Annotated in this window: 54 protein-coding genes and 5 pseudogenes (2 of these 59 only partly in view); 25 read left to right on the forward strand and 34 right to left on the reverse strand. The window is 47.7% G+C overall.

Annotation, left to right across the window (positions count from 1 at the left end):
• From BQ7489_RS05980 to BQ7489_RS06010, 7 genes and pseudogenes are all read left to right on the forward strand, one after another.
• A protein-coding gene (locus tag BQ7489_RS05980; RefSeq protein WP_004294393.1) for a zincin-like metallopeptidase domain-containing protein crosses the window boundary here: on the forward strand, positions 1–1,906 show its 3' portion. The gene continues 431 nt to the left of window position 1, outside the view; the window shows 1,906 of its 2,337 coding nt (coding positions 432–2,337); the start codon falls outside the window, past its left edge; the stop codon is at positions 1,904–1,906.
• A gap of 4 nt (positions 1,907–1,910) precedes the next feature.
• Positions 1,911–3,458 carry a glucosaminidase domain-containing protein gene (locus BQ7489_RS05985; RefSeq protein WP_004294392.1) on the forward strand — a complete coding sequence of 516 codons (1,548 nt, stop codon included), beginning with the start codon at positions 1,911–1,913 and terminating at the stop codon, positions 3,456–3,458.
• Between the two features lie 11 nt (positions 3,459–3,469).
• Positions 3,470–3,646 (forward strand): hypothetical protein, encoded by a 177-nt coding sequence (locus BQ7489_RS17645; protein ID WP_007219676.1) that lies wholly within the window; start codon positions 3,470–3,472, stop codon positions 3,644–3,646.
• Positions 3,647–3,725: 79 nt separating this feature from the next.
• On the forward strand, positions 3,726–4,334 hold the full coding sequence (locus BQ7489_RS05990; RefSeq protein WP_004294390.1) for a hypothetical protein: 609 nt from the start codon (positions 3,726–3,728) through the stop codon (positions 4,332–4,334).
• Between the two features lie 5 nt (positions 4,335–4,339).
• A pseudogene (locus BQ7489_RS05995) lies at positions 4,340–4,534 on the forward strand (ArdC family protein); the annotation flags it as partial.
• Positions 4,535–5,103: 569 nt separating this feature from the next.
• The gene (locus BQ7489_RS06005) at positions 5,104–6,909 is read left to right on the forward strand and encodes a reverse transcriptase/maturase family protein (protein ID WP_007219678.1); all 1,806 of its coding nucleotides are present in this window, start codon (positions 5,104–5,106) and stop codon (positions 6,907–6,909) included.
• Between the two features lie 43 nt (positions 6,910–6,952).
• Positions 6,953–8,518, forward strand: a complete 1,566-nt coding sequence (locus BQ7489_RS06010; RefSeq protein ID WP_017140671.1) for a zincin-like metallopeptidase domain-containing protein — start codon at positions 6,953–6,955, stop codon at positions 8,516–8,518.
• A gap of 58 nt (positions 8,519–8,576) precedes the next feature.
• On the opposite strand, the gene BQ7489_RS06015 is transcribed toward BQ7489_RS06010, so the two are convergent.
• From BQ7489_RS06015 to BQ7489_RS06050, 7 genes are all read right to left on the reverse strand, one after another.
• The gene (locus BQ7489_RS06015) at positions 8,577–8,945 is read right to left on the reverse strand and encodes a hypothetical protein (protein ID WP_004294386.1); all 369 of its coding nucleotides are present in this window, start codon (positions 8,943–8,945) and stop codon (positions 8,577–8,579) included.
• A 343-nt stretch (positions 8,946–9,288) separates the two neighbouring features.
• Positions 9,289–9,573, reverse strand: a complete 285-nt coding sequence (locus BQ7489_RS06020; RefSeq protein WP_007219680.1) for a hypothetical protein — start codon at positions 9,571–9,573, stop codon at positions 9,289–9,291.
• A 12-nt stretch (positions 9,574–9,585) separates the two neighbouring features.
• Complete coding sequence (locus tag BQ7489_RS06025; protein WP_004294384.1) at positions 9,586–9,780, reverse strand: hypothetical protein; 195 nt, start codon at positions 9,778–9,780, stop codon at positions 9,586–9,588.
• A gap of 1 nt (position 9,781) precedes the next feature.
• Complete coding sequence (locus BQ7489_RS06030; protein ID WP_004294382.1) at positions 9,782–10,126, reverse strand: hypothetical protein; 345 nt, start codon at positions 10,124–10,126, stop codon at positions 9,782–9,784.
• A 432-nt stretch (positions 10,127–10,558) separates the two neighbouring features.
• Positions 10,559–11,824, reverse strand: coding sequence for a PcfJ domain-containing protein (locus tag BQ7489_RS06040; RefSeq protein WP_004294381.1), 1,266 nt, complete (start codon positions 11,822–11,824; stop codon positions 10,559–10,561).
• 2 nt (positions 11,825–11,826) lie between these two features.
• Positions 11,827–12,252, reverse strand: coding sequence for a PcfK-like family protein (locus BQ7489_RS06045; RefSeq protein WP_004294380.1), 426 nt, complete (start codon positions 12,250–12,252; stop codon positions 11,827–11,829).
• A 17-nt stretch (positions 12,253–12,269) separates the two neighbouring features.
• Positions 12,270–12,755, reverse strand: a complete 486-nt coding sequence (locus BQ7489_RS06050) for a hypothetical protein (protein WP_004294379.1) — start codon at positions 12,753–12,755, stop codon at positions 12,270–12,272.
• Between the two features lie 460 nt (positions 12,756–13,215).
• Between BQ7489_RS06050 and BQ7489_RS17650 the strand changes: the two genes are divergently transcribed.
• The 6 genes and pseudogenes from BQ7489_RS17650 (at position 13,216) to BQ7489_RS06080 (ending at position 18,483) form a co-directional block, all read left to right on the forward strand.
• Positions 13,216–13,383 carry a hypothetical protein gene (locus BQ7489_RS17650; protein WP_007219681.1) on the forward strand — a complete coding sequence of 56 codons (168 nt, stop codon included), beginning with the start codon at positions 13,216–13,218 and terminating at the stop codon, positions 13,381–13,383.
• A gap of 2 nt (positions 13,384–13,385) precedes the next feature.
• A pseudogene (locus BQ7489_RS17895) lies at positions 13,386–13,978 on the forward strand (N-acetyltransferase).
• 433 nt (positions 13,979–14,411) lie between these two features.
• Positions 14,412–15,308: a BatD family protein gene (locus BQ7489_RS06065; RefSeq protein ID WP_007478987.1), complete on the forward strand. Its 897-nt coding sequence runs from the start codon at positions 14,412–14,414 to the stop codon at positions 15,306–15,308.
• Between the two features lie 19 nt (positions 15,309–15,327).
• Positions 15,328–16,041 carry a hypothetical protein gene (locus BQ7489_RS06070; protein ID WP_225651448.1) on the forward strand — a complete coding sequence of 238 codons (714 nt, stop codon included), beginning with the start codon at positions 15,328–15,330 and terminating at the stop codon, positions 16,039–16,041.
• A complete protein-coding gene (locus BQ7489_RS06075) occupies positions 16,038–17,093 on the forward strand; it encodes an SH3 domain-containing protein (RefSeq protein ID WP_032541073.1) in 1,056 nt (351 codons plus the stop codon). Before BQ7489_RS06070 ends, BQ7489_RS06075 begins: the two co-directional genes overlap by 4 nt.
• A 43-nt stretch (positions 17,094–17,136) precedes the next feature.
• Entirely contained in the window at positions 17,137–18,483 is a 1,347-nt protein-coding gene (locus BQ7489_RS06080) for a WG repeat-containing protein (protein WP_007219411.1), read from the forward strand.
• A gap of 204 nt (positions 18,484–18,687) precedes the next feature.
• On the opposite strand, the pseudogene BQ7489_RS17745 reads toward BQ7489_RS06080, so the two are convergent.
• From BQ7489_RS17745 to BQ7489_RS06100, 4 genes and pseudogenes are all read right to left on the reverse strand, one after another.
• Positions 18,688–18,951, reverse strand: a pseudogene (locus BQ7489_RS17745) (hypothetical protein); the annotation flags it as partial.
• A gap of 370 nt (positions 18,952–19,321) precedes the next feature.
• On the reverse strand, positions 19,322–19,783 hold the full coding sequence (locus BQ7489_RS06090; RefSeq protein WP_080707532.1) for a discoidin domain-containing protein: 462 nt from the start codon (positions 19,781–19,783) through the stop codon (positions 19,322–19,324).
• Positions 19,784–20,764 (reverse strand): IS30-like element IS4351 family transposase, encoded by a 981-nt coding sequence (locus BQ7489_RS06095; protein ID WP_005794072.1) that lies wholly within the window; start codon positions 20,762–20,764, stop codon positions 19,784–19,786.
• A gap of 162 nt (positions 20,765–20,926) precedes the next feature.
• Positions 20,927–22,804: a beta-N-acetylhexosaminidase gene (locus tag BQ7489_RS06100; protein WP_007219408.1), complete on the reverse strand. Its 1,878-nt coding sequence runs from the start codon at positions 22,802–22,804 to the stop codon at positions 20,927–20,929.
• Between the two features lie 222 nt (positions 22,805–23,026).
• Here BQ7489_RS06100 and BQ7489_RS17385 point away from each other — a divergent pair.
• Positions 23,027–23,198, forward strand: a pseudogene (locus BQ7489_RS17385) (alpha/beta hydrolase); the annotation flags it as partial.
• Between the two features lie 54 nt (positions 23,199–23,252).
• Here the strand turns inward: BQ7489_RS17385 and BQ7489_RS17750 are convergent.
• Positions 23,253–23,891, reverse strand: a complete 639-nt coding sequence (locus BQ7489_RS17750; protein ID WP_007219406.1) for a hypothetical protein — start codon at positions 23,889–23,891, stop codon at positions 23,253–23,255.
• 13 nt (positions 23,892–23,904) lie between these two features.
• Positions 23,905–24,486, reverse strand: coding sequence for a hypothetical protein (locus BQ7489_RS06110; RefSeq protein ID WP_007219405.1), 582 nt, complete (start codon positions 24,484–24,486; stop codon positions 23,905–23,907).
• A 470-nt stretch (positions 24,487–24,956) separates the two neighbouring features.
• On the opposite strand from BQ7489_RS06110, the gene BQ7489_RS06120 reads away from it, so the two are divergent.
• From BQ7489_RS06120 to BQ7489_RS06155, 7 genes are all read left to right on the forward strand, one after another.
• On the forward strand, positions 24,957–25,616 hold the full coding sequence (locus tag BQ7489_RS06120; RefSeq protein ID WP_004294378.1) for a recombinase family protein: 660 nt from the start codon (positions 24,957–24,959) through the stop codon (positions 25,614–25,616).
• A gap of 373 nt (positions 25,617–25,989) precedes the next feature.
• Positions 25,990–27,228 (forward strand): DUF3575 domain-containing protein, encoded by a 1,239-nt coding sequence (locus tag BQ7489_RS06130; protein ID WP_317042549.1) that lies wholly within the window; start codon positions 25,990–25,992, stop codon positions 27,226–27,228.
• Positions 27,225–28,253, forward strand: coding sequence for a DUF5119 domain-containing protein (locus BQ7489_RS06135; protein ID WP_004294376.1), 1,029 nt, complete (start codon positions 27,225–27,227; stop codon positions 28,251–28,253). Before BQ7489_RS06130 ends, BQ7489_RS06135 begins: the two co-directional genes overlap by 4 nt.
• A 56-nt stretch (positions 28,254–28,309) precedes the next feature.
• Positions 28,310–29,338, forward strand: a complete 1,029-nt coding sequence (locus BQ7489_RS06140) for a fimbrillin family protein (RefSeq protein ID WP_004294375.1) — start codon at positions 28,310–28,312, stop codon at positions 29,336–29,338.
• A 137-nt stretch (positions 29,339–29,475) separates the two neighbouring features.
• Positions 29,476–30,444, forward strand: coding sequence for a fimbrillin family protein (locus BQ7489_RS06145; RefSeq protein ID WP_071148892.1), 969 nt, complete (start codon positions 29,476–29,478; stop codon positions 30,442–30,444).
• Positions 30,445–30,490: 46 nt separating this feature from the next.
• Positions 30,491–31,630, forward strand: coding sequence for a fimbrillin family protein (locus tag BQ7489_RS06150; RefSeq protein ID WP_007219403.1), 1,140 nt, complete (start codon positions 30,491–30,493; stop codon positions 31,628–31,630).
• A 25-nt stretch (positions 31,631–31,655) separates the two neighbouring features.
• Positions 31,656–34,028, forward strand: a complete 2,373-nt coding sequence (locus tag BQ7489_RS06155; protein ID WP_071148893.1) for a DUF4906 domain-containing protein — start codon at positions 31,656–31,658, stop codon at positions 34,026–34,028.
• Between the two features lie 391 nt (positions 34,029–34,419).
• Here the strand turns inward: BQ7489_RS06155 and BQ7489_RS06160 are convergent, their stop codons facing one another.
• The 9 genes and pseudogenes from BQ7489_RS06160 to BQ7489_RS06200 all read right to left on the reverse strand — a co-directional run bounded on the left by BQ7489_RS06160 (position 34,420) and on the right by BQ7489_RS06200 (position 42,689).
• Entirely contained in the window at positions 34,420–35,550 is a 1,131-nt protein-coding gene (locus BQ7489_RS06160) for an acyltransferase family protein (RefSeq protein WP_007219402.1), read from the reverse strand.
• A gap of 103 nt (positions 35,551–35,653) precedes the next feature.
• A pseudogene (locus BQ7489_RS17995) lies at positions 35,654–35,790 on the reverse strand (IS982 family transposase); the annotation flags it as partial.
• A gap of 361 nt (positions 35,791–36,151) precedes the next feature.
• Entirely contained in the window at positions 36,152–37,606 is a 1,455-nt protein-coding gene (locus tag BQ7489_RS06165) for an OmpA family protein (protein ID WP_004294370.1), read from the reverse strand.
• 55 nt (positions 37,607–37,661) lie between these two features.
• On the reverse strand, positions 37,662–39,119 hold the full coding sequence (mobV, locus tag BQ7489_RS06170; protein WP_004294369.1) for a MobV family relaxase: 1,458 nt from the start codon (positions 39,117–39,119) through the stop codon (positions 37,662–37,664).
• A 221-nt stretch (positions 39,120–39,340) separates the two neighbouring features.
• Positions 39,341–40,183: a hypothetical protein gene (locus BQ7489_RS06180; RefSeq protein WP_004294368.1), complete on the reverse strand. Its 843-nt coding sequence runs from the start codon at positions 40,181–40,183 to the stop codon at positions 39,341–39,343.
• Positions 40,180–40,764 (reverse strand): hypothetical protein, encoded by a 585-nt coding sequence (locus BQ7489_RS06185; protein WP_004294367.1) that lies wholly within the window; start codon positions 40,762–40,764, stop codon positions 40,180–40,182. The genes BQ7489_RS06180 and BQ7489_RS06185 overlap by 4 nt, the downstream gene beginning before the upstream one ends.
• Positions 40,761–41,159: a hypothetical protein gene (locus BQ7489_RS06190; RefSeq protein WP_004294366.1), complete on the reverse strand. Its 399-nt coding sequence runs from the start codon at positions 41,157–41,159 to the stop codon at positions 40,761–40,763. The genes BQ7489_RS06185 and BQ7489_RS06190 overlap by 4 nt, the downstream gene beginning before the upstream one ends.
• Before the next feature lie 10 nt (positions 41,160–41,169).
• Complete coding sequence (locus BQ7489_RS06195) at positions 41,170–41,622, reverse strand: hypothetical protein (RefSeq protein WP_004294365.1); 453 nt, start codon at positions 41,620–41,622, stop codon at positions 41,170–41,172.
• 26 nt (positions 41,623–41,648) lie between these two features.
• Positions 41,649–42,689, reverse strand: coding sequence for a hypothetical protein (locus BQ7489_RS06200; protein ID WP_004294364.1), 1,041 nt, complete (start codon positions 42,687–42,689; stop codon positions 41,649–41,651).
• Positions 42,690–42,934: 245 nt separating this feature from the next.
• On the opposite strand from BQ7489_RS06200, the gene BQ7489_RS06205 reads away from it, so the two are divergent.
• Complete coding sequence (locus tag BQ7489_RS06205) at positions 42,935–43,567, forward strand: recombinase family protein (protein ID WP_004294363.1); 633 nt, start codon at positions 42,935–42,937, stop codon at positions 43,565–43,567.
• Between the two features lie 448 nt (positions 43,568–44,015).
• Positions 44,016–44,297 carry an HU family DNA-binding protein gene (locus BQ7489_RS06210; RefSeq protein ID WP_004294362.1) on the forward strand — a complete coding sequence of 94 codons (282 nt, stop codon included), beginning with the start codon at positions 44,016–44,018 and terminating at the stop codon, positions 44,295–44,297.
• A 183-nt stretch (positions 44,298–44,480) separates the two neighbouring features.
• On the opposite strand, the gene BQ7489_RS06215 is transcribed toward BQ7489_RS06210, so the two are convergent.
• From BQ7489_RS06215 to BQ7489_RS06245, 4 genes are all read right to left on the reverse strand, one after another.
• A complete protein-coding gene (locus BQ7489_RS06215) occupies positions 44,481–44,795 on the reverse strand; it encodes a hypothetical protein (RefSeq protein WP_004294361.1) in 315 nt (104 codons plus the stop codon).
• Positions 44,796–45,267: 472 nt separating this feature from the next.
• The gene (locus BQ7489_RS06225) at positions 45,268–45,957 is read right to left on the reverse strand and encodes a DUF1281 family ferredoxin-like fold protein (RefSeq protein ID WP_004294358.1); all 690 of its coding nucleotides are present in this window, start codon (positions 45,955–45,957) and stop codon (positions 45,268–45,270) included.
• A 425-nt stretch (positions 45,958–46,382) separates the two neighbouring features.
• A complete protein-coding gene (locus tag BQ7489_RS06235; RefSeq protein ID WP_004294357.1) occupies positions 46,383–46,910 on the reverse strand; it encodes a hypothetical protein in 528 nt (175 codons plus the stop codon).
• 379 nt (positions 46,911–47,289) lie between these two features.
• Positions 47,290–47,670 (reverse strand): single-stranded DNA-binding protein, encoded by a 381-nt coding sequence (locus tag BQ7489_RS06245; RefSeq protein WP_004294355.1) that lies wholly within the window; start codon positions 47,668–47,670, stop codon positions 47,290–47,292.
• A 210-nt stretch (positions 47,671–47,880) separates the two neighbouring features.
• On the opposite strand from BQ7489_RS06245, the gene BQ7489_RS06250 reads away from it, so the two are divergent.
• Positions 47,881–48,249 (forward strand): hypothetical protein, encoded by a 369-nt coding sequence (locus BQ7489_RS06250; RefSeq protein ID WP_017140682.1) that lies wholly within the window; start codon positions 47,881–47,883, stop codon positions 48,247–48,249.
• A 179-nt stretch (positions 48,250–48,428) separates the two neighbouring features.
• Here BQ7489_RS06250 and BQ7489_RS06255 read toward each other — a convergent pair whose 3' ends face one another.
• The 8 genes from BQ7489_RS06255 to BQ7489_RS06300 form a co-directional block, all read right to left on the reverse strand.
• The gene (locus tag BQ7489_RS06255; RefSeq protein WP_004294353.1) at positions 48,429–48,599 is read right to left on the reverse strand and encodes a hypothetical protein; all 171 of its coding nucleotides are present in this window, start codon (positions 48,597–48,599) and stop codon (positions 48,429–48,431) included.
• Between the two features lie 71 nt (positions 48,600–48,670).
• Positions 48,671–48,958 carry an LPD11 domain-containing protein gene (locus tag BQ7489_RS06260; protein ID WP_004294352.1) on the reverse strand — a complete coding sequence of 96 codons (288 nt, stop codon included), beginning with the start codon at positions 48,956–48,958 and terminating at the stop codon, positions 48,671–48,673.
• 476 nt (positions 48,959–49,434) lie between these two features.
• The gene (locus tag BQ7489_RS06270; protein ID WP_004294351.1) at positions 49,435–49,692 is read right to left on the reverse strand and encodes a hypothetical protein; all 258 of its coding nucleotides are present in this window, start codon (positions 49,690–49,692) and stop codon (positions 49,435–49,437) included.
• Between the two features lie 4 nt (positions 49,693–49,696).
• Positions 49,697–49,993 (reverse strand): hypothetical protein, encoded by a 297-nt coding sequence (locus BQ7489_RS06275; protein WP_004294350.1) that lies wholly within the window; start codon positions 49,991–49,993, stop codon positions 49,697–49,699.
• Between the two features lie 12 nt (positions 49,994–50,005).
• Positions 50,006–50,338, reverse strand: a complete 333-nt coding sequence (locus BQ7489_RS06280) for a hypothetical protein (RefSeq protein WP_004294349.1) — start codon at positions 50,336–50,338, stop codon at positions 50,006–50,008.
• Between the two features lie 14 nt (positions 50,339–50,352).
• Complete coding sequence (locus BQ7489_RS06285; protein ID WP_004294348.1) at positions 50,353–50,529, reverse strand: hypothetical protein; 177 nt, start codon at positions 50,527–50,529, stop codon at positions 50,353–50,355.
• A gap of 17 nt (positions 50,530–50,546) precedes the next feature.
• Entirely contained in the window at positions 50,547–50,840 is a 294-nt protein-coding gene (locus BQ7489_RS06290) for a hypothetical protein (protein WP_004294347.1), read from the reverse strand.
• A gap of 723 nt (positions 50,841–51,563) precedes the next feature.
• On the reverse strand, positions 51,564–54,440 hold the full coding sequence (locus tag BQ7489_RS06300) for a sensor histidine kinase (protein WP_162617780.1): 2,877 nt from the start codon (positions 54,438–54,440) through the stop codon (positions 51,564–51,566).
• A gap of 620 nt (positions 54,441–55,060) precedes the next feature.
• Here BQ7489_RS06300 and BQ7489_RS06305 point away from each other — a divergent pair.
• On the forward strand, positions 55,061–57,671 hold the 5' portion of the coding sequence (locus BQ7489_RS06305) for a SusC/RagA family TonB-linked outer membrane protein (RefSeq protein ID WP_072532047.1). It continues 503 nt past the right edge of the window; only the first 2,611 of its 3,114 coding nucleotides appear in the window; it begins with the start codon at positions 55,061–55,063; its stop codon lies beyond the right edge, outside the window.

The raw sequence follows: 57,671 nt of genomic DNA on the forward strand, positions 1-57,671 counted from the left end.
CCAAACGACACTGCCTTACGTGGATAAGGAGGAATACGATATGGTATTGCTGAAAGACGGCAGTGCCGTGGAACGGGGATATTCCGAGGCCGACGAACGGCGATTGCATATCCGTTTCAACGATTTCCTGCTGAAAATGAGGGATAATCTCGTGCCCGTGCGTTCGGACGGAAGCGGAATGCCCCATTACGAGACAGATCGCGATGCGGTCTATATGCCGCGCCAACGGGATTTCGGACACTACAACGATTATGTACAGGAGGCACTGCGGCAAATCGTAAGTGCCACAGGACACCAGCAACGGCTGGCCCGTGAAGGCATGGTGATGAAAAACGGCATGGGTCCCTCGGAAGATGCCCTCAAACAGGAACGGCTAATCGTGGAGGTGGCTTCGGGAATCAAAATGCTGGAATTGGGGCTGCCCGCCCGTCTGTCCGACAAAAGCCTTGAACTGGTGGACTACTGGAACCGGGAACTCAAGGAGAACCCCAACCTGATGGATGCCCTCGAAGGCGACGTGAACAACGCCCTCGAAGTAATCCATAAGGCAGAACGGGGCGAGAAAATCGAATATGCCACGATGCGCAACCGCCGGCAGACCTCGGACATGCAGGAGCAGCTACCCAAGCATTTCTATGTAGCCGACGAGATCCGGAAACACCCGAACAAGGAGGACAGGACCATTGTCATCGTCATCGACCCGTCCTCGAAATCGGCGGACGTGATACTCCCTGCCGGTGCGTCGCCGGAAGTGGACAATGAAGTGCCGGGCATGAACAAGGCCCGTATCGGCAGGGCTTTGCGAAGGGAAGGGATCGAAAACGTGCGTTTCTTCAATCCTGACGGCACATGGGGGTACAGGCCCGATGATACTTATTTCGCCCAAAAACAGATCTCACTGGCCCGGCTGAAAAACTGGGCGCTGGAAATGCTCTCCACACTGGACATAACGCCCGCGGTCAAACGGGCGGACGAAATCGGCTTCGACCAAGTACAGATGATTCAGGACGACAAGAACCGCTGGGCGCTGTATCTGAAGCCCGAACATCAGAGCGGGTACAGTATCTATCCCGACAAGGACGACCTGAACCGCTTCTTCTCCACACTCAAACAGTCGATGGACAATATCGAAAATGTACGCATGGAGCTGGCGCACAAGTATTATGCGCTGGCGGAAACACAACCCGACCTGAAAGTGGACCTGTTCAGCAGCGGGGCGCAGGACATTGACCTGAACCGGATTCAGCGCGTGTCCGTGTTCAAGACCAAACAAGAAGGGACTCTGTGCGTGGCGACCATTGACGGAAAGAAATTACAACCCCGAAGCGTCACCCGGCAACAATGGCAACGCATGTGGGTGGCGGAGGACCGTGCCAAATACAAATGCCATCTGGCGGCCACGCTATTTGCCGATGTGCTGCGTAAAGGACAGACGCAGGAAGTGACTGCCGGAAAGAGACAAGAAGAAGATACCCAACAACAGGATAAAGACAAGAACTCGAAACAAGCCGATGGAGAAGCCCAAAAAACCGGTTCATCCCTAAAAGAGTTGTCCATAAAAGATATACCGGAACAAATGTATGGTAAGTACGAGCAAATCAAAGAGGAACAACCGGAAGCGGTTGTCCTTTTCAAACATGGGAACAATTATTACGCTTCCATGTATGATGCGGAGACCATTGCGAACGAACTGAACCTGCCTCCGAGCAAAGAACGCGTTCCGTATGATGCAAATAAAATCATATTGGTATTCGAGCATGACAATGAGGAAACAAGGCAGCAAATTCATGCGCTACGGGCATACGTGATGGATTGTGACGGTATGTCTAAGGCACAGCAAAACGGGCCTGCAGAAACAACCGACGAAGAGAACGAGAACGAACAACGTCCAACCATGAGGAGGTAGAAATATGGCAAACAAGAATCAAGAATATACAAGACAATACGCAGACTATGCGATGGAACAGATGCGGCGATACGGCATTCCGGCCTCCGTGACGCTGGCACAGGGCATACTGGAAAGTTCCAACGGACAGAGCCGTCTGGCGCAGAATGAGAACAACCACTTCGGTATCAAGGCCACGCCCGAATGGATTGCCGGGGGTGGCCGGTACGGCCTGTATTCCGATGACAAGCCGAACGAGAAGTTCTGCAGTTATGACAGCGTGGGCGATTCGTATGAGCACCACTCACGCTTCCTGAAAGAGAACAGCCGCTATGCCCGCTGTTTCTCGCTTTCTCCCGACGACTACAAGGGCTGGACGCAGGGCCTCGAAAAGGCGGGCTATGCCACGGGCGGGCATTATGCCGACAGCCTGCAACGTATCATCGAGCAGAACGGGCTGCAAAAGTACGACCGTCAGGTCATGCAGGAGATGGAAGCGCAGGGAAAACGGTTCGGTTTGGAAGAGAACCCGCTCCGGGAAGCCGGAAATGCGGCGGAGTATTCGTTTCCGGTGGAACGGAAAGAATTTCTATTCGTCACCTCACCGTTCGGTATGCGGCAAGATCCGACAGACGGCAAGGAGCGTATGCACAAGGGTATCGACATCCGGTGCGACGGCGATGCAGTCTTGGCCACGGAGAAAGATGGAAAGGTCATTGCTGTCAATGGCAAAAATAATACGCCCGGCGGCAAGTCACTGACAGTGGAATACACCCGTCCGGACGGCAGTAAGGTACAATGTACCTACATGCACCTTGGCGAAATTTCCGTAAAGGCAGGCGATATGGTACAGGCGGGCCAGAAGCTCGGTCGATCCGGCAACACAGGAACACGAACAACGGGAGAACATCTGCACTTCGGCGTCAAACAGATTTATGCGGACGGGACACAGCGGGACGTCGATCCGGCGGCTTATCTGGCTGAAATCGCCCAAAAGGGTCACATCAAACAACAGGTGCTGCATAACGGAAACGACCTGCTCGCCCGATATAAGGGAACAGAAGGAAATGTCGCTGGCAAAGACTTTTCGCCCGACGCATGGATGAAAAAACTGCTCTCCTCGGAGGACAGTGGCGTGGGACTGTCAGGGTGTAGCGACCCTATCGTGGAGATGGCCATGACCGCTTTTACCTCTCTGATGTTGCTGGCGACGCAAATCGACAGCAAGAACGAGGAAGAACAAAAGGCGGCCATTTCCGAGGCGATGGACAGCCGGCGTATCGACCTGAAAACGCTGCTGCCGGGCATGAAAACCTGCGACCTCGTGGTCGGGGAAAACGGGCGGGCTGTCCTGCAAGTGGACAACGGAAGCGTCCAAGTATCGCGAGAACTGACCTCTGCCGAGTTAAGCCGCCTGTCGGTGACGCTTAATGACGGTTCTCTTTCGGAAGAAGCCAAACGACTGCGTGTGACCGGAACGCTGAACACGATCATCCTCTCGGAGGCGGTTTCGCAGAACTTTGAACGGGGAATGTCCGAACAACGGGCACAATCGGAAAACCTGAAAAGATAATCCCAAAAGTCATGATAAAACGCGTGATGATACGACTTTGCGGGTATTTGTCCGGGTTGTCCGCCTGCGCCCTGCATATCCTGTTCTGTTCCCGACTCTTCGGTTGGACGGCGACGTTTGTCATCGTGGGCATTCAACTGGGTATTGCCGGCTGGATTATCTACATGAGAATACGTGCACCCGATTAGGAAACGGTTTCAGCATGTTCAACTTCAAGATACCTCGCTTTGTCCGGTGGATTATGTATCACTAAAAAGACAAAAGAAGATGATTAAGTGTAATATTACGGCGTGCGGCACCATCAGCCGCGACGCTTCGATGCGCACAACCAAGGAAGATAAAACATTCCTGACCTTTCCGCTCCGCATCGTGATCCAAGGTAAGGATGGCCGGAACGAAACGGTCGAGATCAGTGTCAGCAAGGAGGGTGCCCAAAAGAAGGTATCCAGCTATCGAAACGGACTGCGTGTCGAGGTTGCGGGGACGCTGTTCCTGAAACGCCGGGGCGAAAAGCTCTATTTCAACCTCTTTGCCGACCGTATCGCCACGGCAAAAGACATCGCAGATTCCATCAAGGGCGAACTGTCATTCCGCGGCAAGGTGGGCAAAAACATCGAGGAACGGAAAGACAAAAAGGATAAGTCCTATACGATGTTCTCGGCATTCAGCACCGAGAAGGTCGATGAGAATTTCGAGTACCAGTGGGTGCGCTTCTTCTGCTTCGACAGGCAACGCGAAGAGTGGTTGCAACCGGGTGTCAAGGTAGAGGCCAAGGGCGAACTGACAGTCTCGGCACATAACGGGAAGCCGGACATCTCCTGCCGGGTGGAAGAATTGACGCAATATGTTCCCGAATCGGATAACTCCAATCAGTAGCAGTCATGGCCGGTTATAGAAAGCGAAATACGGAGGGACCGAACAGCGAGGATAAGGCGCTGGACCTCTTTGCCGAGATGATGATCGAGAAAATCGAAAGCATCCAGAAAGATTGGCACAAGCCGTGGTTTACCGAGGGTGTACTGCAATGGCCGCGTAACCTGTCAGGGCGCGAGTATAACGGTATGAATGCCCTGATGCGTGCGTCCAGAATGGTCGCATAGTAAATATCTCTGTGGCAAGAGATTAGAATAGGATACAATATGTTCTACTCCCAACTGAATAAGCCCCGAGCGAAAGCAAAAGGTGAAAACAGCATTTCAGTAAAACGGAATGTGTGGCTAACTGTCATGCGACACAGTTCCGTGAGGGGGAAAGACAGATATAAGGATGAAGCCTGCATTGGTTCAACGATAGTTCAGCGGCATAAGGCGTGGCGTGGGCGGAAAGGCAGTTATATCTACGCCCTCTCGTGGTACTCAATTCCAAAGCATTAGGAATATGGGCAAAAGGTATCAACCACGACGCACTTGCGATAAGCAAGAAAAGAACGAAAGTCGCATCCGACAATCTGTCGTGCCAATAGTTACTATGCGTGCTAACTGGAGATTGCCTAAATCGGGATGCCAAAAGGCTATGGGTAAAGACTCTGAATACCCGACATGGCAACGGAGCTTCCGTAGTAGTCTGAGCAAGGGAAAGCCTTGTACATGGCGAAGGGAAGCAGTTGGTAATTTTAATACAAACAACGGATAATGTGAGAGACATTATGAGAAATCCAAAGCAAGTATTAAACAATTTATGTGAACACAGCAAAGTTTCGGGCTACAGGTTCGAAAGGCTGTATCGAAATCTATTCAATGAACAGATGTTTTATGTTGCCTATCAACGTATTTACACTAAGCAAGGCAATATGACACCTGGTACTGACGGCAAGACCATTGACCAAATGAGCATTCAAAGAATAGAATCTCTTATAGCAAGTCTCAAAAACGAGACATATCAACCTAATCCGGCAAAGAGGGTATATATTCCCAAGAAGAACGGTAAAATGCGTCCGTTGGGCATACCCTCCTTTGAAGACAAACTTGTACAGGAGGTGGTAAGAATGATACTTGAAGCCATATATGAAGGGTATTTTGAATACACCTCACATGGGTTTAGACCTTTCAAAAGCTGCCACACCGCACTATCAAGCATTCAGAAAAGGTTTGTCGGGGCTAAATGGTTCATCGAGGGAGACATTAAAGGATTCTTCGACAACATAGACCATAGCGTACTGATAAGCATACTTGAAGAAAGAATAAACGATGTTCGCTTTATTCGCTTGATTAGAAAGTTCCTTAAAGCCGGATATGTAGAACACTGGCAGTTCAATCATACTTATTCGGGAACACCTCAAGGTGGAATCATCAGTCCAATACTGGCGAATATCTATCTTGACAAGTTTGATAAGTTCATGAACGAGTATGCCAAGAGGTTCGACAAGGGTAACAAGAGACGGGTAAATCCAGCCTACAACCGTATTTGCAACAAAAGAAACTCGCTGAAACGTAAACTGAACGCCGAAATTGACGTGGAGAAAAGGAAAATCCTTATCTCGCAAATCAGAAACATGCGTACAGAAATGCAACAACTCCCGTATGGGAATGACATGGACGAACAGTACAGACGACTAAAATACGTGAGATATGCTGACGACTTCCTTATAGGGGTTATCGGCAGTAAAGCCGACTGTGAAGCGATAAAGGCAGACCTCAAAAAGTACATGCAAGAACAACTAAAACTTGAGCTGTCTGAGGAAAAGACCTTAATCACAAACGCACAGGACAAGGCAAAATTTCTCGGATATGAAATTTATGTACAACGTTCCGAAAGCAAGGTAAAGAATAGCCTCGGTAGAACGAATCGAATGTTCAACGGAAATGTAAGGCTACATGTCCCTACTGAAATTGCAAGGGAGAAACTGCTCGCTATGAATGCTATGGCAATAAAACAAGTCAATGGCAAAGAAATATGGTGGGCTGAATCCAGAGGCTTCCTAACAAGCATGAAAGAGGAGGATATCATAGCCAGATACAACCTTGAAATAAGAGGGTTCTATAACTACTATTCGATAGCCAATAACATCTCAGCTGTCGGAGGTACTTTCGGAGGTATCATGAAACGCAGTTGCATTAAAACTCTTGCACACAAACATAACAGTACCATGCGTAAAGAATGGAAACGTTATCGTGAAGGGCAGGACTTTGTTGTCCGATATATGGACAACAAGGGTCAAGAAAAGTGCAGGGTATTGTACAATGAGGGGTTCAGAAGAAAAACTGTCAATGATTTTGCAGAATGTGACCACATGCCGAATACATATTTTCTGCCGCAGGCATCGCTTGTAGAAAGGCTAAATAACGGTGTGTGCGAACTTTGCGGAAATAAAGTGCCACTGATAATGCACCATGTCAGAACACTCTGTAAACTGAAAGCAGATACGGAGTGGAATAGATTAATGCTGAAGAGAGGACGCAAGACATTGGCAGTATGCGAAAAATGCAATACACTGATTCAAAGCTATGTTTAACAGAAAATTGACATTACCAACGGAAAGCCGAATACATGGAGACATGTACGTTCGGTTTGGAGGCAGGTATGGGGAAACCTATCGCCGAAAGACGACAAGGCGTCCCATACCGAGCCTACTGCTCCTGCATTGTGAGAACGAAGGGTACAAGATTCCCCGTTTCTGTACGTTCGACTGTGTGCAGCGGCTCAACAAGCCCGGTAAGGACGGACAAGAACTGCCAAGGGTATCTGTGCTGAAAGGTGAGAAATCCTTTCCCGTGATGCTGACCACATTCACCTGCATACACAAGGAAACAAAGGAAAAAATCAAGTATGACGATTACAAGAAGCTCTCCAACGAGGAGAAGGCGCAATACAATGTTTATCCCCGTATGCAGGTGTTCCGGGTGTTCAATGTCGCCCAGACCAACTTGCGGGAGGCACGACCGGAGTTGTGGGAGCAGTTGGAGGTAGAGAACGGGAAAAGGGTCGAAAACGGCGAACATTTCAGTTTCGTGCCCGTCGATACGATGATTCGGGACAAGCTTTGGATTTGTCCCATCAAACCGAAACATCAGGACGAAGCATACTACTCGATTACGAGAAACGAGATAATCGTGCCCGAAAAAGAACAGTTCCAGTCCGGAGAAGCCTTTTACGGAACGCTGTTTCATGAAATGGTCCACTCCACCGGCGCCGAGGGTGTTCTCGACCGTCTCCAGCCGACATCTTTCGGCTCGAAAGAGTATGCCCGCGAGGAACTGGTGGCCGAACTCGGCAGTGCACTGATCGCACAACGCTATGGCATGACCAAGCATATCAAGGAAGACAGTTGCGCATACCTCAAAGGGTGGCTCGATGAATTGAAGGAATCGCCACAGTTTATCAAGACGACGCTTCTGGACGTGAAAAGGGCTTCGTCAATCGTTACCCAAAAGGTGGATAAGATTGCACAGGAGTTGGAACAAAATGTTACTGAAGAGCAAGAGAACAAACACTCGACCAAGGAACGTATCTTTTACGCATCGGTGGCTTATCTCCAATCTACCGATGACACGACGCAACTGGACGAATTGAAGGACAAAGGCGACTACAAGGGATTGCTGGCACTCGCCAAGGAGTATTACGACGGCAACGGTATGGACGAGCAGCATACATTCGCTTCTCCCCTCCAGAACCGGGGAGATGATCTGCTAATCGAGGATAAAGACTTTGCCGTAGTGTACAACGGAAGTGTCGGGGGCACTTACGACATCATGCTGAAGTACACGGAGCAGGAGGTACGAGACCATATCCGGCGTTACGGAACCGACCACGCCAGCGATGATGTGAAAGAGGTGGCCAAGGATATGGCGGCGGAAGAGTTCGATGTCCTGAAACATCAGAAACTCCCGATGTTCGAGATGCCGAACGGAAAACATCTGTTCGTCTGGTATAACAGGGAAACCGACACGCTCGATGCCGGACCGTTTACCGGTACGGATATACCCGACAGACACCGCTTCGCTTACGACCATTGTCAGTCGATGGAGGCCAACCTGCAAAGCGTGAACGAGAAACTGGGCGAAATGGAGGAGTATCAGGGTGAAGTGCAAGAGGAAAGCTACATCAGCGGTCTGCACCGATAACGGAAACGAATGTGAGGTGGCTTCACTTCAACGCTACCTCACATTCTTATACATTACATTAAGACAACAGTTTGTCAATCATTGACTGTAGCTGTGACATATCGCAATATTGATTGATACCACCGGTATAATCCTTTGCGTGCCGGGCGGTCCGTATCAGGAACGAATCAAGTTCTATTTTTACCCCACCGTCCATCCGCGCATCCGAAGAATGGCTTATGTACACGAATTTACCGTTACGCTCAATAAAGCAACTTGTAAGGTAATGCCCCTTGCTCTCGGCTACAACTGCCGCATCCACGGCTTTTGCATATTTGGATATTTCACTCAACAACGCCGTTTGGAAGTTATTGTATTCCTTTGATACATAACCCCCTGCATCTGCAAGGACAGAAAATTGCCATTTGGTATAAAAAGTCTGTGTCATATTCTTTCAATTCTAATTCTGTAAATAAATTAGGCACATAGCAATAAAAGCATTGAATTTATAGTATTCAATTAACGACATTTAAGCAATTACCATGATATTTTCAGAGACCAAAGTTACGGAGATTTATCGTATGGCAGATGATTTTTGCAAAGAAATTGCTCAATTTCGGGGAAAATATATGGTTGAAGATAAAGATATTGAATATTCTATGCCCCGCTCCTTTAATATAACTTTATTTTCAACTCCCTTTCTACCATAACAACATACTGTTTTTTGAAAGAAGCCCGCCATTGATGTATGTTTTTCAAAGACGGGCAACTGGCTATATTTTGAATTATACTCACGTTAAATAGCTTTCCCAGTTCTCTTTGTCGATAGTTAATTTGTTCATTTCCCAATCATATTCCACTTCCGGCATATCAGCATAAGGGAAATACACGGTATAGCCTATCTGTCCATAGGAGCAATGTAGCGGTATGACGCAAATTTCCTGACCACAATAAGGTTGTGGGCAACAATATTTCTTCCAATCGAAACGGCCTGCAACTATATTGCAGCAAAGTAATTTTAGAGCCATTATACCTTTCCAACTCTGAAAATCTGTCTTACAACTTGTCCTTTCCATAATGAATATTATTTAATGTGCTATGTTATAATAAATTTCGGGTTCACTCGATACATTGTAGATGTAATTGCCGCAACGTACCAAAAGGGCGTTTTTGCCATAATACAGTTCTTTCATTCCGGCGATGCTTCCTGTCCTGTGGAAATTTGGAAAGCGGCTTATTCCTGCCCTTTCCGCATCTTTTGTGTAAAGTGTTTTCATTCTCATGCTATTGCTTTTTTAATGTTTCATACAGGGTTTCTATCATTTTCTCGGCTTCTTCCATATCGGTTACGATGTCTTTGATGTAGTAGGGTGCACCGTTTTTGCCGTGCCCGTCATTGCCTATCCACAGGTAGGCTTCATAGTCGGGGTCGAAACCTTCGTAGAAATTTTCCAGTCCGCACAGAAACCCGTCGAAATCCCCGTCTTTCATTTCAACAGAGACGTTGAAGTCCTGCCCTTTGGGCGTATATTGCTGAAAATCGAACACCACGCTATTTTCGTGCTTCGTTGTCGATACTTGCCAGCCCAATCCTGTGGCTACTGCGATAATTTGTTCTGTTGTTGTCATCGTTTCGTTTTTTTATTTCCCTTTGTTCCGAGCTTTTCAGCCTGCCGCAGGGTCGGTTTTTATGTGCGATACCCGACGGCGGAAGCAAGAACCGCGAACAAGGAACCGCCGATGAAATTTTATGAAATACCGAAATCTGTGATTCCGGAAAGTTTTCGTCAAATTTCAGCAAGGTAGCTCTGCGATACTTGGTCTGCCGTTCGTCCGCCGTACCTTTGCACGGTAAAAACAGTCTGTGGCGGTGACGAGCTTCGAGGAAATGATAATCCGACGGTATAAAAGGGAGAAGCAAACTATAAACGTCCTGCCTGCTCATGGCATATAAATGGCTGATTCAATGTAGTTCGCTACCTACAAAAGTATGCGGCAACGGCCGGAATATAAACAACCACCTGTCCCGATTGGCAGGTGGTTGACCGACAGCAGCCGGTATCAGGCGGCCATACGCTTTCGGACAAGTGCGATGTTCTTATGCACAAGGTTCATAATCCGTTTATGGTATTTCGTATTTTTGTTACACAGCCCTCTCGACTGCAGCACCTTGAATGTTTCGAGGCTCAACTCAACGGTCTCGACCCTCTTGTTTTCTATCCGTGCGGAGAATACCAGCGTATCCGGTTTGAGGTAATATTCGCACTGTCCTACGCAGTGATGTAATGCATTGCCCTCGTCGTAGTAGGCTTCCACGCTGTCCAGTACACGGACGACTATCGTCCCATCCGTGAACTCCAGACCGAAGAACTTGCCTTTCAACTCCCTGAAACGTGCCTCGTTTTCCCTCGCCCGTTTCATCTGCTCCATGCGTTTTTCCTGTTCTTGGAGAATACGCACCTTGTTCTGGTACTTGTCGTGTTCGGCTTTCAAATCGACAGGGCAGACATAGTGGGCGTTGTGCAAGTCTTTGCCGCACCTGTCGAGCATACGGAGATAATCTGCCCATATTCCCATGCCCTTTATCCGATACTTCTGGCGTAACACGATTTTGTAGGATGACCAACATAAATCCAAATCCTGTGCGTGGTCTATAAAATACTTGAGGTCGCGTTTGCGTCCGCTTTTGAGTATCGTTTCCACACGGCTGTCCGACAGCAGGGCTTTCATCAGTTTTTGCGGGGCGATGTCTGAAAACGAACCTTTCAAGCCGTTACGCCGTAACTTCGGAATAACCGTGTATTTCGGATAGACATAGCAGTCGGCAATGTGGCGATACACATAGTTATCATTCCGCAGTTCCAGCCCCGACCCGTATAGAAAACAATCCAAGTAACGTCCCATTGCCCGTTGTAAGGCCGTCAGAGCGGTTTTCCCGTTCTCGTCCATCCAATACCTCGCCACTTCGCACACGTCCGTCCGAGCTTTCCGGCTTTTGTGATAATAAACGGTCATTCTGAAAATCCGCTGTACCTGAAATCCGTCCTGCGTGGTGATGACGGAAAAATAACTTTTCTCGTCCGTCTTGCGGCAAAGCGTGTCTTTGAGCGTCAGTTTGGCATGGCAGTTCGGACAATGGCAATGTTTAGTTTTCGTCTCGTTCCACCGATATCCGCAATCAAGGCAGGTCGTCCGTCCGCTGGGGGTACGAAAAGCATAATGTCTGACGGTATGCCGGAACGCCCATTCTGTCTGCTTCTCTGTGATAGGCAGCAACCGCCCATTGGCGGCTGCTACCCGTTGTTGGAATTTCGTCCGTGCTTTCATGGTCAGAAATCAAAAAGTGAAAGTTCTGTTTGGTTGCTCTGTGCAGCTTTGGCAGTCGGCTTCGGCTTGCTGTGGCGTTGCTGTATCTTGCGCATTTCTTCCTCCTGATAGGCTTTCAGCGCGTCTTTTCGAGCCTGTGCCTTTTCTTCTTCGGTCAGTTCTACCTTGTGATTGACCACGACACCGCAGCTAATGGGGTTTCCCACGTCGATGTTGTCTTCATCATAGTAGTGAATGGCGAGCGACCACACTTCGTCGTCAGTCATTCCGCAACAGCCGCTTGCCTTGACTTGGTTGAGAATGAACGTGATACAATCGTCCAAGTTCTTGCTCTCTTTGGCATACGACGCGGCAAAAAGTTTGTCCGTCCGTGCCTTTTCGTCCAAGTATTCCTTGATAGTCTGTTTGAAATGTTCCGTACCTTTCATCGTTCTGCATTTTGAGGTTAAAAATGATAGTCGATAACACCGCCGATATAGAGTAGCGTGCCGGGTTCAAATTCGCATACCTGTCGCAGGAACTCGTAGGATTGCTCGGCGTGGGATTGCAATCCCTCTTCGTCCATGTAGAACCAGTAGGCGGTATCGAGCGGGTTTTTCAGAAATTTCTCGAGCTGATAGACCGGGCCAATCCATTCTTGCACGCTTTCGGGGGTAACGGCTTCCGCCCTGCTTCGAATGTCTGCGACAAAATCTTCTCTCCATTGTGCCGCACCACCATTGTATCGTATGGTATCGTCGGAAACAAACTCGAACATGCCTTTGGGCAGAATATTGTTTACCAAGTTGTCGATATGGTACTGGCGTTCTTCGTCGTCAATCTCGGCGCAATAATCGAAAAAGCTGTCATCGCCTTGCATGAGGGTGTCCTCGTTCAGGTAGTTGTCCTTGTCCACTCGGGTTCGAGTAATTTGAAAAATCTTGCTGTGCATAACCTTGAATTTTAATTTGTTGAACTTGCTTTTCTTTTCCCTCCCTTCGGAAGCCTTTCGGCTTTCCTTGCCGGGAGAGATTTTACATGCAAGCCAGACAGCGGGAAAAGGACGGAAAGGCAAGCAAACGGCCGAGAATTTCACGGAATACCCAACCCGACATGCCCGTGCCTGTCGGGGAACTGAAAGGCCATCTTTGATTTGCGGAAGGCTGCCGGGCAAATTCAAGAGCCGTTAGCACAGTGGTGCTTGACGCCGGACGACCGCTGTACCTTTGCATGGGAAAATCTAACCGGCGAGGGAGCGACGACAAGATAGTAAGAGGAATGTAATATGGTTAGAATAACCACATAAAAAAGTGGCAAATTGTTTGTGAATTGATATAGCCCTGTTATTGTTAAATTCAGCGTACCATTTTGTTGTATGGTAATAAAGTAGTATTTGCATAAAATTAATGATTATGGTTATAACGATTAAGAATATTCCGGTTTTGGAAGGTGCTACGGCAGAAGATTTCGTGCGTAATGCAGAAAAGAATGCCGTAAAGGTAACTCCACAGTTGTCCGTGGCGGCCAAGAAACGGCTACAAAAGGTATTGGAGAAATCCCGTTCATTCCGATTCAACTAACAATGAACGGGATTTCTTTATACGATGATTGCGTCATGCTTGCCTATACAGGGAAGTGCGGGAAAAGTGTCTCCCTTTCACTTGCGGCGAGGATGATCTTGATGATTTTTTCCTTCATGATGCCGATTTATATGCGGATGAACTTTTAGGGAAAACTTAATGTTGGGTGACGACTGAATTTCCGCACCGTATTGTAGCGTTGTTTACCTTGGCTAATGACAGCATCAAGACCAAATTAATCTCTTCCAATGACAAAAATCGTTTGTAACGTAATATCGTAAACCCAAAACGTGGGCGTAGCTACCCGGCTGTACTGATAGGAAGACTGGGGGTAAACCGGGAATATCAGGGCACACCGAGCCATGTAGGACAGCAACTGATGACCTTTATAAAAGACTGGTTCCGTCACGAGGACAATAAAACGGGATGCCGCTTTATCGTAGTGGATGCGTACAACGAGGAAAGGGTGCTTAAGTATTACGACAAAAACGGCTTTCTTCCTCTATACAAGACAGAAGAGATAGAAAAGCAATATTATGACATTCCACAAGACGCACCTTTGAAAACGCGCTTGCCATATAAAGGACTGATATAACTTGAATTTGACAGAAACGGTCTCGGAATAATCATTCGAGGCCGTTTTTTATGTGCATATTATGCAGTCGCCAAATGCGGTCATAAGGTTCAAGTTATATAATTTACTGAATAGCAATTTCTTTTCTAATCAGGAAAAGAGTTTATTGATAGTTTTTTCGTATATTTGCAATCGGATTGAGGCAACTCTATCCAAGACATATTTAGAAAAGAAAGAAGCGTTATGCTTATCTTGTAAATCGAAAACGTAGGAAATTTTCAGATGTAGTACAAGGAAGGCATAGTGGTTCTCACGCTATAGCGTGGGCTGCTATATCCATATCTGTACTACAGGTTTCCTACGACCTTCGATTTAAGACGTGGCATTTGCAGTTCACGCTTTTATTATTTAATAACAGCCTTCTAAGGACTGGGAAGACATAAAAGAACTTAGGATGATGGATAAATTATCGGTTCACGCAAAAAAGACATTTCTTTCCCAACGACTTATTGCATGGGTATGTTGCTTATGCGCTATCGGAACAGCGGCAAAAGCATACGCAAATAATGATCCTACGTTTACAGTTTCTGCTCCGGAGAATATCGAAATTAATAAACAGTTCCGGCTAACATTTATTGTATCTTTCCCGGAGAAACCTGCTACTGTTGAAATACAGAATCTTGCTGTGCCCGAATTGAAAGGCTTTAAGGTGTTACTTGGCCCCACCAAAAGCAGTGCCACCAATGTGGAAAAAGTAGATGGAGAAATAAACCGGAAATATCAAGAGTCTTATACTTATGTGTTGCAGGCATTACAGGTGGGCAGGTGTTCCATTCCCTCTGCAAGTATTGTGGTGAACGGGCATCAGCTACATTCGCAGCAACTCGCAGTGAATGTCGTACCTGACGGGAAATTACCTCCTTCTTCCGACCCACAACCAAAACCGGATGTCTTTATGACAATGAACGTATCAGAACGCTCTCCTCGTATAAATGAACCCGTCGTGTTGGAATGCAAGTTATATACCACATCCCTTGCAGATAGCCTCGCCAATATGGAACAACTCATCTCTTCGGACGATTTCAAAATAGAACCGATAGATTTGCGGGGCAGCGCATGGCAAATAGAGCATCGGAATGGAAAGAATTATCAGGTGGCGGTGTTCCGGAAGTTATTACTCTATCCCCTACGGGCGGGAGAACTTCGTATAGGAGACCTGTACATGGATGTTTATATCAGGCGGTACAATCTTTCTTCAGACCCGTTTGAAGCATTTTTTGAGGACGGCAACCACCAATTCGTAAAACAACGGGTGAACTGTCAGGGCATCACTCTCCATGCACACGAATAAACAGCTAAAACTTATGGATATGAAAACGAAAATAATTATAACCGCAATGCTGCTGACTACGGCGTATGTGCTGTTAGTCAATCTGATGTTCCTGTCCGGTTTCGGTAAGGATGAAATGGTAAAGGTTGGTTGGTATAGTGAGTTCGGAGGAAACAGCACGACTACCCTATATCCTCTTTATGTGTGGCTTAACTTTCCTTACACAGTTTGCTTTTATTTCTTCACGACGCTTTTCTTCGCCAAAGTGAAAGTACACGTAAACAAGTGGCTGGGCGAAACGGCTTTTGTGCTGTGGTGTGTCAGTCTCGTTCCGATTTTGGTGAATACCGTTTACGACTTGTATATGGTATCCAGTTTTGACGGAGATGAAATGTACCGTTCTTTGGAGAATTATTGGGAAACGGAAGGCAAGTCTGATTATCCTTTTATGTGGCTTCTGCTTTCGTCCCGTGTAGGGAATAATTGGAATTGGATGAACGATTTGAATTATTACGGTAATTGGGCGCTTTGGGCAGCTTTCTTGGCATTTGCCATTGTCTTTGCCTTACTGTTTAAGAAAGACAAAGTATTAGGCATTGCGGGTGCGACAGTTATGGTGGTATCTATCCTGCTGAACATGTTTCCGCTGCCATGCGGGTATATTGCCATCGACCTGTGTTGGATTGCATTATGTGCGGCAGTCTTATGGAGATTGCGCCAGTCGTCATTTGATAAACCGTTCGTTTTGCCATGAGAAGATTTTTATTAATGCTGGCGGTAGTCCTTTTTGCGATGACCGCTTTTGCCGCCATTGCTCCCGGTCTATATCGGGTAAACGTTAACTCCACGCTCAATGTGCGCAATGCACCGGGTGGGGCTAAAATCGGGTCGTTGTCCAATGGAGATCTCGTGCAGGTGACGGCGTGCGAAGATGATTGGGCACAAGTGTCTTTGAATGACGGTCGCACGGGCTATGTGCATGAACAATACCTTGAGCCTTTCTCCACTCTGGCTGCTCCGGCTGGAACATCTTACTCCACAGTCGGTCTTTCCGAACTCCGGCATTATACCCCTTTTGCCATATTGCTGTTTGCCGTCATTGCCTTCATCGGACTACGTACAGATACCAGATCGTTGTTCCACGCAGGTTGCCTTTTATGGGGCGGGGCTGAACTGTTCATGTTCGGAGCTGGGAGTGACAGCGCACTCGTCTGGTTCTGCGACCCTTCGGATGTAGGATGGATATTTACTATTATCAATTTTTTTGTAGCTATTGGCATCCTGTTCTTCCAGTACACTATTTACCGGGAGTTTACGGGCAGTCTTTTCGATGGCTTTTGGAGAAAACTTCTGTTTGGTATCTTTATCATTGTAGGAGTAATCCTGTTCTTAGGTATTTTTAATTACAATAGATACGACAGTATCACCCCTGATTCGCCAGGAGCTCCGTTCTTTAACGAGACTTGGCATTTCGTACTTGCTTTCGTTGCCTATATGGCAGTATTGCTCTATTTGTTAAGAGATTGTGGTATTTGGATGAGCCTTTCGTTCACGATGTTTGCTTTTGGTTTGGGAATTTCTTTTCTTGGAATGTTGAGCACCTTGATACTTGGAGCTTTACTGTGGCTGGGGCTGGCAGCATTCTCCGGCAGTGGAGGGAGCAATGGAAGTCGCGGAAATATCATAATTGAAGATTATGACGGTACGTATGAAGCCTACGAACATGGCTTTGGAATCTACAAAGATGTAACAGGTTCAGGCAAGACGTGGCGAAAGGAGGGTTCTCAATATATCAGAATAAATTAAACATCGTCCAACCTAATTTAGATTTATGAAAACGATCAGAAGTATGCTCAAACATTTATTCTTGGCTGTTCCGCTTATGCTCATAGTGTCATGTAACAGTCAACCACCATCTACCCTTATACCGCACCGTTGCGAAAACGGGAAATTCGGCTATGTCGATGAAAAAGGCAAGGAATGGATAGAAGGCAAATACGATTATGCCGAAGAATTTTCCGAAGATTTGGCAGTAGTGCAAGTGGGCAGGTACTTTGGGTACATAGACCGTAAAGGAGAAATCGTCATCCCGCTGCAATATACTCAGGCTGCTTACTTCCACCAAGGCAGGGCATTGGTGGCAAAAGAGGAGCTGTATGGTTTCATCGACAAGGAAAACCGGGAAATCATTCCCTGCATTTATGAACGTATCACGCCGTTTGCCTCACACGAAGCCTATGCGGTAAAGAACGGAAAGACAGGCATCATCGATACGGAGGGTAAAGTGCTCGTGCCGTTTGAATACGATAAAATAGAACAACTGAAAAGCGGGCTATTCGTTGTTAACCAAGCCGGCAGGGAGGGTTTCCTCAATGCGCAGAAACAAATGATTCTGCCCTGCCAATACGGTTACTATACCATAGAGGATAAAGAAGGCAAGCCCCTGATAGTGCTGCGCACGAAAGACGACACTCCCTATTACCGCATCTCGTATAATTCCAGATACGGTCTGATGGACTTTGAAGGCAATGTACTGGCACCATGCAAATACGAGAAAATAGGTGCGTTTGCAGACGGAAACCTTGCCCATGTCATTCTCAACGACAAGGTTGGCTACATTGACTCGAACGGAAAAGAGGTCATTCCGCCCATATACGACTATTCGAGAACACTGCCGGGAAACAGGTATGCGCTTTATAAAGACGGTCTTTGTTATCTGGTGGATAACCGGACAGGCAAGCAAGTCACATCCCAAGTTTATAACAAAATAGAGCAATATAGGGACAACCTGCTCAAAGTTTCCCTTGATGGGAAATATGGCATGATAGACCCGGACGGAAATATTGTGCTCGAGCCAATCTATGATGAAATGTATGTATATGACGATTGGCTGAAACTTTATATCAAAGGAAGCGGAAAGGATGGTTTTGCCGGACGTGCTACCGTAGAAGAAGCCAAGTTGGTTATTCCTTGTGACAGATATGTCCGCATTGAAAGCTTCAACTTGGGTGGCGGCCAGTATGCCGAAGCGGTCAAAGCTGTCGCCAAATACACGTACCGGAACGGTGTTGTCAACCGGCAGGGGAAAGAGGTTGTCCCCTGCCAATATGCCCACATTTACATGATAGAAAACGGAAAATGTCTTGTCATGGAGTCTGGTACTAACCAACGAAAGTGGGTAAAATTGAATGAATAGTAACATTAAAGTATACACAATTATAATAAAAATCATAGAATAAAAAATAATTCGGCTGAATATAAGAGGAATAGAGTACCGGCTTAAACAAGGAAGCTGCCGACATAGAAAGACAACCGGAGAAATGACCGTGCAGAATAAAGTCTCCGAAACCTGTTTTACAGGATCGGAGACTTGTACTGCAAGACAATCCTCTGCCGGGGATTAGCGTTTGCCATGTGTATGTCTGCAAAAATAGTTTTGCAGGGATTGGTAACGGTTCGGAATGACCGCATTCTCATTGAAACCGTTCAGGCAATGAAGCAATGCTTTTTCGAGCGTGATGTATCGGCGACTGAAAGTCTGTACATTATCCAAGCAACAGGCTTCCAAAGCGTATTTGAACGGTGCAAGATTTTCAGGTTCTTTCCGAATCCGTACATGCCACAGGAAGAACAACTGAAGCGTGAAACTGTCGGATTTACCTGCTGTACCTTTGCATGGAAAAATCCAGCCGGAAGGGAGTATCAGAAACGAGATAAGGGAAAGAATAAGATAAGATACAACAGTGAAATAAAGGGGAAAGCCCGATGATATAAAGGATACGGACAACGGCTAAAACAGAAAATTGTCTCGTGGAAACAGATGATATAGAAAGCCCCTCGAATCAACAGAACTGCACTCCAAAAGTTTTTGTCTAACTTTCGGGGTGCAGTTTACTCGGGGCCATGACAAGGCTCTTAATAATAAGGCATTAACTTACTGTTTATAAGCTCATCCTTATGAAATTTGACTTTTGAGTTACCCCTTTTATGTAATGATACGGTCGATGGCTTATTCCGGTGATCGTCTGTTAAATTTAGTCGATAGTAATCTCATCAAGGAATAGATAAGTTCGTTTACCTGCACCCGGATGCCATTTCGGAAGTACCGGAGTGTTTTTTCCGATAATGCGTACATAGCGTGCTTTGGTCTTTCCGAAACTTACCGTATCACGTTTCAGTACATTGTTCTTGCTGCCTTTTTCCAGTACCGGTATGGTCTTCGAGGCAATCTTGCTGTATGCGCTTCCGTCGTTAGAACCATATATTTCCAAACCGGTCAGACCGAAGATATAGTCTCCCGGAACAAGGTATGTGCCGAGTGAGACCGAAGATATTTCTTTCGTTTCCTGCAAGTCGATAATTGCATCGAAGTTCTGTCCGTAAAGACCGATATAGCGTCCCGAACGATAATTATCGTCACCCTGCAAGCCGTCTACCAGCAAGTTTGCTCCCTGATAGGTATATTTTTCGTCGGGTTCGCATTTCAGGGGCTGAATTCAACTTGCAAATGCAACAGAATTCTGATTAATAATTTGTTTAAATTTTTCGTTTGGCGTGAGGTATCCAAGTCTTTTACGAGGTCGATTATTGAGTTTATTTTCAATCCACTTAATCTGTTTGTTGGTTACTTCACTAAAGTCCTTACCCTTTGGGATATACTGCCTGATAAGCCCGTTGGTGTTTTCATTGGCACCACGTTCCCATGAGTGGTATGGTTTGCAAAAATAGAATTTTATTTCCAATTTTTGCGCAATTTCCTCGTGCTTTGCAAACTCCTTTCCATTGTCAGCCGTAATTGTGTGTATTAAGTTTTTCACTTTCCGCAGTGCCCATACTGCAATCTTAGCTACCGGGATGGCTTCTTTTCCCGACAACTTGCGTATCCAGACCCTGCTTGTTGCTCTGTCGTTAATGGTAAGAATGGCACCTTTGTGGTTCTTACCAATAATTGTATCTATCTCTAAATCACCAAATCTCTCCTTCAGTTCCACTATCTCGGGACGCTCATCAATATCCACCCTGCCTGGGATAAATCCTCGCCCTGCATTTTTAGAACCACGTTTGGCATACCTGCGACCTTGTCTGCGAAGATATTTGTGCAGTTTGCCACCCCGCCGCTTATCCTCCCAAATCCAGCGATATATCGTTTCGTGAGATACCATCGCAATTCCCTCCAAGCGGCTCCTGCCGACAATCTGCTCCGGGCTGAATCCTTTCTTCAACAGCTTTATTATCCGTTTTCTCATTGCCGGTGTAAGCACTTCCTTGCGATGTTTTTGCTGCTTGCGCCTGTCTGCTTTTCGCTGGGCAAGCTCCATGCTATAGCTACCACTTCGGGCGTCGCAATTGCGCTTTATCTCCCTGTAAACAGTGCTTTTATCTACTCCGATAGCTTCCGCTATTGCTTTTTTGCTCATCGGTATTTGCAACATCATAGAAATTGCATACCTTTGTTCCTCGGTTATATGTTTGCTCATCTGCAACTTTTTTTTCTTTGGACGGACAATTAAAGCAAAGATAGCAAACTTTATCCATTCAGAGTGAGAGAAAGGGGGACATTGTCTCTCTTTCCTCTCTGAAAAATAAATGTTTTTATTGCTTATTATCCGCACCCAAAAAGTTGCATTTATAAGTTGAACTCAAGGGGTGATGGAATGCATGGTAGCCAGATTATACGTCAGAGTTTCTTCGGTTACATTGCTTTCACGCCCGTTGCGGATAGCTCGTGCCTTGATGGTCGTTGTCCGATTTATCATGAATGGTTCCGTATACCGGAGCGATTCGCTTGTCGGCTCGGAACCGTCCAGTGTGTAGTAGACCGATGCATTGTCGAATGTATTCAGTTCGACAACCGCAATGCCGTCCTGTCCTTTAGGCTTGACACTTATTGTCACATCCTCTATGTCTTCTTTGTAATGATAGCCGTACAATTCGTATAAATCCATCTGGTGACGGAGGCGTTTCAGAAATCCGTTCAAGTCCTTCCTTTCCGGATTGCACCACTGCAACTCACTCAGCGCGGCGATACGCGGCATCATCTGCCATTCCATTTTCACGCTGTCCTTTGTCCATTCCGTCCAGATGCATCCTTGCACTCCGATGATATTCTTCTTTTCTTCCGGGGTCAGCTTCTCCGACTGAGGCTCGAACATATATACGCGTTCTACGCTGCTGATGCCTTTCAGGCGGTTATAACCCGGATTGCTGAAATACAGGTGGCTGATTGGGCAGACGATAGTGGAATGTCCCAGTTGTGCGGCTTTGACGGATGCCTTTATGCCTGTCCATGCCATGACGGTCGTGGTTTCCGGATTAGGATTGCCTTCCAGAATCTCATCCCATGCCAGCATTTTCTTGCCTCGTTTGGCAATTTCCTTTTCCACTTCGTTCATGAAGTACACCTGAAGCTGGTTCTCCTTGCTGTGTTCTTCAGTGTCGTGCAGTCCCAGTTCCTTAATCTTGGCCTGACATTTCGGACATTTCATCCATTCCGCTTTCGGGCATTCATCTCCTCCGATGTGAATATAAGGTGCATCCGGGAATATATCCATCAGTTCGTTTACCACGTCTTTGGCAAATTGCAGTGTTTGAGGGTTTCCTCCGCAAAGCACTTCCTTGAAAACACCGAATTTTGTAGCCGTTTCATACGGACCGCCTGTACATCCCAGTTCCGGATAAGAAGCCAGTGCTGCCAACATATGTCCCGGCATGTCTATTTCCGGAATGACCGTAATGAAACGTTCTGCCGCGTATGCTACAATTTCTTTGGCGTCTTCCTGTGTGTAGTAACCACTGACCGGTGTACCGTCGAATTTCCCGGACCCCGGCGCAGTAATTGTTTCCTTACGGTAAGAGCCGACTTCAGTCAGTTTTGGATATTTCTTGATTTCAATACGCCAGCCTTGGTCTTCGGTCAGATGCCAGTGGAAGTAGTTGATGTTGTGCAGTGCCATGACATCTATCAGCTCCTTTAGGTATTCCTTCGGGAAGAAATGACGGCCTACATCTATCATAAAGCCGCGATAGTTGTACTGCGGAAAGTCTTTCACTGTTCCTGCGGGCAGTGAGGCAAGCGCCTTTCCATCCGTTATGGGGAGTGCCTTGTGTATGGTCTGGCAGCCATAGAAGACACCTGCTTCTGTAGCACCTGTCAAGGTGATGACATCGACCGAAACATTCAGTTCGTAGCCTTCTTTGTGTGTAATGGACGGATCGACCTTTAGGATAATACAGTTCTTTCCAGCCTTAGTTCCTATTTTGACTTCCGTTCCTGTCACTTCCTTGATATAACCTGCAAGCATACGGGCTGTGCCTGCCAGTTTCTCGTTGCCCTCTTCGTAACAAATTGTGGTGGAAGAGTTGATGACAAAGGGTGCCGCCGACGGGGTTTCTACAATTTCCTGCGGCAACGGGATGACATTCAGGTTTCCGGTCTGAATGTCTTGTGTTCCACATGCCATCAGACTTCCTGCGGCTAAAAGGTAAATAGCCCATATTTTTACTGAGTTCTTTTTCATGGTAAAGTCTATTTAATAATTTGTCACAAAAATAACAATTTACGTTTATTTCATTCTTCAACTTTACATAAATATTAATCCAGTATTAATAATTATGATCTCTGCAGGTGCTTTATTAAGGTAGGACCAATTAAAATCTGGGCAAAATGTATGGATAGGTGGCGGCATTATCTTCTGCCCGGTGTGGAAATCGGTGAAGGTAAGACTATCGGGGATGCACGGGAGAAGACGCATTCACGTTATTTCAGGGAAAACACCTTCAAGCGCCTGAAAGGCGGCAACAAGGAGCTGCTGATCGTATCCGGCGCACCATACCGACTTGTACTACAACCTAAGCGTGATTCCTTTCGACAAGATAGAAACGTTCTTCCGAAAGGCTTTCAATGCGGAATAGCTTGTTAAATAGCTTTAATAGCCCATTTGCCTCTCAGGCTTTTGGGCTATTATTCTATTTCATACGGTACTGCCAAAGGAAGACGAGCAATAAGGTCGTTATTTCAGTAAGCGGCATGGAAAGCCAGATTCCCTTTACTCCCAGCCATCCGGGAAGCAGGAGGAAGGCAGGAACGAGCAATCCCAGTCCGTGTAAAAACACCAATGCTGTATAGCTTATTTCAACCTTGAACTGCTCCGAGTACAGACGGGTATTGAAGTAACCCGTGGCCAACATGCCTTGCTCGGCGAAACGCACGGCTTCCTCCTTGTATTTTTTCATGGCAGATGCCACAGAGATTTCATCACGGTTATCCCCTACAAACGATGCAGACAGGACTCTGTTTCTGTAACACAGTTTGAATGTTCCGATTTCCTCCTGCACCACGGGCAGGTCGATAGCCTCGTATTCCTCTTTCGTGACCGTGACGAATTGCGTATGCTCTTGGTCGAGATAGAGGCGGAAAGCGGGTTTTACCCGCTCCCGCTTCTCTTCATATTCCGCCTGTTCCCGCGCACTCATACAGTTATATACGTGTCGGGAAACTCTCCGCACCGCATTGACAAAAGTCTGACTTTTGCATACTCCGAGATGTCGGGCAAAGTCGGGCACTGTCCCGATGAAACCGTACTCTTTCCAATGATAGGTTTTCATGTCGTCTCGAATTTTATTCCACAATTTCGTACTTGACCACGCTGCAATAAACCTGCTCATTTTTTTCCTTCCATTGCTCCATGATACGCTCCACATCCGTTTCGGAGGTTACGGGTTGCCCGAAGATTTCTTCCAGCCACTCGAACATGGCTTCCCGATTGGTAAAGTATTCGCTATAATACTCATCTTCGAGAGTATATACCTCGGCACGGAACTTGTCTGGGAAATATCTGCTTTCGCTGTCATTGGTCTCGTAAATGCCCATGCCCGGCTCTTCCGTCTGGTAATAGTAACGGAGCGACGGGAATTTCTCGCATACGAGGTCGAGTGTCTCATTGCACGGTCCCCATGCCGTCTCTGTCGTAAAGCGGAGGGTTTCGTCCTCTATTTCGAGGTTCGCCCAGTCTCCCCGACAGCTCACCTTGTTCCAGTCTTCGCCCAAGGCATCCACGAGGCAGCCCAGCCACGATGTACCGAAGCCGTTTTCTACGGACGGCTCTTTCCGTTCCTGCAAATTTTTCATCAACTCGTAAAGTTTTTTGATTTCCTGTGCGTCGCCTTCGATGGCATACGCTGTACTGCACCAGTTTGGCATAATCGTAATTTTTTATTGGTTCGTTAAATATTGTTTTTCTTTTCCCTCCTCTCGGAAGCCTTTCGGCTTTCCTTGTCGGGAGAGATTTTACATGCAGGTCAGACAGCGGGGAAAGGACGGGAAGGCAAGCAAACAGCCGGGGATTTCACGGAATACCCAACCCGACAGGCAAAGCATGGCGGGGGACTGAAAGGACATCTCTGATTTGGGAAGGCTTCCGGGCAATCCACGAGCCGTTAGCACGGCGGTGCTTGATGCCGGACGACCGCTGTACCTTTGCATAGGAAAATCCAACCGACAAGGGAGTGCTGACGAAAAGAGAAGAGGAAAGAAATAACGGAAAGATATTAAAACAGGTGTAAAATAAGATGTTATATCTACAATTACGCACAAAATCCTTTCATTTCGAACCATCATGCCTTATTTATATCAGACGGGAGCAATGTCGCTCCCGTAAAATAATTAAGGATATGATAATAGGTTATTTAAGGGTCAGTACGGGCAAACAGAACCCGGCTAATCAACAAGATGAAATCCGGCGTTTCGCCGACAGTAGAAATCTTTCCATTAACCAGTGGGTAACGGAGGTCGCCAGCGGCAAAAAGAAGGGGTGCGACCGTAAATTAGGGGGGCTGATACGGCGCATGAAACATGGCGATACGCTGATTGTAACGGAAGTGTCGCGTCTAAGCCGCACGCTGACGGACCTCATGGCCATCATGGGCAAATGTCTGGAGAAAGGAATCAACCTTTACACCACCAAAGAGGGGTATTCGTTCGACAACTCCATCAATAGCAAGGTACTCTGTTTCGCTTTCGGGCTGGTGGCGGAGATTGAGCGCAACCTGATTTCGATGCGCACCAAGGAGGCGCTTGCCTTGCGGAAAGCCGAGGGTGTCGTTCTCGGCAGGAAAAAAGGCAGTTACACGAAAATGAACGTGTTGATTGAAAACCGGAAGGTCGTCGTCGGCATGTTGAAGCAAGACTGTACGATTACCGATATATGCAGGCGTTTCGACATCTCGCGGGATACGTTCTTGAAATTCCGCAGCCGCTATAAGGAAATAGACAAGGCCATGAAAGAAAAAGAGACAAGACGGAAAGGAAAGTCGCAAAAACGGACGGTATGATTTTACGTTGGTTTAATCGTTCGTTTTCAGCCACAAAGCTACAAAAATAGAAATTATCCACAAAGAAAATCTGCAAGAATTTGCGTTTCAACTCTTTGAGCAGGACAAATTTTCCCGGAGTGTCCGAATAATACGACCTTTTTTCCGATAGCTTTTTTAATGAACGATTTAACCAACAAATAAACCGGCACAACTGACAGTTATCCGGCTGATTATTTGTTGGTTTGGTGCTTTTTATCCTTTTAAAGGGGAAGAACGGCACGGATAAACGTACAGGGAATTGAATAAATAGCTGATATAAATTGGCATAGACGGAATATGACAATGAAACGAATACTATTATTATTTCTTTTATTCTGTGGCGGGTATGTTTATGCGCAGGAGCTGGACTCGGCTTTTATTCTGTGGCGGGTATGTTCATGCGCAGGAGCTGGACTCGGCCCGTATCCATTACCGGCAGGGGCACAGGAACGTGGACGTGCTCTTCCGGGACAACCGCACGGAATTGGAGCGTTTTATCCGCATTCTGCGCGAAGAACACGGGACGGGGCGTCTCGAAAACGTCGTGATACGCTCGTGGGCATCACCCGACGGTGCGAACCGTCTTAACGAGGTGCTGTCGAAGCGCAGGGCCGACTCCCTGAAAGCTTATCTCGTGCGCCATGCCGGAATCCCCGACAGTATCGTCAGTATGCATGGCGAAGGTATCGCGTGGGACATGTTGCGCCGGATGGTCGCTGCCTCAGATATGCTTTATAAAAAAGAGGTACTGCACATCCTCGATCACACGCCGGTATGGGTGTTCGATGAATCCGGACGCGTGGTGGACGGACGAAAGAAACAGCTCATGGAGCTGCGCGGCGGACGGCCTTACGTGTACATGCAGGAGAACTTCTTCCCGGATTTGCGTTCCAGTCTCTCGGTGGCCTGCTACCGGAAATCGGAATCGCCCGTGACTATTTCCCGAAAAGAGGCGGAAGTGAAAGAGCCGGAACCGGCCCTGCAACCCGATAGCGTGGCGGAAACGACCTCCGAGCCAGCAACGGTGCGGCAGGAAGCGACCGTGCAACCGCAAAGACCGACGGTGCAGCGGCTGGCCGTCAAGACCAACCTGCTCTACGACGCGATACTGATGCCCTCGCTCGAAGTCGAATACCGCATTGCCGACCGCTGGACGGTGAACCTCGAAGGCGAGATAGCGTGGTGGAAGAACGATGGCAGGCACAAGTATTACCAAGTGGCCACGATCAGCCCGGAGGGACGCTGGTGGTTCGGGCAGAAGCAAGGCAACCCGTGGCACGGCCACTACCTCGGCGTGTTCGGGGGCTTCACGTGGTACGACCTCGAAAACGGCAAGGAGGGCTATCAGGGCGAGGCCGAAATGGTGGGTGTCAGCTACGGCTACATGTTCCCCATCGGACGGCGGTTCTCCTTAGAGGCCGGTATCGGGGTGGGCTACATGCACAGCAAGTACGAGGAATACCTTCCCATCGACGGACACTACGTGTACCAGCAGACAAACCGGATGAACTACTTCGGCCCGTTGAAACTGAAGTTTGCCCTCGTGTGGCGGTTGTGGGATACCGGTAAAAAGAAAGGAGGCGCACGATGAAAACAACGCTACGATATACCCTCATGGGACTCACGCTCGCCGGATTGACATTCCTTTCCACGAGCTGCCGGAAGGACCTGTGTTACGATCATGACGAACATGGCTTGTCCGTGAAGGTGAATCTCTCTTCCGACTGGGAACAGGAATGGGAACGTGCTTATACCTATGACTGGGAAGAATTGTGGGAAGAGGACTGGAAGCATGACTATGACGATTTGCGCCCTGCTCCGGCCGACGGAATACGCGTCCAAGTCTATACCAGCGACGGACAACGTATGGAGAGCAACCTGCCCGATGAAGGAGGACGGGTTGCCATGCCGGAAGGCACGCACGAGCTGCTGTTCTACAACAATGATACGGAATATATCGTGTTCGACGGTGTGGCCGCCTCGGAATCCGCCACTGCCACCACACGAGGCGTGACCCGGAGTTCTTACCGGGAACTGCACGCGGGGGAACGTACCGTGAACCAGCCCGACATGCTTTACGGGGCATACATGGAAGAATACACGGCGGAAAAGACACTTGTCCCGACGGAGCTGCCGGTTACCTTGCGTCCGTTGGTTTACACCTATATGATACGCTACGAGTTCGAAAGCGGACAACAATACGTGGCCTTGGCACGCGGAGCCTTGGCGGGCATGGCCGAAACGGTCTACCTGAACGACGGGCATACCGGGGAAAACGCGGCCACGGTACTGTTCGACTGTACACTGGAAGATTATGGAGCGGAAGCTCTGGTACAGTCGTTCGGCGTGCCCGACTACCCGGGAGAACATTACGGGCGAGGCGATACGGACGGGCGGCGGTACAGCCTGAACTTGGAGGTGAGAATGGTGAACGGCAAGTTCAAGACCTTCGAGTTCGATGTCACCGACCAAGTAAAAGGTCAACCACGGGGCGGCGTTATCGTCGTGAGCGGGCTGTCGATTTCCGATGACGAGGGTCTGGAAGGCGGAGGCAGCTTTGACGTGGATGTGGACGGCTGGGGAGAATGGGTGGACATACCGCTGCCCCTCGACTGAAACGAATAAAATAACAGGTACTGGAATAACCATTTTTAATTTAATTTTTACATCTTATGAAGAAAAGTTTTTTGATGCTTGGCGTGGCTGTAGCAGCACTGGCAAGCTGTTCGAATGAAGAAGTCGTGGATATGCCGCAGAGCCGGGCAATCCAGTTCGAGACTTTCGTGAACCATTCAACGAGAAGTAGTGTGACCGAAACAACGGAAGAAAATCTTAACAAGTTCTTCGTTTTCGGAAACTATGGAGAGGGCACGTGGACTCCCGTGTATACCAATGTCGAGGTAACAGGAGGAAATGTGGGAGATCAATCAGGTTGGAATCCTGTACAGACCGCTTATTGGCAATCGGGCGAGAAGTATCGTTTCGGAGCTTATTCTGATGGGAATAGCAAAATCGAGAACGAGAACGTGGATTTCATCGAGGGTGAGCAGAAACTGACGTTCACAGATTACACGGCAAACAATGCCAAAGACCTGATCGTGGCCATACCCGATGAAAAGACCGCACAAGCTTCTGATAATACTCCGGTAGGCTTATCTTTCTACCACATGCTGTCTCAGGTGAAGTTCACCTTCACGAACACGGACTCCCATGACTACATCATGAAAATCGAAAACATCAAGGTGAACGCGGTACAAACCGCTACGGGTACAGCGACTTATAAGGTGGAGAAACCGACTATCGCTTGGGAGACTGCAAGTGTCCCAAAGGCGGACTATGATTTCGAAACAATAGAGGATATTGCGGAGCCGGTGAAAGACGATTCTCACTCGACGACCTGCTTCGTCATTCCGCAAGACAACACAGAGTTGTCGGTTAGCTTTACCGCGATATTCTCTGATAAATCAGGGAAAATAGCAGAAAATAATTTCACCGGAAAGTTGAACTATCAAGGAGATAAAGAAGGTACAGAAAAAGGCAAATGGACTCCGGGCTTCAGGTACAACTATACGGTTGAAATCAACGGCAGCAAGATTGACCCGGATTTGAAACAACAGGTAATTGAGTTCAAGGTCGATGCTGTGGAAGACTGGACAGACGTGGACCAAACTCCAGTAACTCCGAATGAGGTCGGAGAATGATTGCTTGCAAATAGCTAAAGACATCACATCAGGTTATGAGGGGTTGAATGTCCCCTCATGGCCACTAACGGGAGTATCACTCCTTAATTTTACGCTGCCGGTAGCATCAGAAATGACCGGATATAAAGAAACAATGTATGATTATGAATAACAACCTATTCAAGACCTTGTTCATACCGGCTGTAGCCTGCCTGCTGGGAGCCTGTACGGAAAGCACGGGTCCGGACATGGAGGCAGGCGATGACAGTCTGGCGATCCGTTTCGCCGGTCCTGCCGTGACACGAGCCGCCATCGACGACGCAGACGACATGCAGACCGACGGGAACTCGTTCAGCGTTTGGGGCAGCTATACCGCCGTGACGGGCGGTACGGCCACGAGCGTGTTTGACGCCGAGAAGGTGACATGCCTTTCCGGCATGTGGGGTTACGAGGGCACGAGATACTGGCTCCCCGGTAACACCTACGACTTCTACGCCCTCTACCCATCCGCGGAGACGCTGGGCGATGCCGTGTCCTCTGTCGCCTGCACGGACGGCACTTTTACCGTCAACGGCTTCGACGCCACGAAAGGGTACGACCTGATGACGGCGAAAAAGACGGGTATTTCCGTCGTGGCAGGCCAGACTCCCGGTGCGGTAGCCCTCAAATTCCAACATCTGCTGGCACGCCTCACCTTCGTGGCACGCAGCGAGGGAGGCAACGCCACGGTACGTTCCATCTCCCTTGAGGGGCTGGCTGTCAAGGGCGACTACGACGACAACGCAGAAACTGCGTGGAACAACACGACAACGGGGAAGGTCAGCGTGAAGAAAGAGACCAACGTAACCCCTGCCGGAAACGCGAACGTGTCGGGCGACCTGCTGCTCATTCCGCAATCGCTTGCGGGCGGGGTGAAGCTGACCGTCATCTACGACACCGATGCCGAGACAGAAAAGTCCGCTTCCTACACCTTGCCTGCCACCACCGTGAGCATGTGGGAGGCGGCGAACCATTACCGTTACTCGTTCACCCTCACCGGCGGAGGCTACATCGTGTTCGACCCGCCCACGGTCAACGCATGGAGCGACGCCATAGGCGGGAACGTAACCATCGACGTGACCCAATAACCTTATTATAAGCTATCTGTAACCTGACGATAAAATGAACATCCAAATGAAGCAACGATACATACTTCCGGCCCTCCTGCTCCTCTGCGCCGCCTGCCAGCAGGAGGAATGGGCGCAGCCCGAAGCCGACAGTTCCGACGCCATCCGCTTTGCCGCCCCGACCATTACCGTGGAGGAACTCACCCGGAGCACGTTCCACGACGCATTTCCTACCGGCGGCACATTCGGTGTATTGGGCTACTGCGTGCCCTACCAGCGCGGTAGCGACACCGAAATGGACTGGGCATCGGGCAGCGCGAACTGGGGCAACAAGAGCGGCAACGCCTTCCCCGACGTGTTCTTCAATCAAGCCGTCACCTACAACGGCTCGGCCTGCACTTATGACTATAATAACAGTGGCGGCCCACGAAAATGGTACAACACGACGCAGAATCAGGAGGCGATCTCCCCCGACAACTACCGGTACACCTTCTTCGCCTATTACCCGATGGACGATTTTACAGTGGAAAGTCCTACCAATGCCACCACACGGGGCGTGCCGAAACTGACGTTCACCATGCCGTTCGCCGAGACGGGCGATGTAGCGACTACCACGTTGGACGACAAGGAGACGCCCGACGCGATGGTCTCCGTCGTCTATAACCACCTGCGCACCACGGGAAACGTGCGCTTCAATTTCAGCCATATCATGACGGGCTTGGGCTTCGCCGTGAACAACTACAATTACGGGGGAGATGATGAAACTGTTACCGTCAAGCGCGTTACCTTGTCGGGCAACTTCACTCGCTCGATTACCATAGATTTCAGCAAGAACACCAACGAAGACGGATTCTACACCTACAGCGGCACCTATCCCGGCACATACGTGATATATAACAACGAGGAAGGGTTTGCAATAGCTCCCAACAGTTCCGTCCCCCTGATAGGCGACAAACACCTGCTTCTGTTGAGCAACGCCACGGACGGCACTTATTTCGGCGAGAACGTGAAGGTCCATGTCGAATACACCTACAGGGGGGAAGCAAAGAACGCCTCTGCCGAACGTCCGACGCAGTTCCAGCCCCGTGCGGGCGTCCGCTATACGGCGCAGCTTAACTTCGTGGGCGAAACCTTCGCGCTGAACTTCATCGCCGCCGAGGACGAGTTCTGGGAAGACGGGGGCGACAGCGACGTCTCAATCCAATAAAGCAACAACTGAAAACAGCATAAAGATGAAAAAGATATTTTATTACTTCCTGCCGGTGGCCGCCATGCTTTTGCCGACAGCCTGCACCACGGAGGAGGACTTTGGCGGCGGTACCGTTCCGCCCGGCGACGGATTCACCATCGAGGCCGTCTGCCAAAACATGCTGCCGCAACAAGTCGTCACCCGCTCGGCCATCGCCAAGGACGACAAGGAGAAGCGTATCAACCAGCTCTACCTGTTCTTCTTCGACGAAAACGACGACTATCTGCAATCGAGCAACACGAAAGTATTCTCGCCGTATATGGCTCCGTCGGCGAATACGAGCAATGTCAGCATTCCTACGGACGTGTTTGTAGATCAAACGCTCGCCCAAAAAACCACCATCTACGCCTTGGCCAACGTGACTCCGGAAGTGGTAGCCGATGCCGACGGTGACGGTTATCCCGACAACTTCCCCCAAGGGGGCAAAGACGGGAAAACTCCCAAGGAGCTGCTCGAAGCGTTCGTGTACGACCCTGCCAATTACACCCCTGATACCCACGATGCCATCACGACCCTGCCCAGCACGGGAATGCCGATGGCAGGCAAAAGCGCGACTACCGTGGACCTCACCAAGAAGGGAAGCCTCACGATGCAACTCAAGGCACTGATGGCCCGTATCGACATCAACATCAGTATCGATTCCGACCACTCGGACGAGAGCGGACAACTGCCCCGTCTCTCCATTGCGGAATGGGGCGTGTACAACATGCCTACCGCCGTGCCCCTGACAGAGCCTGCCGATGGCCAGACCAAGCTGAATACCGATGAACCATACCGCAATGTAGAAAACATACCGAGCGATGCCGTCGTTTACAACCACGGCGGGGCCGCCTCCCTTACCTTCTACATGTTCGAGAACATGATTGCCCCGGACGAAGATCCGGAGAGCTATAAGTATCCGGCCGGAGTGGTAGACGATGTTGACAAACAGCGATGGAAGCCGAAGTTAGTGAATGAAAACAGCAAGGCCACCTATTTCAAGATGAGAGCCTACTACACCACCTATAACGGCGACCCCTCCCTGCCTGCAGGACAGGATAACACCACCATCGAGGCCGAATACACCTTCTATCTCGGAGGTGACCCGGTGAAGGACTTCAAGGTGATACGCAACAGGCACTATGCCAATAACATCGTCATCAGCGGGCTGACCCATGTGGGTAACAACCCGGACCACATCACCTTCGATGCCCGTGTCAACATCACCGAGCAGAACAACCCGTTCTACCTGTCCATGCTGCGCGAACGCGAGCACGATGCCCACTACTGTGTCACGCCTTTGGACGTGTACCTTTTCAAGAAGGAGGCAAATCCGCAGATGACCGTCAGCATAGCCGACCCGGAAAGTCACACTTGGATACGCATGGAACGTGTGCCCGCCGAAAATATGGAGTATGGAACACTCTCTGACGACATGAGTGCAGATACCCATTTGGCGACCGGACAGGCATGGACTGCGGGAAACGGCAAACGCAAATACTTCACCACGGACTTGGTGACCAAAACCCTTGCGAATAATACCGAATATACCATTAAGACGAACCGTGACCGTATTTATTTCTACTTGGACGAAAACCTAAGCACGAAAGACCGCACCGCCACCGTAAACATCTCGTACACCGACGACAAGACGCAAACGCCACGCATCCGTACCATTGAAATCGTACAGCACGGTCTGTTGCCGGTAACCGTGCCGGGAGACGACGACAATCCCACGCAGCAAATCTATGTAGAAGCCTACGAAGAGTATATTTCCCATTACGACCCCCTGAACGAGTTTGAAGGGAATTATATCTATGACGGATTGGAATGGGGGTTGAATGGAGAATACTTGGGTTGGAATTTGGTCATACAAGGAAAAGATGAAACTTGGTGCAATATCTATTACAACGGGGCTGAAGCTACCCAGCATATTATTTCGAAAGCAGGACAATCAACAATGAACCTGAACGAAAAGCCCCGTTCTGCTGCGGAGTATTGCTACAACAAGAACAAGCGCAATGACAACGGAGTCGTACAGGGCATGACCAATTCTTCCGGTTGGTTCTTGCCCGGCATTCGCCAATTAGAGGCCATACTAACCTCCTATTACAATACATATCCGGAGTTTCAAAACAATTTTTATTGGTCATCGGCGGCGGGGAAAAGACGGGTTGGTATTTGGCCATATGATTACTATGAGGACAACAGTTATGCCCGTGCCACCAAGGCCCTGCCAGACGGTGGTTATGCAGAAAGTGACTGGGACGATACGTACACGAGTGAGAACGGCACCACCGGCAAAGCCCCCCGTACCGGCACCTACCTCCGCATCCGTGCGGCCTATGTACCGCCCAGCGGCGTTACCATCGAATGACAACCGCCGGCTTTAAGGCCGACTTTACTCGCTGCCCGTCTGTAGGAAACCCCTTTACAGGCGGGCAGTGCTGTTTTTATTCCCCCGGTATGTCTTTGGCCTGTACAACCGACATGCACACGCACGTTTTATACGTCGGTCGGGATAGAAAAAGGTGTGACAATATCGAAAGAACCTATTCAACAAAAAGAGGTTTGCAGCCACCCCAAAAGCCCCTCGAACCTATGGCAAGCAAAGGCATCAAGGGGCTTTTCTTCTATCAGCGAAACGGTAATAGACATTTGGGTACGCGTTATCCGATTGTGTCGTCCGCGAAACACCATCGGCGCCGGAACTTTATCTGTCATCCGATAGAAATACGATAATAAATGTAGGATTTCTTTACCGCTTTTTATTTCTTCTTCAAGAAACGTTCCGTGAGCCATTTGCGCACCGGGAGATCATAGCACTTCAGGCAGGCATAGGCAAGAGCGAAAGCCCCCATGAAAGTGAGCAGCATGTAAGGAAGCCCTTCGGCAAGCGTCGCCTGACGGTTGAACGCCCATGCCGTATAAATATAGACCAACGGATAGTGGGTGATATAGACGGGATAGGATATGTCGCCCAAAAACTTGCATACGGCAGCGGAGCGTTTGCCCGTTATCCTGCCTCCCGCCCCCATCGAGACGATGACCGGGAAAATGCAGATGATGCAGAAAGCCTCGTAAAGCCCGTTCATCCAATAACCCTCCTCCCCGCCGATACGAGGCACGGAAAGCACGACGATTATCATCAGGCTGCACCACCGGAAAGCGTTCTTGCGGGTGCGTATCAGCCAGCCGAGCCGAGACAAGAGCAACCCGCCGAAGAAGGGATACATCAGCCGGATCAGTCCCACGTACTGCTGTTCCCAGTTCAAAGCCCATCCGCCCACGATGTCACCGGCAGGCGCTGTGAGGCAACGGTGTACCGTAAAGCACGCTGCTATCGCCACGAGGACGGTCAGCGCCGTCTTGCTAAACTTGCGGATAAACAAGGCGTACAGTATGTTGCCGATGTATTCGTAATAAAGCGACCATGCCGGTCCGTTCAGCGGATGCATTTCCATCCATCCCCGGATGTCCCATTTTAGAGGCAGAGGCAGCAGTGTACAGCCCAACAGCATGACCAGCAGTACCGTGCCGACGGACACGCCCTCCATTGCCGGATAGCAGGGAGCTTCCTGAAACCAAAAGAGCGCGGCTCCCACAATGCTTCCCATGACCACCATAGGTTGCAGCCGGATAAGACGGCGCTTGAAGAAGGTTCCCGTGCTCATCTTGTTCCAACGGTCATCGTATGCGTAGCCGATGACGAACCCCGAAAGCATGAAGAAGAAATCGACAGCCAGATAGCCATGATTGATAATCTGGTTCAGATGATTGCCGCCGGAATGCGCTTCCAGCAGATGAAAGGCAACTACCATGGCAGCCGCAACACCGCGCAGTCCGTCCAGAATCTCGTAGTGCGGCTTCGAGGTCAGATAAGAGTCTTGCATATTCATTGGCACGTAAAAAATTATGATTCAACATGATGGAATACAAAAGTACAAAAAAAAGGAATAACAAACACTCTTGCAGAAGATTATATCCGTTTATGGAATTAAAGTCACTCATACGATTAGGCTTGTTACGATGACAAGTATTCTTGTCTTCAAGCATATATTTTTCTTGCTGCAATACAAATTCTTATAAAATTCGTTGATCATAGAATAAATCTCCGTAATTTTATACCCTGAGAATATAGTGATAATCGTTAAATGTAAAAATATGCCAAAATATACTCCGACAATACATTATTGCGGAAAAGGTGAATATAAAGAAGCTATTGGGGCTATTTCCGTAATATTTGAAAACCACCCTTCTCCTCATAACGTGGCAGAATTATGTTATATGCTTGAATAAAGCAAAAACGACCAATTTTACTTTATTAGGTGTAAAATCGGGTGCTTATTTTTTTATTTACCGACAATCAGTGTTTATTGCGGTGCGTTCGGCCACCTAAAGCAATCCGCTCATGCAGGGCGAACAAAAAAAGAGCCGATCTTCGCAGACCGGCTCTCCATAAACGAATAAATTGTTTGCACATCGTATGAACAAAAAGTATTATTTGAAATACAGCATAACCTTTGTATGTCGGTTGGCCTCATTGGGCGTATAATCGGAGATACCGCCTTGGTGAGTTTGGACTATCTTGTCGCCCAGCACTCCTCGTTTGATTAATTCCTCGGCGATATAACCGGCTCTCGATACGCTCAAGGCATTGTTTACGGATACTGTCCCGGTCATGCTGTCAGCCGCACCAATGACGCTTACCGATAACCCGTACTTCTTCGCCACTCTCGCCAGTTCGTCGAGATTGACCAATTGGGAGGGGTCTGTCAGGTGCGACGTGCCGAGTTCGAAGAAAAAGAAGATGGGAGCACCGATGCATTCCCGTCCGGACTGCATCCGAACGGCATAGTCTGCCAAAGTGCTGTCGGGAAGATTCTCGAACTGTCCTGTTCCGAGACCAGGCACGCTATCCGGCCAGTGCTGCAGGCTGTCTGCCCGGCCATTTCCATTCGGGGCTTGTCCTTCCAATGGTGATTTTCCGTTCCAATGCTTGTTCTTCAACCTTGCCCGCAGGGAGTTCAGCCCGCTGTAATTGTTCCTCGGATAACCTTTGCGCTCGATAGCATCGTCATCATCGAAGAAATGGCTGTACGTGTCGAGCAATCCTTCGATTTCCAGTATCTTCTTCAGCTCGGCCAGCGTCCGGCTATCCTTGTCATGCTGTCCCGCGTAGCGGCTGTTCTGTTCCGACAGTACATTGATATAATCGACGAGCTGCCGATCGCGGCGGATATAGGGGCTTGGGTCTATGGCCCGTTTCCAGCCGACCTTGCCGATATGGAAAGAGAATCCGGCAGTGAGTGAAAGCATGTGGTCGCCTAACCGATTCGCCTTGCCATACCCGTCGAAGTCTTGGAAGGTGGTCGTACCGGAGAGTTCCATGAGGGCGCTTACCCTTTTGGAAATGCGATACTGCCCTTGTATGCCGTAGGAGATTGCAAACGGGTTATGCCCGTTGGTCGCATGGTGCAGCAGTCCGATACCCGCAAAGGGTGCCAGATGCCAGCGCACCAGTTTCTGCCGGACATAGCTGCCGCCAAGCACATTCCACAGCAGATCCGCATGGAGATAATGGTACTCCTGCACGGCCAGCGTGCCGTCCTTGAACTGCAACCCGTTGTAATTTATGCGTGCACCTACCCACGGGGTAAACCACTTGCCGAGGGCAAGGCTGTACGAGGGTTTCAACCTCCCGAACAGGTCTTCGCAACCGAGCGGCGTGCCGAGAAAAGCTGTCGCACCTCCGGCGATACTGACAAACCAATTGCCGTTTCCCCGTGCCGGAACGACCACTCCGTCAAGGTATAAGGGCTGTAACGGCTGCAGCAGTTCTGTGTCATCGTAACGGTACGTGCGGTGTACAGTATCCCTTTCCGTGGGTTGTACATCCGCACGGGCTTGCAGCGAACAAAGCGCCGCAATAATGAAAATGATATTTTTCGTCATATTCTTATATCCTTAATTTGTTGTTTATCCGATTCTTTATTATAAACCTTGCCATTCAACGCTTGGGCTTCTTGCCGATGGAAGGGCGCATCATGCGGCTCGCCATCCTCATGCAGCGAAGCGCCCATGCCCGGTTGTCCTCGTCTTCATCACGTCCCCATTTGAGGTCGCTTCCGCCACCTCCTCCGCCACGTGTTTCGGCAAACGTAGTGGCATCATCGACCATACCGAGAAAGAGCATCGTGGCGCAGCGCATGACTTCCGCTCCCCGTTCCGCCACGGAACGCACGAGCGTGTCGTCGAAAAGTTGCCGTTCGGAAGGCTTCATCCGCGCCGACAGTTCCCTCCACTCATCGACCATATTTTCCAGCATGGCGTCCTTGAGTAGGCTGTCCACTTTGGAGTGGACATCACGGGAGTATTCGTAGGCTTCCTCCTTGAGCTGTTCCGTGCGTTCCTCAATGGCATCCATGTTTGCCTTGAAGTCGGAAAGCTGTCGGTCGGCGGTTTGTAGCTTCTCCTGTTTGTCTGCCAGTTTCCCTTGGATAGCAGTCAGCTCTTTTTCGAGCTTTTCTTTCTCGGCAGATAGGGTCAAAGCATCATCTTTCCGGGTATCCATATCATTTTCGAGTGCCGACAGTTGAGCCTCTTTTTCGCTCTTCTCCCTTTTCAAGTTTTCCACCATCGAGGTCAAACCTTTGACTCTGCGCTCTGCCAGCCGAATGTCCGAATGGAGGGCGGACAGGACTTCCTGATGTCGGCCAATCTGTTGCTCAATGGTGGTACATTCTTCCGAGAGCATACGGCGGTATTCTTCCGTCGTCCTGTGCCGTGCGCCGGTCTCGGCGACGCTCCGGCCTCTCTCCATTCCCCACTTCGTGTTGACCTCGGCGAAAAAGTCCGTATGGAGCTGTTTCATCCTCGCGCTATATTCGAACTTGTCCTTTCCGGCGAATATCTCCTTGTACGCAAACCTCCCGTCTTTGATTGGCAGAAGCGTACAATGCACGTGCGGATTTAATTCGTCGAGGTGTACAATGAAGGCGGCTATATTCTGCTCGCCGTATCTGCCGCAAACGAATGCATAGACATCCTTCGCCCAACGTTCGATGTCGCTCTTCCTTTTGATGCGGGTATTGTCCGCACCTTTTTCAAAATCCACCTTCTGCGTGCCGAAAGCGAGTTCGTGCATCCGCTCCCGCGAACCGCCGAAAATGATGTTTACCACCGTGCGGTATTTCGGTTCAACCAATCCCTCGTTGGGGTCTTTGATCCCGCGACGGCCCAATATGTCCGCTATCCGTTCCGGGATATTGCGGCTCGTGTCGATGGGGCGAACCTTGCCTCCGGGCACAATCTCGAAGTTCAGATGTTTGCGGGTGGGGTCGTAGTTGCCCTTGCTCATGGCGTACTTCTCCGCCTCTTCGCTGCGATTACGCAGGTGTTCGTTGCCTTGGGCGGCGGTGATCCCTTTCGATACCTGAACATCGAGAACCTGTTTTGCATTTGCCATACTGTTTTCGTGTTGTTTCGGACAATTCCCCGTGTCCCAGCTTGCTGCTTGCTTGGACACTTCTCCCTGCGACGTCAGTCAGCAGGGGTATTAGGCTCCCCCTTCCCTTTGTTCAGTGGCAGACGGGCAAGCCCGGATGCCTGCTATAACTGGAAGGATATTTGAACCTGAACCGGGGAGAATTGCCCGTGGTTATACAATCTCTGTCCGCGAATCCCCGTTCAGCTTTCCTCTTGTGCCTTCGCCAGAAGCGATAAAAAGGGCTTGCGAAGCGATTCAAGGCGTTTTGTCTCTTCGTCCGTACCGAACTCTGTCCCGTCCGGCTTTCCTTCGATAACAAGCTCTGCAAGCTCTTTCGAGGCTTCGATGAACGCCGCCAATTCTCCGCCGAGGTCGAGCCGGAAGAACTGCACGAGCGGCGAGCCGTCGTCGAACCTCGATTTACGCAGTACCCGTCGCAGGGCGGCATGGGCGATACATTCCAAGACGATCCCACGCAGTCGTTCTTCTGACCGGACAGTCTGTGCCGATGTCGTGCCGGAAGGATTGTCCGGATAGATACGGCTGTCCCGTCCGGCTATCTCCGTCAAGGTCTGGTGAATGATTTGTCCGCATGATTTGCCTACATCGAAAGAGGTTGCCCTGCCGATAATCCAGTCGTACAGTGTTTCCTGTATCCTTGTGGCAAAGTCCGCTTCTTCTTGTCCGCTGTCCGGCATGGCAGGCGTGCCGGTCCGCAGGGGCATGGTAATGACGACGCTTTTTGCCAACCGGGTGCGTTCCAACTGCCCGAGCGCTTCGAGCGTGTCCAAAAAAGAGCGGACAGTAGCCCGATGCCAATGCCACTCCGAGGCAAGGTCGGAAACGGTTACATGGCACTGGCAGGGAGAGAGGTCGTAGTCCTGCCTTCTTAAAAACGGGGAGACGAAACCTGCCAGCGATTTATCCAACAAATCGTAGTAGGCTTCCGTCCTCGTCTTCCGCTCGCCGACTTTTTCTTTCAGGTAGTCGAACACTTCCACGTTCGCCAGTATGGCGGCGGGCGCTTCATTTCTATTTCTCATTTTCGTTCTGTTTTTGATGATTCATAATGTGCGGATAGTTTCAGGTTGCCATTATCCGCATTATCGTGGCAGCCTCGCGTGATGATATTATGATAACTGTCGGCTAATGCTCCGGGATATTCCAGCCATTCGAGGAATTTGCGCATGTCTGTCCTTTCGGACATGACTCTTGCAGACGGGTAGAACAGGGCAGCCAAAAGAACAAAGGAGATGGTTACGGACATCGTGTACAGATGTGGCACGAAGCCGATGACCAATGCCAAGAGCGCAAACCAGACGAAACGTTTCGGCCGGTCGAGCAGACCGCGCATCCATCGGTCCGCCCGCCGGAAAGAGGCCCATGCGGCACACACGATGGTAGATGGCACGACACCGAACTCACCGGGGTGTCCGCTCGTATAGACATAATGAAAGAGGAGCAGTACGATAAGCAACACATGGGCGTACAGCCTGCGGGCTTTTTCGCTCCACACCATCTTATCGTAGAATCTTGCCATGAAGTAACGCCTGCTTCTGTACAATAATGCCGGAAGGACGACAGGCATTGCAAGAAATACAAATTGTAATATAATCCAGGTCATAACAGGTAATAGGGTTTTGAAGGTATGTGAACGGACCGTACCACGAGTTCCAAGTGGACAACCCCGTGAGTGGCCAAGCGGATAATGGTCTCGGCGTCTTCGGCTGTCAGGGACGACGCGCCTTTCTTCATCCGGGCCTTGAATGTACCGTTCTGCTTACGATATGTAGCCAGTGCCGTGTCCAGATCATGCTCCGGAATCGTCCACGTCATGCCCCGGTTGTATGTGCCGTGCGGTTTGCAGGCACGCAGTACCAGTGTGCGGGACACCAGAAAGTCAGTCCGGTTGTTTCTCGGAATGACGTGCTCCTTGTAGAGGTTGTCATCGGCCACCTCTATCCACGTGCGATACGTGTTGATGCAGAAAACCATTTGGCGGTATATCGTGTTTCGCATAGTGCCTGTTTTACATGAAGTCCAACAGCACGTCCTCCTGATTCTTTTTGTACTTGAAGCTGCCGTTCCCGGCGTGGAGTTTCAGGTCGAGACACAGGTCGCCGTACATCAGCTCCAGCGAATCGTAGATCGTTGCGATGATACGGTTTACCTTGCCGTCCGCGTCTGTCCGGGCGTTCATCTTGAACATCTGTCCGAAAGCGGGATTGGAGTAGGCACAGGTGCTATGGCCGGATTTCTCCAGTCCGACCGGCACATGGTGGTAGAGCGTAATCAGTTCCATGTCGTCCTCGAATATGTCCATGACTTCCTCCAGATCATAGGAGTCCCGTAGCGGGAACGTGAGCAGAACGTAGTCGCCGTAAAATTGCGGCTCCTCCATCGTTGCCACATTGAGAAGCTGCGGCATTTGCAGGGGCACGAACGACATGAAGTCATCCAGAAAGTGTCGTAACATAATCATATATCGTTTATTTTGTGAATAGGCTTTTACAATGAGGCGATGAATATTTCCATGAGCATACCGGGCAGCTCGTCCAACCGGTCGCCTTCCGACGGCAGGATTCTGCGCAGTTTCTCGAACGCGGCAGGCGTTTCTGCGGCCATACTGTAAAGGGTTTCCTTATCTTCCGGGGACAATAGCGTCATGCAGAGGCCGTCCAAGGAAGCATAAGGTTGTAGAATCATCCAGACATAGGCTTGTGCCTGTTCGGGCGTTGTGACCTTCCCACGGCGTATGTTGTCAAGACAGGCACGCACGTTCTGAATCAGCCGACGGTCGGTACGTAAGGCCATGTATATCGTGGCGTCCTTGTAAGTGATTTCCTTGCGTCCGGCGGCGAAAAACACCTCGGAGCAGCATTTCTCCGTGTCACGGGTGATGTCGGCCATATTCGCTTCGCCAAGCTCGTACAACCCGGACAGGAAAGCCCGAAAAGCGGCATCCTCTTTTTCGATGAATCTTTTGAGGTCTCCGTTCCCGTGTATTCCGCTGTTCAGGGTTTCGGCAAGCACGTTACGATATGCTGACAGAATTTGCTCCTTGCTACCCCGACAGGCCGGACGTTTATCCAGTTCTGCGAAAAACGGACGGATCTCTTCGGCGGAACGGCACAATTCCACGTCCCCGGCATAAGGTGAGAAGCGTTCTTTCAAAACCAGCACTTCTTTGTAGGTGCGAGGTTTCGACATCGCCAGCCGGGAAAGTTCTGAACGGACGGAATCGTGCAGCAGAATGCACTCCTCTCGTATGTCGGAATGTGTCCGATAAGCCGTGTCCCGGTGCATGGCTGCGGTCACGGAGTCTTTCAAGGTCCGCCACTTTCCGATATAAGCGGTCAAGTCCTCAAAGGAAAGTTCTTTTTGCCCGCGTACTTCGGACAGATACTTCCGGTACAGATTGGCTGGAGTGGACTGGGCTTCGACCAGTGATTTGCCGTTCGTACTGTCGCATGATGTGAGCGTGAAAACGGCAGTAGAAACGGCAGAAAGTCCAGCAATGGAGAGTATGATTTTTAAGTATGATTTCATATGATTTATAGTTTGATTTTGTATTTATCACCGCAAATCTAAGTATAAATTTCAAGATGTCAACCGCCGAAATTTATTTTATAAGCTATTTTTAACATTGTACTTAATAGTTTGATTTTCAATGAAAACAAGTGAAGATAACGGGATATTCAGAGGGTTTCTCATACTATTTTTGCTCAAAGTATGGTTTAGTTTAAAATAAAACTCTTACATTTGTACTTATTATCATAGAAACGCACAGTGATATGGCAAAAGTAGGTTACATATTCAAGGCGGACCGTTACGACGGACTCGAGGCTGACAAAGAGTGGATGGAGAAGTACGGTTGTGTACAAGTGATAGAGGAATCGGTCGATAACGAAGCACTGCGTCCCAAATGGAAACAGCTTGTAGCGAATCTCGAAAGAGGCGACGAAATCGTGGTGGCCAAATTCAGCAACGCTCTCCGTGGGTCGCGCGAATTGTCCGCGTTCATCGAGTTGTGCCGAATCAAGGTGGTGCGTATCATATCCATCCATGACCGGATCGACTCGCGGGGAAAACTGTTCCCCGAAACGACGGCTGCCGATGTGCTGGAGATGTTCGGGGCGCTTCCCGAAGAGGTGGCGGTATTGCGGTATTCGTCCGCGCATGTCATGAACCTGCAACAGAAAGCGAAAGTCCCGAAAAAAACGATGAAGGCGATGGATAAGGCCGACCGGGAGAATACCATCGTTGATATGTATGTCAACGGTCATTCTTTCGAGGACATCATGGCGGTAAGCGGGTACAACAGCCGGAGTTCGGTGTTCAGCGTGCTCAACAAGCATGGTGTCGAACTGAACCGGGGAAAATTCAAAGGGCCGTTGGGCAAACGTAAACCGAAAGACGGGCAATAAGCCTTTATTCTCGCCGGATTAAAATGAAATATTTTTTGAGAATTAGGGCTATATGCTTTCTATTCTCGCTGATTTTTAGTATCTTTATATTAACTTTAAACATTGTAGAATATGGGAGAACTTATCGTTTTTATAGTGGTTTTCTATGTTATCGGAAAGATTCTGAAAGCTATTTTCGCTGGTTTCAGCAAGAGTGATTACCATCATGACCGGTAAACGGTGGCCGGGGCTTGCCTGTCCTGACTGCAGGATACGGACTTGCATGCTTTTGATGTCCCTTTCCTCTTATCGGCGGCTTTCCGCTTGTCTGCGGGAATAGAACGGTTCGTGCCGAAGGAACATCGTGAGGTAAAAGGGGGTTATCGTTTCCGTAATATTATCAGGCCGGCAATTCAGGCGACAAAGAGATATGTTATTATCTTTGCGACGGATTTTATAATAAAACAGTATGACAAAAGCGGATATTATTGCCCGGATCGCACAGGATACCGGAATAGAAAAGTCGGTAGCGACAACTGTAGTAGAGGCATTCATGGAGAGTGTCAGGGAGTCGATGATCGCCGGGAACGAGGTGTTCCTGCGAGGGTTCGGAAGTTTCATCCTCAAACAGAAGGCGGAGAAAAAGGCTCGTAACTTTTCAAAGAACACGACTATCGTGATCCCGGCTCACCATGTTCCTGCGTTCAAGCCCGCAAAGACATTCTTGGATGCGGTAAAAGAGGGAAAATAAAGAAAGTATAAACGGTTTTCTTCATAAGTGTGTCGGGAGACCGCTGTGCAATGGTTACACAGGATAACAGGACGCCGCGACTGTCTTTTGTGGACGGTTGCGGTATTTATTTTGCCGTATGTTATAAAAAAGGAGCTGGCACAAAGAGCCGGCTTTCATCGGCGGCTCTTTGTGTTTCCTTGCTTAATCCGTCACCTCGTAATAATAACTTAACTCGTCATCTTTCAGGTTCTCTACCGCATATTGACCTGCCTGCTCCCAAAGGGTGTTGTAAAGTGTCGCAAATTCCGGTTTCGTTTCATAATACTGCCAGATTTTATGATTGAGTACCAATATCAGTTCTGTGAGGTATTTATAGTTATCTTTCCATCCCTCGAAAGCACGTTTGAAAGTGTCTTTTATAGCTGACAGACCGAATCGGTCCGCTATTGAGAAGTCCTCCCAAAAAGTTGTCTGTAACTCGTAACCGTTTTCTCGCATAAATTCTCTAAATGTCATACGCTTTAAATTTTAAGTTTGAACTGTTTTTTGTTTTTCCCTTTGGTACAATCCCGTACCGAAAGGCTGATTATTTTTCTGCCCACGGGATTGGCGGCAAGTGCGGGCAAGGAGGCAACGGTAAATACGCTCTCCAACGAAGGCGGAGAGGAAGATTTTCCGGCTGCAAGCGCCAGCGGTCCTTGTCGGGACTGGTAGCCGACAATCGAACTTTGCAGAAACAATAACCGGGCTTTCGGCATGGAGTGTGTCTGGGAAACGGCTGTAAAGAGTAAAACGGAGAGGCTAAGGTGTTATAAGAGGATTGCTTTCCGGCTGGATAGCCGGAGTACAAGGGGGGGGGACGGACCGCACTTCGATAAAAGGGAAAAGGTTATGAAGATATAAAGGGGTAATTCCGGCAAAAGGATTCAGGACACATCTATTGCCAATGTATCCCGAACCCGTACCGGTCATTATCTGTACCGAATGTTTAGGAAACCCATTTGTAACCTTCGTCCGTCAGTTCAAAATATTCGTCCATTCCCGGTTTCACAAAAAACATGATTTCAAAGGCTTCGTTGCTTCCACCTTCGGGTATCGTCATGTCGATTTCTCCATTGCGGGCTGTTCCTCTTCCCGTATTGAAACCTAAGTCTTCGTCTGCATAGGCGTAATGAAATTCCACATCCGGAAATATTTCGGAAAGTTTTTGGATAAGCTGTGGCACGCCGTTCCATGCCGTATCGAACCAAAGTATGTTCGGCTCTTCAAAACTCTGGTTATAGGCATTCCATTTTGTACCCCATGTGGCGATAGACCACTCAAACCAAGTGGGATAACCGTACTTTTTCCGGTTTTCCAGATACGTTTCTCCAAGTTGCAGCGCTTCTTGTCTGTCTTTTTCCGCCAATCCTCTCATCCATTGAACGGCTCTCAAATCGTCATCGTCCAATAAAAAATAGAATGGCTGCCGCTGCATTGCTTCGAGACATCTCATACCGAAATCTCCACTACTGTTTTTTTCTATCAACAGTTCTTCGGGCATAGGAATGATGTTGTTGAAGTCGATGTAACAAGGCGTATTGTCATCATCGGTTTTACCTTTTAAGAAATTCATTACTTTTTGTACTGTTTCCCGGTCTGCGTTTATTTCTAAACGGTTTGTCACATGATTAGGCATAATCTTAGTTTTTTGAAATTGTTAATACTTATTTCCCCTCTTGTCGGCTCTTTCTTCCTGAACCGCTTTTGGGTTTTACGGATGCGGTACATGGCTGTCGGGAAAACTTCATACGGTGGCTTTTCTTGCCAAATTACTCTTACCCCTGTAAGGAAGAATTTTGCAAGAAATGCACTTCAAGCCACCGGATCAAGTGCGACGGCCTACCTTTGCATCTGGTAAAACCAAACCGGTGATGGAAAGAAGAAAAGACGGGAGATATGCGAAAGACCGGGGTCGGTATAAAGGGTGGATATTGCTCCGTGAGTGATTATAAAAAAGGAATAGGGCTGATTATAAAAGGTGACGGTTCTGCGTTCGGCCATTCGATAAAGGATACCGCAACCACCTCTGGCGGGTGCATTGCGGTATTTGTGGACAGCATTTTATGCTGCTTTGTCCGGCTTGCGCTGCCTTGTTTTCCAGCCGTACACGGCGGCTACATACGGATAGAGGGAACGTGTTCTCCGGCGGAAACCTTCTTCGTCGATTTCACGGTTGTAAATCTTATCGGCGATACGTTCCGCTTCGTCACGGTCTTTGGCGATACGATATAAGGCGTAGTTCGTACCGTCATGATGGCCCATCCGTCCGCGAATGTTGTAGCCGTCGCCGTACCATTCTGCATCGTCGCACTGGGATTTCAAAATATCGGCAATGGTGCTGCCCAATATTTGATAGCCTTGTCTCCGGCCTTTCCATAATCCCAAGTTGCCGAACACGACAATAATGCCGTCCACTTCTTTATTTAGGTTGCTCCGTTCATCATCCAACCAGCGATATACTTCTTCAGCCCATTCTTCGTCGCTGACCTCGTAACTGTCATCGTCCAATATTTCCCTCTGGGAATTTTGATAGTATTCTTTTGCCTTTTCGTCCAACAGGTCATAGCTTGACCAAATTATCTGTTTCATACGCTTTGAATTTTAAGTTTGACTTTCATTTTTTATCCCTGCCTTCGGAGGGTTTCCCTCGTCCGGCGGAATTTGATTTTACGTGCGGACCACAAGGCGGACAGAAGGGAAATAAGGCAAGGAGGAAGCGGATAGTCCCGTGGACGGTTTCATTTGTGTTGAACAAGTATTGACGAGCTTGCGAGTTGATGGTTGTTAACCACAAATGAATCCGCGCCTTGCCGATTCCCGACCGCCTTAACTTTGCACGGGAAAATCAATGGACGACGGCGGACTCTTCGTGTGGAGTATGAAGGAGTATAAAAGTGGGGACGTTCCGGAACGGTAACGAGCAAAACAAAAGCGGCTTCCAAGCCGCTTTGTCCGGATAAGGCAGAGGTTATTTCTTGCCTTTTCCCGGTTTCTTTTCCGGCTCGGCGGGAGTTTCCTCCTTTTCGACGGCCGGATAGAACTTGGTGGTGACCATCACGATACGGCTGTGCTTTACGCCGTCCTTGTCGGACCACTCTTCGGGTTTGAAATAGCCCTCCACGGTCAGGAGCGTACCTTTGGTCAGTTGGTCGAACGAACCGGCATTCTCTTTTTTGCGCCATGCTTCCATGCTCATTAGAGCTGATATGCGGCTGGTTTCATCGCCGTTCTTCTCCTGACGGCTGATTGCCAATGGGAAACGTGCTACACTGGTGTTGGTGAACTGGCGGATTTCAGCGTCCTTTGCTACGAATCCGGTTACTACGAAACTGTTCTCGATCTTTTTCATTGCGATTGTTTTTTGAAGTTAATAAATCATTTTTACGGTGCGGAAAAAGTAGGTGCAGTCAAGGGGATGCACCAAGGATAGCGCATAAATACTCTTTATTTTGGAGCGCAGCCCCAAACCGAAGGCCCGATAAAGGAAGATTTATGCGGTACGCCATTGGTCAAGGCCGCATGGCCGTTCCCGTCTGCATACTAACTTTGCAACGGAATAATGATGATGACTTCGATAGAAAACGGTCGCGAAAAAGACGAGGCAAGACAGATCGTGGCGGATTTTGGTTCGAAAGGACTTGTCCGCCTGACAACACAAGGGACGGCTTATTCCGGCATGAAGCCGGGAAGAATACCAGGGATAGGAAACATGCCGTTCACTGGCAAGATGGAAACGGCACAAGCGGGTATGCCGTCCGACCAACCCATAGGGCTGCTTTTGCGGTGGATTTCAACGGATGGAGAGCCGACAATCGGCGTGTACGGTGTATCAGTGTGGGGCTGTCCTGCCTGTTCCCGGTCGAAGGAATGGAGAAACGGCAAAGGGAAAAAGGCAGGACGCTGCCTTGTGTGTAAAGCGGCGAGGTAGCGTTCGTGCGAGTGAACGTTCGATATAAAAGGATATGGCGTAGCCAGAAGGTATAAAGGGGTATTTCCGAAGGAAACGGTATGAGCGTATGTTCGAAAATAAAAGAGGGTATCGCACCGGCATATCTGTCTTAGCCGGTGTAAACGGGCTGAAACTGATACTACAGCCCGTTACTGTATTTACCTTTTTTCTGTTTCGGTCTGTAATTCTACCGGCTCGTCATCCCATGTCAGTTCTTTGCCGAGAAGTTTGTAAACAGTCCCTTTGGGGAGTTCTATCTCGATTGGTATGTTGTACACTTCTTCCAAATACTCCCAATGCCCACAACGGGCTTTTCGGGCATAATCCATTCTGTTCCGTCTTTATTTACTGCCAACCATGCCATAATATTACATTTTTAATCTGTTTCTTTGTGATAATTTTATTCTTCTTGTGTTATCATTCTCTTGCTGTATTCCAAAATTTTATCCATCGTAAGCCACTCCGGTTTTTCGTCCTCTTTGAAACTATCATGCAGTTTTATCATAAACTCAATTTGCAATTTTTCGTCACCAGCCCATAAGGATTTGGGGTGTCTGTTACCGTAATTAAGGTAATACTCACAATCTGACTGTAAGCGTCCTAATAACTGGTATCTGAAAACTGAATCTCTGTGTATTACTTCGTCTACCGTTACTCTTCCATTTGAATTTGTTACATCGTTTGCCATAATCTATAAAATTTTAAGTTTTCTTTTTTTCCCTCTTGTAGCACCAACTACTTTCGGGCCTGATTTAATTATGTCGCCTCGAAAGGTGTCATGGCTCTTTATGCAAGGTTTTACGATTAAATACTACCCGTGCGAAGCGGAGGGTGGAGATTTTGTCGTGAACCGTCAGGCTTGACCTTGCATACAAGAAAGACATGACAAGTACCTTTGCGACACAATTCATATCAGGCAGCCCGAAAGCGATGTGCGAATACAGGGAAGAGAAGGTCTCTTGCAAAAGGTCCGATAGTTTATATAAAAGGGTTGCAGCGAAAAGAAAAATATAAATGGATATTCCAGGCTGTATAAGAATTTTGATTGTGAGGATAAAAAAAGGTATTGAGCCAGCATGTTTATCGTGAGAAAAGAAACGGGCTGCAACTGGCAGTTCCAGTTCAGCCCGTAAAAGTACATCGGAGGTCTCTTGCCTGTTCCCGTCAGAAATGGGCTACCATAATCCGATGTTTGAAAATTCTGTTTTTATTGCTCGGTCGCCGTTGGTTTATCCAGATATGGTGTGCTCCGTATCCGAATATGAAATACTCATCGAGCGGGGTTTCGTTCTTCAAGCGTTCCATACTTGCACGAAGTTCGGTTTCATCGACTGAAAGAAGAATCGTGTTCATGATTCGGAAATAGATTTCTTCCGCTTCATCGCTATAGCGGCAAAAGACGTGTTCGATTGTTACATTCATAGTTCTATTGGTTTGATTGAGGTGTTTCGGGTACATTAGTCATTATTGATTCTCCGTCTTGATTGAAAATCTCTATTGTCGGGTTGCCGTCGTTTTCTTCGGGGAGCATGAATTCCGATGTATCGGTCAATGCTTGCCACTCTTCATAGCAAAGACGGTTGTCAATGATGTTCGACACGTCCTCACAGTTCCATGAGCGGACGATTGCCTCGGCTTCTTCGTAACTATTTGCTTTCACACTGAAATAATCCCGTTCCCAACTTGTAACCTTACGGTCTTGATAAAATTTGTATTTTCCCATTATCCTTGTTTTTTAACTGTTTACTTCTACAATATCCTCGATTCTGCCATATAGTATCGAGCGTAATGCTGTTTTGTCAGTAGCATAATACTCGTGAATACTTCCGTACTGTTTGACGAAATACCGTTTGAGAACGTCGGAAAAGTCAAAGTGATAACCGCTCAAGGCAATTCCACGTTTGAAATAAATGCTCTCTCGCACGTTACGGGTAATCCAGTTTTTTTCTTCCCGGTTTAACTTGCCTCCGTTATTCAGGTGTACCCGCAATTTGTAAACCTTGCTGTCCTGTAATATCTCCAGTTCGGGAATGTCCCATTTGACGAATTTTGTTGCTATCTGTATCATACGTTTGCTATCGTTTAATCATGGATAACCACTTCATCACGGTATTCTGAAATTTCCTTGCCGCTTTCAAGGCAGACAACTATGGTATTGCCATAGTCGCCCACAATTGTGCCTTCCGTGTAACCTTTATATGGATCGTGTAGCGTGCAGGATAAGCCGATAATATCGCTGTCTTCTTCGTATTCGTACATAGTGAATGTGTTTTAGGTTACAGTTTGATGTTCCATTTGCCTTGCGAGAATATCCGAAAGCTCACGTATTCGTCCTCTAACTCGTATGTCAGTATGCGGATATAGATTTTGTCTTTGGCTGCCAAAGAGGCTACCAGTTCATCAATTTCTTTTTCCGGGTATTCCCAACGGGAAGAAAATTCGGCATCTACCGTGTCGCCATACCGGTTGACAAGGCCGTTGAAATTATCGTCCAGAAATGCCTCTATCTTATCGAGGTCCTGTTTGTTTTCCGTACTTGCGTGGAAAATGTTTGTTGCATAGTTTGCCATAACTCTGAATTTTAAGTTTTCTTTTTTCCCTCTTGTAGCATCTGCTACTTTCGGGTTTGATTTAATTATGTCGCCTCGAAAGGTGTCATGGCTCTTTATGCAAGGTTTCACGATTAAATACTACCCGCGCGAAGCGGAGGGTGGAGATTTTGTCGTGAACCGTCAGGCTTTGACCTTGCATACAAGAAAGACATGACAAGTACCTTTGCGACACAATTCATATCAGGCAGCCCGAAAGCGGATGTGCGAACACAGGGAAGGGAAGAACTCGTATAAAAGGTTGATGGCTTATAAAAAGGGGGTGCAGCGAAAAGAAAAATATACCGTAGAATGTTTTCTCTTTGTGCTGTACAATAGGGAACGGAGTATTTTAATGAAGTCTGGGAGAAGGTTTAGTTTAGTCCGTTAGCCTATATATATGCTAAATCAAAGTAAACTATATTTAGGCAGACAAATTTGCCTGCCTATAAGTTTTTCCTTACCTTTGTATGAACTAAAGAAGACTTGTTTTTCTTTTGGCTGCAATGGCTCTTGGAAGCTCAAATGTAACTGTCGAACGAGGAAAAAAATTCTGGAAGGAAGCTGTTCAAGAAGTCCCGATTATAAGCAAGTGCAAGGAAAGAAACAGAGTGAAAACAAAAAATCGGGAAATGACTTTAATTAGCAATTTTGTTTCTTATTTGTTCCTCAATTAAAATCATAAAATTTTCAATAATTTGATTTTCAGACTATTACATGTAGTATTTTTGAGGAATTAAATTTATTGTCAAAATATTCCGGATCGATCCATACATTGAGTTTATCCAGATCAGAAATGACTTGCAGTGATATCTGTTTGTTTTCTGCCTGATAGGATAAAGTTTCGGTCAGTTTTTTTGTAAATTCCAGGATATCGGTATTATGGAATGTGAGGTGCATTTGTCCTTTATCTATCTTACGTATATCCATCAACTGGTTGATCAGGTGAAGAATACGTTGTGCATTCCGGTTGATCAGGATGTATTTTTTCTGACGTTCCTTATCATTGTCGGTAGCGATCAGTTCATTAAGCGGACTGATGATAAGTGACATCGGGGTACGGATTTCATGTGATATATTAATGAAGAACTGGAGTTTGGCTTCATTGATTTCTTCGGCATGGATGTGTTCCATGATTTTCTGCCGGGTCCTGTAATGATTCCGTATCTGATTGAATATCAATGCCAGCAATCCGATTGTCAGGGGGATGTAAAAGAAAATGGCCCAACTGGATTCATACCAGGCTGGATGGATATAGATGGTGATTTCCTTTACTGCCGATTCAATGGAATGGTTTTTGGCCTTGATACGCAGTATATACATTCCTGGATTCAATTCACTGAATGAAATCTGGTTTGTTCCAGGCTGCATGATTACCCATGTCCCTTGGTTCATGGAGTACATGAATGTCTCGGGTTTGCTGAAGTCTGTCATTGCAAACTCAATGGTAAATGAATTGTCATTATGGCATAGGTCTAACCGCTTGGCCTCATAGATGGAATGTTCAACCACCGCATAGCGCCCCGAGCGTGTATTCTTGTTTACCCGTTCATTGTGTATGTAGAATCCGGTAATACGGACGTTAGGTAGGGTTGTCGGTTTTGTAATTTGGTTGGGCATGAATTTGATAACCCCCATGGTGCCTCCGAAGAAAATTTCACCGGCTGCGTTAGTGAAGGCTGCTCCACGGCTGAATTCACTGTTCTGCAGATCGTTTGTATAGGAAATGAATTGGTGGCTTTGGGCATTGTATTGTGCTATTCCCTGATTGGTGCTTATCCAGATGTTACCGTTCCGATCTTCTTCTAAAGCCGAAATGGAATTGCTGGGCAGTCCGTCTTGGGTTGTGAATAGAGATATTTCCTTGGTCCGGGCATTATACAGGTTCAGACCGTCGGATGTTCCCAGCCAGAAATTCCGGTTTTTGTCGAATAAGATGGATGACACGATACTGTTGGCTGCCGTAAACTTTTCATTGAAAGGTTTGATGAAGGTCATATTGTTCAGGTCAAGGCAACATAATCCGCCGAATGTCCCCAGATAAAGGCGGTTGTCTGTTTCATCGAAATAAAGTTGGTTTATCCAGAAGTTCGGTAGTTGTTTCTGCTGTAACAATCTGTTCAAATCTTTCCTGGTTTCTGGAAAAGGATTGGTTGCATAGGTATCCAGATCCAGGTAGAACAGGCCTCGTCCCATTGTTCCTATCCATAAACGTCGGTTGTTATCTTCTATAATGGAATAGACTCGTTTGGCCTGATTGTTTTCTGTATCTGTTAGAGGAATATAGTTACATTCGCCTGTTTCTTTATTTATTCTGGCCAGTCCCTGCATGTAGGATCCTATCCATAAGTCGCCTTTTGAATCCTCATAAAAGCAAAGTATGGTTGATGGGACAGAGTGTGGAGACGATGAGTGTATAAAATGACTGATCTGTTCACCCTTTTCATTCAGTTTATAGATCCCGTCATTATCGGTTCCTATCCAGATGTTCCTGGCTTGGTCTTGGAATATGGCCATGATACAATTTTTCCCTATCGTATTGAAGTATGGTGAATTCTGTCCCCAATAGATGAAGTTGCTTACCTTATGCGGCAATAAAAGTACTCCTTTCTGGTAGATACCTAACCATAGATTCCCATAATTGTCTTTGTCGATAGTATGAATCTTAGAATTTTGCAGATCGAATACGGGAGATACCAGATTGCTCGGTTTGAACTTTCTATTAAGTGTGTCATAGATGCGTAGCCCATAGCCGTCTGTTCCAATATACAGTTCATTGGGAGAGTTCATGTATAGTACTTTGATCGGTTTGTTGGCTAGGGAAGGATCCATGATCGGGATAAAACGTTTCTGGAGTTTATCGAACATGAAGATTCCGTTTCCGTTTGTTCCGGCATAAATGTTTCCCTGGGTGTCTACACATAAGCATGTGACTGGAGGTATTGTAGTCTGTCCAAGAGGGTATGTTACAATTTTGCCGTCAGGATAGATCTGATATATGCCGAAACTTTCCGTTGCCAGCCAGATACAGTTGTCGGTTGTCTCTATTGCGGCGTTTATGATTACAGGAACATTTATCTTTCTGTTTGCCGTATATATCGTATCTTGTCCGGGAAGCAGATATTGTATGCCATGTCCACTTGTACAGATTAATAGTCTATGATCTTTGAGTTCTTTGATGTCTTGTATGTGTGCACTGATTATCTTTTTCTCGGGTGTAACAATAGGGATATCCGTGAAGTTTTCGGTTTCGTAGTTGTAACGTTGGAGGCCTTTCAGACTTCCGATATATAGTTCTCCCTTTCCATTCTCGAAAATTGTACGCACATAGTCATTCAACAGCGAGGTTGAATCTGTTCTGCTATGCTTATAAATGATGAATTTGCTTCCGTCGAATTTGCTTAACCCACATTCCGTGGCTATCCATACAAATCCTTTGGAATCTGAGTAGACCTGATTTATCATACTGCTGGACAATTCTTTTTGTGTGGTAAATAGATTACCTGTCTGTCCGGAAGCAGTTGAAGGGAATATCAACAGTATTAAGATTAATGGTAATGTCAGTAATGGTGGTTTCTTCATGTCTGTCCTATTTTTATGCAAATATAGGAAATATTTCAGTGAAAGGCTTGATTTTGTCTGCTTATCTGACATTAGGCCTGTTTGATTTAAGCTGGTTGCAGTCGGGAAACTGATATGTTGTTGAAAGGATTTGAAACTTAAGCTTTAGTTTCCTTCTGGATGTAAAATTGTCTCATCCATTTGTCTTATTGTCTTTTTTGTGGCTGGTTGTCAAAGATGAATTGTTGCTCATGTATATCGATTTTATTTATAGGCCATAATGGATTTTGTTATAAAAACAGCTTTATTTTTCGGAAAAAATCCTATATTGTTTTATCTGTTATGTATCAATGTAACATATATAATAAAATATGTTACTCATATTAGGTGTTAATGTAACATTTATCATAGTATTGGTAATCTTAATTTTGTCCTATATATTGGATATGTTATAATTTTGTCTAGTTATGTAATGGATGTTTAATCTTAAATCAAGATGGTTATGAAATATGTAATTGATGACAGTTGATGTTGCTGTCTGTGTGTGAAGAAAATTAATTCATAATTAATTAAATTAATATGCGATGAAAAACATAAGACAACAATTTTTGCGAACGAACCCTTTGTCGGAAGGAAGGGGGATGGCGCTGAGAGGAATCTTATTTGTCTTTTGGGCATTGTGCAGTTTGGCTGTTTCCGCCCAGAGTTTTACTGTGACGGGTAAGGTTCTCGATAGCAATGACGAACCCTTGATAGGGGCTGCTATTGTATTGAAAAATAATACGTCTGTAGGTACAGTAGCCGATTTTGATGGTAATTTTACATTGGTGGTTCCCGATAAGGATGCTGTGCTGACCATTTCTTATCTGGGTATGACACCTCAGGATGTTAAGGTAAACGGACGTAAGGTAATCGTGGTGAATCTTAGAGAAGATTCGGAGATGCTTGAGGAAGTGGTTGTTGTGGGATATGGCCAGCAGAAAAAGGAATCGGTTGTAGGTGCCATCACCCAGACAAAAGGTGAGGTCCTCCAGCGTGCCGGAGGTGTTACCGATATCGGTGCGGCTCTGACGGGTAATCTGCCTGGAGTTATCACTACGTCAAGTTCTGGTATGCCGGGCGAGGAAGAGCCCGAAATCGTAATCCGAGGTGCGAGTTCATGGAATAACAGTGCCCCTTTGGTATTGGTTGATGGTATTGAACGTCCGATGAGTTCGGTAGACATCAGTTCCGTCCAGTCTATTTCTGTATTGAAGGATGCTTCGGCCACTGCCGTATATGGTGTGAAGGGTGCCAATGGTGTTATCCTTATTACTACAAAACGCGGTCAGGAAGGAAAGGCTCAGATTGATGTTTCTGCCCAGATGACAATGAAGGTTCCTTCCAAATTGCCGAACAAGCTGGATTCCTATGACGCATTGATGGCACGTAACGTAGCGGTAGAACATGAATTGGCCCTTAGCCCCTCTTCATGGGATTATATTACGCCGCTGTCTGTCATTAACAAGTATCGTTATCCGGCTAATCTGGCTGAAGCTGAACGTTATCCGAATGTCGATTGGCAGGATGTCTTGTTCAATAATTATGCGATGTCATATAATGCCAATCTGAATGTCAGTGGAGGTACTAAATTCGTGAAGTATTTTGTGGCTGCCGATTTCGTACATGAAGGCGACTTATATAATGTAGCGGACAATGGCCGTGGTTATACTTCCGGTTACGGTTATAACCGTATCAATGTGCGTAGTAATCTTGATTTCCAGTTGTCCAAGACGACCGTCTTCAAAGTAAATATCGCCGGTTCCAATGGTGCCAAGAAGACTCCGTGGGGATATACGAATTCTTCCGATTGGGGCGTAGCACAGTATTGGGCCGGTGCATACAGTACTCCTCCTGATGTATTCTTGCCACAGTATTCGGACGGGACATGGGGATATTACCCGAATGTATCCAATGTCTCGAATTCTGCCGCATTGATGTCATTGGCCGGTTCGATGAGTACTACCACTACCCGTATCAATACTGACTTTACGCTGGAGCAGGATCTGAGCTTCATTACAAAAGGCTTGAATGCCCGCGCAATGATTTCCTGGGACAACGTGTTTGTTGAAACTAACCGTGGTGTGAATGACTTGTATCATGATGCTGTCTACAAGTGGATTGATCCGGCTACGGGAGTTGAATATTATGATCCTTCTGAGTATGATGGGAACGGATTCGATCCGTTTGATCCTACTTTATGGACTACGAGTGGCGGTGAAGTCGATAACAATTCTACCCAACGTAATTTGAATTACCAGATTCAGTTGGATTGGGCGCGGGAATTCGGCGACCATAACATTACCGCAATGGGACTGTTCAGCCGCCAGGAGACTGCTACGGGTAGTGTTATTCCAAACCGTCGTGAAGACTGGGCTTTCCGTACCACATACAACTATGCCAACAGGTATTTCTTTGAATATAACGGAGCTTATAACGGTTCTGAAAAATTTGCTCCTGAATACCGTTTTGCCTTTTTCAATTCGGGTGCTGTAGGTTGGATGATTTCTGAAGAAAAGTTCATGAATTTTTCCAAGAAGTTTCTGGATATGTTGAAGGTACGTGTATCGTATGGTGAAATTGGAGATGATAATGTAACCGACCGTTGGTTGTATCTTACTCAATGGGCTATAGGCGGTGGTACTAATGGTTCTACTCCCATGGGATTGACGCAATCTTTGAGTCCTTATACATGGTACCGTGAATCGGCTGTAGGTAACTCGGACATTCATTGGGAAACCGTCCGTAAGTTTAATCTAGGTATTGATTATTCATTCTTGGGAGGTCTGTTTGCAGGAACAGTGGAAGTTTTCCGTGACCGTCGTACGGATATCATTGTAACCGGTGACAGCCGTTCTGTTCCACCTTATTTTGGAATGACGGCTCCGGCTGCTAATTTGGGTGAAGTGAAGACTCACGGTTATGAGTTGGAACTGCGCTTCAATAAGGTGTTGGAGAACCAGATGCGTTTCTGGGGTAATTTCAGTATGACGCATGCCAAGAATGAGATTATCAAACATGATGACCCGGCTTTGGCTCCGGCTTACCAGAAAGATGCGGGATTCAGCATCGGTCAGACCCATGCCTATGTTGATACCGGTCATTTGAATACATTCGACCAGATTTATGGTAGTCCTCAACATGATACGAACGATAACCAGAAGCTTCCGGGTGACTATTATATCATTGACTTTAATGCGGACGGGATCATCG

The organism is Bacteroides ilei (genome assembly GCF_900128495.1).
GTDB classification, from domain to species: Bacteria; Bacteroidota; Bacteroidia; order Bacteroidales; family Bacteroidaceae; genus Phocaeicola; species Phocaeicola ilei.

What these genes read in the sequence shown, in the direction of transcription:
- BQ7489_RS05985 (WP_004294392.1), top strand. Translation starts at nt 1,911, where the DNA reads ATGGCAAACAAGAATCAAGAATATACAAGACAATACGCAGACTATGCG.
- BQ7489_RS17645 (WP_007219676.1), top strand. Translation starts at nt 3,470, where the DNA reads ATGATAAAACGCGTGATGATACGACTTTGCGGGTATTTGTCCGGGTTG.
- BQ7489_RS05990 (WP_004294390.1), top strand. Translation starts at nt 3,726, where the DNA reads ATGATTAAGTGTAATATTACGGCGTGCGGCACCATCAGCCGCGACGCT.
- BQ7489_RS06005 (WP_007219678.1), top strand. Translation starts at nt 5,104, where the DNA reads ATGAGAAATCCAAAGCAAGTATTAAACAATTTATGTGAACACAGCAAA.
- BQ7489_RS06010 (WP_017140671.1), top strand. Translation starts at nt 6,953, where the DNA reads ATGTACGTTCGGTTTGGAGGCAGGTATGGGGAAACCTATCGCCGAAAG.
- BQ7489_RS06015 (WP_004294386.1), bottom strand. Translation starts at nt 8,945, where the DNA reads ATGACACAGACTTTTTATACCAAATGGCAATTTTCTGTCCTTGCAGAT.
- BQ7489_RS06020 (WP_007219680.1), bottom strand. Translation starts at nt 9,573, where the DNA reads ATGGAAAGGACAAGTTGTAAGACAGATTTTCAGAGTTGGAAAGGTATA.
- BQ7489_RS06025 (WP_004294384.1), bottom strand. Translation starts at nt 9,780, where the DNA reads ATGAGAATGAAAACACTTTACACAAAAGATGCGGAAAGGGCAGGAATA.
- BQ7489_RS06030 (WP_004294382.1), bottom strand. Translation starts at nt 10,126, where the DNA reads ATGACAACAACAGAACAAATTATCGCAGTAGCCACAGGATTGGGCTGG.
- BQ7489_RS06040 (WP_004294381.1), bottom strand. Translation starts at nt 11,824, where the DNA reads ATGAAAGCACGGACGAAATTCCAACAACGGGTAGCAGCCGCCAATGGG.
- BQ7489_RS06045 (WP_004294380.1), bottom strand. Translation starts at nt 12,252, where the DNA reads ATGAAAGGTACGGAACATTTCAAACAGACTATCAAGGAATACTTGGAC.
- BQ7489_RS06050 (WP_004294379.1), bottom strand. Translation starts at nt 12,755, where the DNA reads ATGCACAGCAAGATTTTTCAAATTACTCGAACCCGAGTGGACAAGGAC.
- BQ7489_RS17650 (WP_007219681.1), top strand. Translation starts at nt 13,216, where the DNA reads ATGGTTATAACGATTAAGAATATTCCGGTTTTGGAAGGTGCTACGGCA.
- BQ7489_RS06065 (WP_007478987.1), top strand. Translation starts at nt 14,412, where the DNA reads ATGATGGATAAATTATCGGTTCACGCAAAAAAGACATTTCTTTCCCAA.
- BQ7489_RS06070 (WP_225651448.1), top strand. Translation starts at nt 15,328, where the DNA reads ATGAAAACGAAAATAATTATAACCGCAATGCTGCTGACTACGGCGTAT.
- BQ7489_RS06075 (WP_032541073.1), top strand. Translation starts at nt 16,038, where the DNA reads ATGAGAAGATTTTTATTAATGCTGGCGGTAGTCCTTTTTGCGATGACC.
- BQ7489_RS06080 (WP_007219411.1), top strand. Translation starts at nt 17,137, where the DNA reads ATGCTCAAACATTTATTCTTGGCTGTTCCGCTTATGCTCATAGTGTCA.
- BQ7489_RS06095 (WP_005794072.1), bottom strand. Translation starts at nt 20,764, where the DNA reads ATGAGCAAACATATAACCGAGGAACAAAGGTATGCAATTTCTATGATG.
- BQ7489_RS06100 (WP_007219408.1), bottom strand. Translation starts at nt 22,804, where the DNA reads ATGAAAAAGAACTCAGTAAAAATATGGGCTATTTACCTTTTAGCCGCA.
- BQ7489_RS17750 (WP_007219406.1), bottom strand. Translation starts at nt 23,891, where the DNA reads ATGAAAACCTATCATTGGAAAGAGTACGGTTTCATCGGGACAGTGCCC.
- BQ7489_RS06110 (WP_007219405.1), bottom strand. Translation starts at nt 24,486, where the DNA reads ATGCCAAACTGGTGCAGTACAGCGTATGCCATCGAAGGCGACGCACAG.
- BQ7489_RS06120 (WP_004294378.1), top strand. Translation starts at nt 24,957, where the DNA reads ATGATAATAGGTTATTTAAGGGTCAGTACGGGCAAACAGAACCCGGCT.
- BQ7489_RS06130 (WP_317042549.1), top strand. Translation starts at nt 25,990, where the DNA reads ATGCGCAGGAGCTGGACTCGGCTTTTATTCTGTGGCGGGTATGTTCAT.
- BQ7489_RS06135 (WP_004294376.1), top strand. Translation starts at nt 27,225, where the DNA reads ATGAAAACAACGCTACGATATACCCTCATGGGACTCACGCTCGCCGGA.
- BQ7489_RS06140 (WP_004294375.1), top strand. Translation starts at nt 28,310, where the DNA reads ATGAAGAAAAGTTTTTTGATGCTTGGCGTGGCTGTAGCAGCACTGGCA.
- BQ7489_RS06145 (WP_071148892.1), top strand. Translation starts at nt 29,476, where the DNA reads ATGATTATGAATAACAACCTATTCAAGACCTTGTTCATACCGGCTGTA.
- BQ7489_RS06150 (WP_007219403.1), top strand. Translation starts at nt 30,491, where the DNA reads ATGAAGCAACGATACATACTTCCGGCCCTCCTGCTCCTCTGCGCCGCC.
- BQ7489_RS06155 (WP_071148893.1), top strand. Translation starts at nt 31,656, where the DNA reads ATGAAAAAGATATTTTATTACTTCCTGCCGGTGGCCGCCATGCTTTTG.
- BQ7489_RS06160 (WP_007219402.1), bottom strand. Translation starts at nt 35,550, where the DNA reads ATGAATATGCAAGACTCTTATCTGACCTCGAAGCCGCACTACGAGATT.
- BQ7489_RS06165 (WP_004294370.1), bottom strand. Translation starts at nt 37,606, where the DNA reads ATGACGAAAAATATCATTTTCATTATTGCGGCGCTTTGTTCGCTGCAA.
- mobV (WP_004294369.1), bottom strand. Translation starts at nt 39,119, where the DNA reads ATGGCAAATGCAAAACAGGTTCTCGATGTTCAGGTATCGAAAGGGATC.
- BQ7489_RS06180 (WP_004294368.1), bottom strand. Translation starts at nt 40,183, where the DNA reads ATGAGAAATAGAAATGAAGCGCCCGCCGCCATACTGGCGAACGTGGAA.
- BQ7489_RS06185 (WP_004294367.1), bottom strand. Translation starts at nt 40,764, where the DNA reads ATGACCTGGATTATATTACAATTTGTATTTCTTGCAATGCCTGTCGTC.
- BQ7489_RS06190 (WP_004294366.1), bottom strand. Translation starts at nt 41,159, where the DNA reads ATGCGAAACACGATATACCGCCAAATGGTTTTCTGCATCAACACGTAT.
- BQ7489_RS06195 (WP_004294365.1), bottom strand. Translation starts at nt 41,622, where the DNA reads ATGATTATGTTACGACACTTTCTGGATGACTTCATGTCGTTCGTGCCC.
- BQ7489_RS06200 (WP_004294364.1), bottom strand. Translation starts at nt 42,689, where the DNA reads ATGAAATCATACTTAAAAATCATACTCTCCATTGCTGGACTTTCTGCC.
- BQ7489_RS06205 (WP_004294363.1), top strand. Translation starts at nt 42,935, where the DNA reads ATGGCAAAAGTAGGTTACATATTCAAGGCGGACCGTTACGACGGACTC.
- BQ7489_RS06210 (WP_004294362.1), top strand. Translation starts at nt 44,016, where the DNA reads ATGACAAAAGCGGATATTATTGCCCGGATCGCACAGGATACCGGAATA.
- BQ7489_RS06215 (WP_004294361.1), bottom strand. Translation starts at nt 44,795, where the DNA reads ATGACATTTAGAGAATTTATGCGAGAAAACGGTTACGAGTTACAGACA.
- BQ7489_RS06225 (WP_004294358.1), bottom strand. Translation starts at nt 45,957, where the DNA reads ATGCCTAATCATGTGACAAACCGTTTAGAAATAAACGCAGACCGGGAA.
- BQ7489_RS06235 (WP_004294357.1), bottom strand. Translation starts at nt 46,910, where the DNA reads ATGAAACAGATAATTTGGTCAAGCTATGACCTGTTGGACGAAAAGGCA.
- BQ7489_RS06245 (WP_004294355.1), bottom strand. Translation starts at nt 47,670, where the DNA reads ATGAAAAAGATCGAGAACAGTTTCGTAGTAACCGGATTCGTAGCAAAG.
- BQ7489_RS06250 (WP_017140682.1), top strand. Translation starts at nt 47,881, where the DNA reads ATGATGATGACTTCGATAGAAAACGGTCGCGAAAAAGACGAGGCAAGA.
- BQ7489_RS06255 (WP_004294353.1), bottom strand. Translation starts at nt 48,599, where the DNA reads ATGGATTATGCCCGAAAAGCCCGTTGTGGGCATTGGGAGTATTTGGAA.
- BQ7489_RS06260 (WP_004294352.1), bottom strand. Translation starts at nt 48,958, where the DNA reads ATGGCAAACGATGTAACAAATTCAAATGGAAGAGTAACGGTAGACGAA.
- BQ7489_RS06270 (WP_004294351.1), bottom strand. Translation starts at nt 49,692, where the DNA reads ATGAATGTAACAATCGAACACGTCTTTTGCCGCTATAGCGATGAAGCG.
- BQ7489_RS06275 (WP_004294350.1), bottom strand. Translation starts at nt 49,993, where the DNA reads ATGGGAAAATACAAATTTTATCAAGACCGTAAGGTTACAAGTTGGGAA.
- BQ7489_RS06280 (WP_004294349.1), bottom strand. Translation starts at nt 50,338, where the DNA reads ATGATACAGATAGCAACAAAATTCGTCAAATGGGACATTCCCGAACTG.
- BQ7489_RS06285 (WP_004294348.1), bottom strand. Translation starts at nt 50,529, where the DNA reads ATGTACGAATACGAAGAAGACAGCGATATTATCGGCTTATCCTGCACG.
- BQ7489_RS06290 (WP_004294347.1), bottom strand. Translation starts at nt 50,840, where the DNA reads ATGGCAAACTATGCAACAAACATTTTCCACGCAAGTACGGAAAACAAA.
- BQ7489_RS06300 (WP_162617780.1), bottom strand. Translation starts at nt 54,440, where the DNA reads ATGAAGAAACCACCATTACTGACATTACCATTAATCTTAATACTGTTG.